The following is a 53950-nucleotide window of genomic DNA, read 5'->3' on the forward strand; positions in this document are numbered from 1 at the left end:
AGAGTAGAATTATCAAGCGGTCTCTGAGAGCCCGTCACTTCACGATGACAATGCTGGTGTTGCCGGGACCAAAAGTCTGGACGAGCTGGTAGAGGTCCGCGGCATGGTCCGGATGCAACCGGATGCAGCCATGCGAGGCGGGCCGGCCAAGCCGCTTGATGTGCGGCGTGGCGTGAACCGCATAGCCGCCATGGAAGAAGATCGAGTGCGGCATCGGCGCGTTGTCGTATTTGCGCGAATACCACATCTTGTGCATGCGCGTCGGCTTGAACGAGCCGGTCGGCGTCCTGTAGCCCTTGCCGGCGGTCGAGACCTTCCAGGCGAAGGTCGGGCGGCCGTCGATCAACACATCCATCCTCTGCTCCGAGATCGAGATGCGGGCGACGACCTGGCTGCCGGCGGCATGCGCGCTGCCTGATCCTGCTTCAAGAAAAAGCGCGATGCCGGCAAGCGCGGCAGCGATGACATTGATGAGTTTCGCGGAAAGCGTGGCGTTCATGATGTTTCCCCCAAAAAGTGGCCCTCGGGCCGTGTTCGATGGACGCCTTATCGTTCCCGTGTGTTTCGGTTTGATTTCGCTGATTATACTTTTGGTTTCGTAATTGTTTCCGGTTTTGCCCGATTGTGCCCGCAATAACGCCCGATTTACCGGCCATTCGGTCATAAAATGAGGCAAAGCGGCTTCCGACAACAACAGAATTGCAACAGAGCCGCGCCCGCGCGGCATCGTCCGGATACATTTCGCGCTTAGTTCACAGCCAAAGCAACGAAACGCGCACGGAACTGAAAATGATACGGATCGGAGCAACCTGGCTGGTGCGGGTGGGGATCGCCACGGCGGCGCTCGCCGGCGTCGGCATGATGGCAAATCCCGCCCGCAAAGTGGCCTCGGGAGCGCCTGGCGGCGCAAGCGACGCGACCTTTCTGCACGCATTGGCGCTGTTTGCGATCGTCTGGCTGATCGCCAGCCTCCGCATACGGCGCGAAGCGGGCCGCTGGCGCCTGGGTTTCGATCCGCTTCCGGTCAGGCGCGCTTCCACCACCCAAACAGCAAATGCAGGCGATTCCCGCCGCGCCGACAGTTTTTAGCAGGCACTCCGAAGGACGCCGCCATGAAATCGAAATTCGCCGCAGGCGCGCTCAGCGCGCTGATCTACTTCCAGGGACTGCTCGGCTTTGCCGGCGTCGCGACCGTGCTGCTCAAGGAGCGCGCGCATGCCGCCGACACCGCCTACCATGACAGCCTGCCTCGGACAGGGACCACCACGGCGCTCTGATCAGCGTGCGTGTGCGCCTGTCATTCGCGAAAATCCGCCGGAGGGTCGAACCTGTAGCCGGCGCCGCGAATCGTGACGATGCTTTCGGTGTCGAGCTTGCGGCGCAAGCGTACGATCCGCGAGTCGATGGAACGGTCGAAAGCGTCGGCGCTTTCGGCGGGCGCCGCGGCGATGATGTCGTCGCGCGTCAGCACCTTGCGCGGGCTGGCCAGGAACAGCCGCAAAAGCCCGATCTGCCCGGGCGAAAGCTGCTCTTCCTCGCCGGACCGGTGCATGACCAGCGCCGCTTTCAGGTCGACGGTCGCATTCTCGAATATTGCAAGTTCCGGCGCAGCCTTGCCCCGGCGCGCCAGAAGGCCGCCGATGCGGGCAGCAAGCTCCCTCGCATTGACCGGGCTTTCGACGACATCGGCCGCTCCAAGTTCGAGCGCCAGCACCCGCTCGACCAGGTCGCCGGGGCGGCAGATCACGATGAATGCCGGCCCACCTTCCCCGCCGAACCGCTTCAAGAGGTCGCGCGCGGCTGCCGCCGGCATGCCCTCGGCAACGACGACGACGTCAAGGCCGGGCGCGGAAATCAGCGACCCGGCAGCCCATTCCTCAGCGGCCTCGCGAACCTCGAAGCCGCGCCGCTCCAGATGATCTCGAAGTTCACGGCCAGCATTTCGCGGTGCGTAGATAAGCCCGACGACAGGTCTTCTTGCCATGCATCTGTCCCACGACAATCAAGCAATTTCGGATGATTACTGGACAACATGTTTATACCCAATCTACTCTCCGCTGATAGCGGGGGCGAGACCACACTGCGCGCGCGGATCGTCATTGTTGAGGATGAGCCCGATTTGCGGGATGCCGTCGCCGAATATCTCGGCGCGAACGGCTATGACGTGACCGCAGTCGGCGATGCGCAGGCGATGCGCGAGTTGTCCGCTACCCAGAGCTTTCATCTGGCCATTCTCGATATCGCCATGCCAGGCGAGGACGGCCTGTCGCTTGGCCGCTGGCTGCGTTCGAAAATGCCGATCGGCATCATCTACGCCACGGCAGCCGGCGCCTCGATCGACCGCATCGTCGGCCTGGAGCTCGGCGCCGACGACTATATGGTCAAGCCCTATGAGTTGCGCGAATTGCTGGCGCGCGTCCGCAGCGTGCTTCGGCGCGTGCCGCCGCCAGACGAGATCCAGCCGGCGAAAGCCGCCGTCGAAGCGCCGGCCCGGCGCATCGTTTCCTTCGGCGGTTTCAGCGCCGATCTCGACGGCCGCATGATCACCGGCCCTGACGGCGTGCTCGTCGATATGGCCAAGAGCGAGTTCGACGTGCTCGAAGTGTTCCTTACCCGAGCCAACCGGCTGCTCAGCCGCGCTGCTCTGTCCGAGGCCATCGGCTTTGCCGAGGAGCCGGAAGTCTCCCGCGCCGTCGATATCCGCATCATGCGGCTGCGCAAGAAGATCGAGGACGACCCGGCCAACCCGAAATTCCTGCGCACGGTGCGCGGCGAAGGCTATATATTCACGCTTCCCGAGGATGGCCATTGACGATGTCCGCCCTCAGATCGTGGACCTAGAGCATCGTGCCGAAAAGTGGATGCCGGTTTTCGGCAAAAACGATGCGAAAACAAAAAGCTAGAACGAGATGCCCGATTCCGAAATCGGGCGGCTTGCTCTAGACCGGATATCGCATGATCTACACGACGCCCCCCAGCATCGACCCGAAGATCGCCAATCCAGGCGTGACGGTGGCGGCCGCGCGCATTGCGCGCAGGCTGCGGCACGCCGATGACTGGCGGCCGGAGATCGGCGATATTCTGGAACTGCTCGGACAGTCGCTGCAGGTTCACCGCACCATCCTCTTCCGCCTGCGCGAGGATCCCGGCCAGGGCCTCGTCCAGTCGATCTCCGGATACTGGGTCGACGAGACCTTGGAAGGCATATTGGCGCGGCCCACTATCATTCTGCAGTCGCATATCCATTCCGATCCGCTCCTTAGCCGGCTGGCCGTCGAGGGCCGGCAGGGCAAGATGTTTTCCGGCCTCACCAGCGAGATCGACGGCTTTCTGCGCAAGGATTTCGAAAGACAGAAGATCAAGACCTTCCTTTCGGTAACGGTGTTCGCACACGGCCACGCCTGGGGCACGGTGGCCATCAACGACTGCGTCAGGGAACGCGTCTGGACCGACGAGGAGAAGGCGGCGCTGGAAATCGTGGCGCTGGCCGTGGGCGACGCCATCGAGCGCTCGCTTTCCGAGCGACATGTCGGCGAGATCATCCACGCGGCCATGCTGCAGGCCTCGCTCGACGCGGTCCTGGTCATCGACGAAACCGGCAAGATTCTCGAGTTCAACCCGGCCGCCGAAAAGATGTTCGGCTTCGAGCGCGCCCAGATCGTCGGCAAGGACGTCCTCGACACCATCATTCCCGAATTTTATCGCGAGGGGCACGTGAACGGCGGCGAGTACATGCAGCGCCGTGGCGCGCCGATGATCGGCCGACGCCTCGAAACCATTTCACAGGACGCCTCCGGGCGGATCTTCCCGATCGAACTGACCGCGACCGAGGTCAAGGTCGCTGACCGGCGTTTCTTCATCGGCTCGATCCGCGATCTGCGCGAGCGGCGGCAGGCCGAGGAAGAGATCAACCGCCAGCGGGAAAAACTGCACCAGAACGAAAAAATGGCGGCCATGGGCTCCCTGCTTGCCGGCGTGTCGCACGAACTCAACAATCCGCTGGCGGTGGTGGTGGCGCAGTCGACGCTGCTGCACGAGTTCGCGCCCGACCCGCAGATCAAGCTGCGCGCCGAAAAGGTTCGCGCCGCCGCCGAGCGCTGCGGCCGCATTGTAAAAAGCTTCCTCGGCATGGTGCGGTTGCACCCGACAACGCAGACGGAGATGGACCTGAATGCCGTGCTCCGCGCCGCACTTGAGGTAACCGCCTATGGCGCGCGAAGCAGCGGCATCGGCATCGACACCGAATTCGCCACGAGCCCGCTCACTGTGCTCGGCGATGCCGACCATCTGACCCAGGTGGCGGCGAATTTTCTGGTCAACAGCCAGCACGCGCTGGCTTCGTGGAACGGCGAGCGCCGCATCAAATTGTGCAGCTTCCGCACCGAAGACGGGAATTGCGGCTTTTCGGTCGCAGACACCGGCCCGGGCATACCCGAAACCATCCGCCACCGCATCTTCGAATCCTATTTCACCACCAAGCCGGTCGGCGTCGGCACCGGCATCGGCCTGTCCATCTCGAAGTCGATTGTCGAGCGGCACAGTGGCGCGCTGCGCTTTGAGGCGGTGGAGCCTACCGGCGCCCGCTTCGTCGTCGAACTGCCGGCCGCCGGCGCCGAGATCATGGCCGCGTCGGGCGCGAGCGGCCATTCCGGCGGGCTCCGGCATGCGCTGATCGTCGACGATGAGCCCGATGTCGCCGGCTCGCTGTCGGATCTCCTGGACCTGATGGGCATCAAATCGCGGATCGTGCCGGCCTGGACCTCGGCGGGCGAAATTTTCGACGGATACGAGGCCGATATCATTTTCAGCGACCTGCGCATGCCTGGCTACAGCGGCATCACGGTCTATCGGCAGTTGATGGCTGAGCGGCCGGACCTCGCGCGGCGTTTCGTGCTGGTCACCGGCGACATGATCGGCGCAAAGGCCGAGATCGACGCGCTCCCCGCACATCTCAGGCCGCAGATACTGGAAAAGCCGTTCGCCACCCTCGATGTGCGCGGCGTCCTTGCGGCCATCAACGATCAGGTCGACTTCGCCCGGTAGATTGCAGGTGACAAAAAAGACCCTTCATCGAGGGGCGTCGATGAAGGGTTGAATTTACGCCGGAGGCTTGGGCCCGACGGCGATCAGAATATGTTCGGCGTATGTGTCAGCGGTTCTGCGCTGGCGACCATGCGCACCTTGCGTGGTTTACCCAGGCCGGACTCCTTGACGATGACGCCGAGGCAATCGGCGCTTTCCGCACCCCAGGCCTGGCCGCGGCAGGCGCGTTCGATTTGCGACAACGGCAACCTGTAGGTCTTCGCCGTCGTGGCGGCATCTTCGGTCAGCTTGAGCGGTCCGCCGAACGATGCCCAGGCCGGCCCGGAGGTCGGGATCAGCGCCATCGAAAGAAAGGCGGTGGCGACGATGACGGAAAACATCACCATCGGATGCTCGCTTGAGCGCTGACGCAGCGCCAGCCGCGGAAAGCGCGCCGGCCGTTCGCGCGGCTGCAATTGCCGGTCGAACTGTGGAGCGGTTGCGATCATCGACATCGGATTGCCTTCGAGTTCCTTCGATTTCTTATATTTACGAAAGGTAAACGCGGATTGTATCTGACCGATGTTGCCTCGATCCATTGTGTGTAACAGTCATGAAACAACGAAATCGGGCAATGAGAGGCGGCTAAATCTCTGCGGCCGTTCTGGGCCACCTCCTATGTCTTCCGCGTCCCGGCATGGATTCCCGACACTCTCCGCTCGTTCCTCATGGAACGCGAAGAGATCAGCGGCGGAAGGAAAGGAAACTCGCACCCCGGAACGCCGCCGGTGCCCTCTGGCTAAGACCCGGAAATGCCGTGACTTTCGCGGACCGGCGGAGTTTCGAAAGAGCCCGATTTCACCGCCCAACCTGCCGTAAATCGACCGCCGTGAAACCACGGGAATTTCGTAACATATTGCAATTCAATGCATATTGTGCTTTTATTGAACGCACATTCAATAACAGATTGAGCACGAACATGAATTTGCATCGGCGCGATTTGGCTGTACCGAACAATTGGGACCGCCGCGGTCTGCCGGGCTGGAGCTATCACAACGCAGCCCTTCTCGACCTCGAAAAGGAGCATCTCTTCCGCAACCACTGGCAGATCGTCGGCCATGTCAGCGACGTGCCGAATGCCGGCGACTACATGACCATGGATGTCGTCGGGGAGCGGGCGCTGGTGGTGCGTGGCAAGGACGGCGTCGTGCGCGCTTTCCACAATATCTGCCGCCACCGTGGCAGCCGCGTCGTGGCCGAAAACCAGGGCTCCTGCAAGAACGCATTGGTCTGCCCTTTCCACGGCTGGGTCTATAATCTCGACGGCACGCTGAGGGGCGCGGCGCGCCCGAAAAGCTTTCCCGATCTCGACAAGACGGAGTTCGGGCTGGTTCTGCTCGACCTCGAAATCTGGATGGGTCTGATCTTCGTGCGCTTCCGTTCGGGGCCGCAGCCCTCGGTCGCCGAGCTTATGCAGCCGGTCGAGGCCGAGATCGCGCATTACCGGATCGCCGAGATGGTGCAGTCCTTCGGCATCTGGTCGCAGAAAACGCCGGTCAACTGGAAGTCGGTGCGCGATGTCGACAATGAGGGCTACCACGTCGCCATGGCGCATCCGGCGTTGCAGGACCTCTACGGCGCGACCTATTTCGACGAGCCCTTCGTCAATGGCCTCTCGCGTTCCTTCGCCACCTACAACCCGCATGCAGGGCGCACATGGAGCGTGAGGAACTACATCAGGCTCGCGCCCGAGTCGAAACGCCTGCCCGAGCATCTGAAGAAGGCCTGGATCTATTACGGCATTTTCCCCAACATGGTGATCTCGGTGATGCCGGAATCGGTGCAGTTCTACCAGGAGTTCCCGCTCTCGACCGGCGAGACGCTGCTGCGCGGCGCGATCTACCGCTACGCCGATGAAAGCCGCGAGCAGGCGGCTGCGCGCTATCTCTCCTTCCGCATCGACCGCGAGACCATGTCCGAGGACGTGCAGCTTTCGGTCTGGTCGAACGAATCCATGATGTCGGAGGCGTTTTCCGGCTTCTATCTGTCCGATCTCGAATATGGCGTGCGCACGCATCACGACCATCTGCGCGCCATGCTGCCGGTGCTGGAGCTTTCCGAAGCGCCGGACGACCGCGAAATGCGGAACGTCAACGAGGCGATGCGGTCGCGGAGTTAAAGCATCGTGCCGAAAAGTGGATGCCGGTTTTCGGCAAAAACGATGCGAAAACAAAAGCTAGAGTGAGATGCCCGATTCCGAAATCGGGCGGCTTCCTCTAGCGTGACGCATCCCGCCTCTTGAGGGCATGCGCGCCGGCTTTTTTGCTTTCCTCTGTCCAAATCGGCAGCCTTTGGCGCGTCATTGTGGCGGCGGGGCATGGACCCTGCCGCCGATGAGAGAGGAAAACAGCCATGCAATATCTTCTGATGCTCTATGTAAACGAGGCCGGCTGGCCGGAGCTCACCCCGGCCCAGCAGGAACAGGGCACGGCCGCCTATATGGCTTATACCGAAGCGCTGCGGAAAGCCGGCGCGCTGGTCGGCAGCAGCCGCCTTCGGCCGAGCGCATCGGCCGCTACGATCCGCATCGCCGACGGCAAGCCGCAGGTGCTGGACGGCCCCTATGCCGAGTCCAGGGAGCAGATCGGCGGCTACTACCTCATCGAGGCGCCCGACCACGATGCCGCCATGGCATGGGCGGCGCGCTGCCCGACGGTAGATCATGGCGTCGTCGAAGTGCGCGAGATCTGGCCGATGAGCGAATACACGCGTCGCTAGCGACGCCGTTGCGGAGGTGAGGCGGCGCCGGCTCCGACATGACCATCCTCGGCAGCATCGTCGCGCAACTGGCGCGGCAAGGGCTGATAGACGAATATCAGTTCGTGCTGAACCCGGTGGCGCTCGGGGCCGGAAGGACATTGTTTGAAGGCTTGGAGGACGAGATCTCGATGAAGCTCGCAATGACGCGGTCCTTCGGCAACCGAAAGGTCTTTCTGCGCTATGAGTCAGCCGGGTGAAGCGATGCCCATGATCGCCGGCGACGGGTCGATGGCGGCGCGCGCCGAGGCCGAAGGCGTCGCGCGGCGCAGCTACGGCAAGCTCGTCGCCTACCTCGCAGCGCGCTCCGGCGATGTCGCGGCGGCCGAGGACGCGCTGTCCGAAGCCTTCGCGGCAGCGCTTGCCGACTGGACGGCGAAGGGGTGTCCCCAAAATCCCGAAGCGTGGCTGCTGACGGTCGCGCGCCGCAAGCTGATCGACGCCGGCCGGCGGCGGCGCACCGGCGATCTTGCCGGCGGGCAATTGCGGATCGCCGCCGAGGAGTTGGAGGCCGCCGAGGCTGAAGAGATCCCCGACAGGCGCCTGGCGCTGATGTTCGCCTGCGCCGACCCGCGGATCGAGCCCGGCGTCCGCGCTCCGCTGATGCTGCAGGCGGTGCTGGGCCTCGACGCGGCGGCGATAGCCTCGGTGTTCCTGGTTTCGCCGGCGGCGATGGGCAAGCGCCTGGTGCGGGCCAAGGCCGCGATCAGGGAAGCCGGCATTCCCTTCGCCCTGCCCGGCCGCGACGAGCTGCACGGCCGGCTGGACGCCGTGCTCGATGCCATCTACGCCGCCTTCGCGGAAGGCTGGGCGCAGCCGCTCGGAACCGACGCCCTGCGCGGCGACCTTGCCGGCGAGGCGATCTTCCTGGCGCGGCTGGTCGTCGCTTTGCTGCCGGACGAGCCGGAAGCGCTCGGCCTGCTTGCGCTGATGCTCCACATCGAGGCGCGGCGGGCGGCTCGACGCAGCGCTGATGGCGACTACGTTCCCCTGGCCGAACAAGACGCCACGCAATGGGATGCCCGCATGATCGACGAGGCCGAAGCGGCCCTGCGGCGCGCCTCGGCGCATGGCGCGATCGGCCGCTATCAGCTCGAGGCCGCGCTGCAATCGGCCCATGTCCATCGCTGCCGGACCGGGCGGGACAACTGGCGCGACGTGCTGCAGCTTTACGATGCGATTCTTGCGTTGACCGGTTCGCCCGTGGCGGCGGTAAACCGCGCCCTGGCGATCGCCGAATTGCAGGGCGCGGATGCCGGCCTTGAAGCCATGCCGGAGGCGTCGCCGGAAAACCGGCTGAACGAATACCAGCCCTACTGGGCAGCGCGCGCCGAACTTCTCGCCCGCCAGGGCGCGGTGGACGAGGCCCGCCACGCCTACGACATCGCGACCGGCCTTTCTTCCGACCCGGCGATCCGCCGCTTCCTGCTGAAGCGGCGCGAGGCGCTGCTGGGGTGAAGGCCGGCGTGACAAGCAGGGGCTATCCCCGTCTAAGCTCGTCGACTGCGTGGCGAAGGTTGCCTTCGTGCCGCTCCAGCACTGCGGCGGCTTCGTCCGGGTCAAGCCCGAAGCCCAGCAGGACCGCCGTCTTGACGTCGCCTTCCGCCTGCTCGACCAGGCGCGCCGCATCCTCGGCGTCGCAGCCGACGATTTGGCGGATCATGCCTTCGGCCCGCTGCCGCAGCTTCGTGTTGCTGGCGCGCATATGCACCATCAATCCGAGATAGACGCGGCCGAGCTGCACCATCACCGCCGACGAAAAGAGGTTCAACACGATCTTTTGCGCCGTGCCCGCCTTCATGCGCGTCGAGCCGGCGATCACCTCCGTTCCGCTCTCCACCAGGATCCGGTGGCGGGCCACCACGAACAAGGGCGCGCCGGCATTGTTGGCCAGCGCGATCGTGACCGCTCCCGCGATCGTAGCGGCGCGCAGCGCGCCGATCGTGAAGGGAGTAGTTCCACTGGCCGCGATTCCGACAACGACGTCGTCGGGGCCGATGCGCGCGTCCGCCATGGCCGCCGCCCCGGCTTCCTCGTCGTCCTCGGCGCCTTCGACGCTCTCGACCAGGGCGCCGAGACCGCCGGCCATTGCGTATACGATCCGGTCGGCGGGCCAGCCGAAGGTCGGCGGCAGTTCCGTTCCGTCCTGCACGGCGATGCGGCCCGACGTGCCCGCGCCCGCATAGACGATCCGGCCGCCGCGCTGCAGCGCCGGCACCGCGTCATCCACCGCGGCCGTTATGTCGTCCAGCGCGCCGCGCACGGCGGCGGCAGCCGAGAGCTGGCCTTCGTACATGGCGGCCACGATTTCGGCCGTGGACCATGAGTCCAGATTGAGATAGCGCGGACTGATCTGCTCGGTGGCCATTCACGTCCTCGGCATTGCCTTATAGAAATCCGGCGAAGCCCCCTTCGGTTCCGTAGCCTTCGGCGTAAGGAAGCCGAGCACTTCATCGGCTACGCCGTCCGGCCGCGCGACAGCTCCGATGCCATGGTCGGGAGTTCGGACAGGATTGTCATATGTCCGTGCCCCGGCAGGACGCGCAGCGAAGAACCTGCAACCAGTTGCGCGGTGTGGCGGCTGTGCGCCAGCGGCACCGCCGCATCGATCCCGCCATGGACAATGTGGGCTGGAGACGCAATGGCGCCGACATCGAAGGTCCAGGCTCGGCCCTGTACGAAGGCGTCCTGCGCGTAGCCTGCCACGCCCTGGCGAAACGCTTCGGCCGCGGCAGCGCCGATTGCGGGGCCGGCCAGATCGTCCGCAAAGAGGGCGTTATCGGGTTCCGCAAACTCGAAATCGGATGCCGAGTGAAAGCCGCTGCCGTCCGCACCGAATTTCTCGGCGCACCAGGCGATGGCGGCCGCCTCGTCCGGCATGCGCATGACGTGGCTCTCCATTTCGCTGAAGCCTGCCCACGCGCCGCCCCAGCCCATGTCGGTCACGCCGGCAAGCGCGATCAGGGCCGAGACCCGCCCCGGTAACAAAGCCGCGCAAGCGACGGCATAGGGGCCACCCGACGAATGGCCGGCAACCATGAAGCGGTCGATCGCAAGCGCGTTCGCCAGGGCCTCGACGTCGGCGGGCCAGTCCGCGAGCCGCCGCCCCGGCAGAGGCGACGATTTTCCATATCCGGGGCGGTCGGGCGACAGGACTCTGATCCCCTGGGCGAGGAACTGTTCCTCGAGATAGGCCAGATGCAAGCGGGAGAGCGGAGCGCCGTGGAAGAAAAGAACCGGGCTCCCCGCCGCGTCGCCAATATCCGTGTAGGCGAGCGTGCGCCCATCGCCCAGCGTGATTTGCGCGTCCTGCAAGAGGCGCCTCCTTCACTCGCGGCGGCGGTCCGGCAAGAGACGCAGGATCGCGCTGCGCACGCCGTCCCGGCTTGGTTGCCTGAGTGTGGATGCAGGATACGCAATGCCGAACGCGGCTTCAATCGACAGCGTGCGTCCGCCTGCGGTCGACCAGCCGCCACAGAGACAGTTACCTTCTGCTCGCGCGAACCTTCGACTTCTGTGCGGAAAGAAGTTGCCGCAGGGACAGTTCGAGCCCGGGCCTGGGGATAATCTCCCCGATCCGCTCCTTCTTGCTGCACCGTAGGAAGACTTCTTGATCCAGTCACAAGCCCAAATTGCTGGATTTGGCGGCCCGGGAAGGATAGACTTAGTATTTGGTTCAAGCGATGGAACAGAGACTAGCCGCAATTCTGGCTGCCGACATGGCGGGCTACAGTCGGCTGATGGAGGCCGATGAATCCGGCACGCTCGCACGCCTTCGGACCCACCGCATAGAATTGGTCGATCCCGCCATAGCGAAGAACAAGGGCCGGATCATCAAGACCACCGGCGACGGCATGCTCGTTGAGTTCCAGAGCGTGACCGATGCCGTGAAATGCGCCGTGGAAATCCAGCAGCGTATGAAGCGGCGCAATTCGGACGTGCCGCAAGAACGGCGTATCGAATTCAGGATCGGCATAAATCTCGGCGACATCATTTTCGACGACGAGGATATTTTCGGCGACGGCGTCAATATCGCCTCGCGCATCGAGCAGCTCGCGGACGTCGGCGGCATCTGCGTGACCGCAGCGGTCGCGACCCAAATCGCCGACCGTCTCGAAATCGCCCTCGAGGATTTGGGCGAGAAGACGCTGAAGAACATCAGTCGTCCGGTTCGCCTCTATCGCATCGGGTTCGACGGTCCTGCCCTGCCGGAAATCGAAGAAAAGCGATCCATTTCGAAACCTTCGATAGTGGTGCTGCCATTCAACAATATGAGCGGCGACCCCGAGCAGGAATTTTTTGCGGACGGCCTGACGGAAGACATCATCACCGAACTGTCCCGCCACCATGAGCTGTTCGTCATCTCGCGCAATTCCAGCTTCGTCTACAAGAATCGTGCGGTGAATGTGCGCGAGGTCGCAGAAAAGCTCGGCGCTCAATACCTGGTGGAAGGAAGCGTCCGCAAGATCGGCGACAGGGTGCGCGTGACGGTCCAGCTCATCGATACCACGAATGACGCTCATATCTGGGCGGACAGATATGACCGGAAGCTGGATGACATATTCGCGATTCAGGATGAGGTGACCGCGGCGATCGCAGCCACGCTGCCCGGTCGTGTCGAGGCGGCTCAGCGGGACCAGCTCGCGCGGGCGAAACCTGCAAACATGGCCGCGTATGAATGTGTGCTTGCCGCCAAGGTGCTGCATCACCGAAGCACGATTGCGGACAATGAACGGGCGCAAACCTTGATAGAAAGGGCCGTCGCGCTCGACCCCGATTATGCCCATGCCCATGCCTGGCGTGCCTGCATTCTTGGCCAGGCCTGGGTCCACAACTGGTGCGAAGACAAGGATGCCGTCTGGAACGACGTCGTGGCGGCGCTGGACCGGGCGCTGGCGCTGGACGACAACGACGCCGATGTCCATCGCATCCTCGCCGCGGTGAACGTGAACAGCAATGAGCTGACCACAGCGCGCTACCATCAGGAGCGCGCCCTTGCCCTCAATCCCAATTACGACCTCGTGGTGGTGCAGCAGGGGGAGCTGTTGACGTGGCTGGGCAGGCCGGAAGAGGGAATTGAATGGATCCGCAAGGCAATGCAACTGAACCCGCATCACCCGGAGAGGTTCTGGAGCCACCTGGGAAAGGCGCATTTCGCCGCGCGCCAGTATGGCGAGGCGATCGAAGCCTTCATGCATCTGTCGACCATGGACCCCGTTCAGCGCGCCTTCGCCGCTGCCTGCTACGGCTGGCTGGGCGACGAAATCGCAGCCGCGGCGCATCTAGGCAAGATCAGAACGCTCGATCCCCAATTCGACCTCGATTCGTTTATCGCGACGCTGCATTATGCCCAGGAGTCCGATGTGCAGCACGTCCGTGAAGGACTGCTGAAAGCCGGTATTGCCCACCTGTCATGAAGTGTGAACATGGCGGTCCTTTCGCTGCAATGGGTCAAGTTCGCATCGGCTTGAGGCCAACAATGTCGCGATAAAAGGCGATCATCGCCGATGCTGATGCGGCGGCGCCTTCATCGCGATATCGATGCCGCATGGAACTTGCTGCCATGGGGTTTCCTCCTGGCTTTGGCCGGTTTGCAAGTTCGTTAGCCCCGGTAAGCGCGCTCAAGGTCAGCTATGATGATCTTCTTCATCTTGTACATGGCCTGAAGAACCCGCCCGGCCTTCTCCTTGTCGGGGTCTCCCACCATTTGCAGCAGGATGCTGGGCGTGACCTGCCAGTAGACGCCGAACTTGTCCGTCAGCCATCCACATGGCTGCTCCTTACCGCCCCCGGCCGTCAGTGCATTCCAGTAGTAGTCGGTCTCCGCCTGGTCCCCGGTTTCCACGAGGAAGGAGAACGCCTCGTTGTACGGCGCGTGCGAGTGAGCATTCAGGGCGACTATCGGCAGGCCGGCCAGCTCGAAACGGACAACCGACAGCTCGGGATCGGGAAGGTCCGTGCGCCCGAGGACTTTGGAGTCCTTGAACACGGAGGTGTAGAATCCCATGGCCTCCTCGGCCTGGGATTCGAACCAGAGATGGGGATAGACTTTCATATCGTTTCTCCTTCAGTAATCGGAACGAGCGCCACCGCCCAAGCTATCGCTGCCTCGGGATGATTGACCCGTCCCAGTCACGCTCTAAGTCTATGTCCTGGAGGCCATGATCCGAGAAGCGCGCAATGCGCTGCATCGCTCGGCGGTGCTGGAATCCGGAGAACAGGCGGGCGGCACGTTCGGTCACCGCGACACGCAGCGATTCGATTGCGTCCAAGGGGGTGCGTTCGGACGCCAGTGCCATTCGATCGCAGGAGTCCAGATAAGCATGAATGTTGCTCACAGCACATTCCTTTCATCTTTTGCGTCGTCATCGAACGACAGTTGGAATCCAGTGCTTTTATTGGTGTAACGTTGCGCCACCCCTGACTGGACGACAACCGAATATTCGTGCAGGATATGTGATCAAAACTCACAGATAAGCCATGCCGCGCAGACTCCCTCCTTTAACCGCTCTTCCGGCCTTCGATGCTGCGGCTCGCCACCTGAGCTTCACGAAAGCGGCGGCCGAACTGCATGTGACGCATGGGGCGGTCAGCCGCGCCATCCGCAACATCGAGGACAGACTCGGTATCCGGCTCTTCGAGAGAGGAACGCGGTCCGTGCGCCTCACACCCGCAGGCGCCGCCTATGCTGCCGAAATCGGCGCAGCTCTGGATCGAATAGGCGCCGCGACGATCGTCGCCACGGCGCCCCACTCGGCAGGTGTCCTCAATGTCAGCACGTCGGACGGCTTTGCCGGCCGGTGGCTTGTGCCGCGGCTCCATCGGTTCCACCGCGCGAATCGCGATATCGATGTGCGTCTGTCCACGTCGGGCCTGCACGCGGATTTCATCAGGGACGGAATCGACATCGCGATACGCTACGGCGCGGGTGGCTATGAAGGGGTGGTGTCGGAGTTCCTGGCCGAGGAGGAGGTCTCTCCTGTCTGCAGTCCGGAACTGCTGCAAGGAGAACATCCGCTGCGGCAGCCTAGCGACCTGAGACACCACAGACTTATCCACGACAACTTCCGCATCGACTGGGCTACGTGGCTGCAGCGCGCCGGCCTGGACGATATCAATCCTGATAGTGGCGTGAGGTTCGACTCCGCCACCTACGCTGTCGAGGCGGCGGTGCACGGCGAAGGTGTGCTGCTGGGCAGGAGCGCGCTCGTGTCCGCCGACCTGGCAGCTGGGCGACTGGTGCGTCCCTTCGACCTGGCGTTGAGATCGACGTCGAAATACTACATCGTTTATCCGGACGGCGCGCTGCGGCAGAGGAAGGTCAAGGCATTCCGCGATTGGCTGTTTAGCGAAATGACGGTTGGCCAGAAGGATACGGGAAGCATCCGCTAACGGACGGGTACGCGGTAGTCGGTCGCATCAGGCAGTAGCGCGAACAGCAGATCTTCGGAATGCCCGATGGTCCGCAAAGCGCAAGCACCCACCTGTCGCACAATTCCTGACTTTCACAACAAAACCACCAGCGACGACAATTCACGATGATTCTTGTCGCAAAACTCGATCGCAGAAATCGAAGTTATGCGACCGACTTTTGCGACAGTAAGCATTCCACATTTTGGGGGCTGCCCACCTGTAGGGCCTTTTCTGTTCATGCCGTCCTGCGGCTGCGAATCGGGGTTCGCAAACGCTTCATCCCTGCCTTGAACGAAGCCTGGACCTGTTGTGGCTGGGCAAGCCAAGGCATCGCACGCCGCCGCTGGTGACCCCCAGCCGCGAGTTGCCCATCGCGCCAATTGCGCTATGACCGAGGCCGGAGCGGCAATGGCCGAGGCAAACCCCGCCGCAGATTGTTGTTCTCAGATTTATTGGCGCTGGCACGCCCCGCCGCGCTCGGCGGCAGGGCGTTTTGGCCCTCAGTCGTGGCTGGCTATTGCGTCTTCTGAGGATCGTCAGCCGGGTTGACATATTTGAGGCCCCACGGGCCATTGGTGGTGATCTGGAGGACGGTCTCCTCGTCGAAATAGACGAAATGCGCCGTGCCGGGCGGCAGCGCGAAGAAGCTGCCCGCAGGCAGCGCCTTGGCGGCGCTCCGGTCGGCGGTCTCTCCCATCCCGAGCTGAGTAGTCCCTGATATCACTGTGACCACCTCATCCGCAGGATGCGTGTGCGGTGCGACCGCATACCCAGCCGGCGCTTTGAGCCGAAGGGCAAACAAACCCTCCTTGGTGGGATCGCCGAACAAGACTGCGGCTTCCGCCCCGGCAGGAAGCACTTTGGGGGCCGGGCCCCATTTGACGTCGTCAGGAGCGATCATTGTGTGCGCTTCCTCTGCCGAGGCAAAGGAGGGGAACCCGCAGAATCCGATCAAGCTGAGTGCAAATATCGATGCGACTTTCATGATGAACCTCCCCGTGCAGGGCGGCCTTCACCTCGGCTGCGCGCCGGGGCAGGCCCGCTGAACGCTACAGAATAACTCCGCGCAAGATATCCAGGCAAGCGCTCGGCGCGTGTATTCGGGAGCCGAAATTCGTAAATTCAACTAAGACAATACAGTCCTTGATCTGAGGTTGCTGATGACCATAGTTTACGCCGGAGGCAAACGGCCGCTCTCCATCACTTGATGCAGATGTTTTTGGCATGACAGACCGATGGCGGCTTCGGATCATTTCACGTCCACCCTCTCACCCCCGCCAAACCCCTTCCCGCCGCAGATCCTCCATAGTGCGCGAGATGCCCTCGCGCAGGATCGCCACCATATCGTCGATCTGCTCTTTCGTGATGATCAGCGGCGGGCTCATCACGCACATATTGATCAGCGGGCGCACCAAAAGGCCGAGTTCGTGGCAGTGCGCGTCGATCCGGCTGCCGACCTGCCGGTCGAGCTGGAGCGGATCGTTGCTCTCCCGGTCGGCGACGCATTCCACGCAAGCCATCAGGCCGAGGCCGCGCACCTCGCCCACCAGCGGCAACTCCTCCAGCGTCTTCAGCCGCGACTGGAAATAGGGCGCGATTTTCCGCGCACGGTCGAGCATGCCGTCTTCGAGCAGGTCGAGATTCTTCAGCGCGACGGCGCAGCCGACCGGATGGCTCGAATAGGTGAGCCCGTGCGCGAACATTGCGTCGGAATGGTTCGAGCGCCTCAGATCCTCGAGCAGGCGCTGTGACACCATCATGCCGCCGAGCGGGAAATAGCCGGAGGTGACCCCCTTTGCGAAAGTGATCATGTCCGGCTCTATGCCGAACACATCGCCCGAGGCGAAGACATGGCCGAGCCGCCCGAAGGCGGTGACCACTTCGTCGGAGATGAACAATATCTCGTTGGCGCGGCAGAGCTCGCAGATGCGCTTCAAGTAATTTTCCGGCGGCACGATGACGCCGCCCGAAGCCTGCACCGGCTCGGCGATGAAGGCGCCGATCTTTTCCGCGCCGAGCCGTGAAACCGTGTCGCGGAACTCGTCGACCAGAAAATCGCAGAACCCTTCGACGCTCATCCCGGCCGGCCGGCGGAACGGGTTCGGCGCGGACAATTTGATCACCAGATCGTCGGCGCCGTCCATCCAGTCGCGGTCGCGCGGCCGGCCGTTGAGCGAAGCCGACAAATAGGTCGAGCCGTGATAGGCGCCGCCGCGGCTGAGGATCAGCTTCTTTTCGGGCCGCCCGCGCGCATTGTTGTAGAACTGCATGAAGCGCAGCGCCGTCTCTACGGCGGTCGAGCCGCCGGTTGTGTAGAAGACGTGGCTCAAATCGCCCGGCGCGTGCGCGGCCAGCCGCCCGGCCAGCACCGCCGAGGGCTCGTTCATCGTGTACCACGGCGTGTTGTAGGAGAGCTGCATGGCCTGCTCGTACATCACCCGCGCAAGCTCCTCGCGCCGGTGGCCGGCATTGATGCACCACATGCCGGCCGGGCCATCGATCAGCCGCCGCCCCTCGCCGTCGGTGATGTAGATGCCGTCGCCTTCGCCGATCAGCCCGCGCGCCTCGGCCCCAATCGCGCCGGCGGTCGGCCATGGCTGGATCAGATGGCGCTTGGCCAGATCAACCGCTTCGTCCTCGCCGCCCGTCGCATCCAGATCAAGAACCGCCGCCATCTTCGCCTCGCATTGCTTGCCATGAGCGCTCGGCAAAATATCGCCAAGCGCCTGGAATTTCGCGTTTCCAAACGCACATTTTGAATGTCCGTTCAATCAACATTCGCAGAAATAGCGCTTGATTTCAATCAGCCGATGCGCTCAACATCAGGAAAGTTCGGGGCGACGGGAACCGCCCTCGGCCGGCTCTGGCGGCGGCTCGTTGGACGGGCTTCCGGCACGGTCATGCGACAGAACCAAGAATGGTGGGAGCCATATGCGGCAGCGATCCGCGCCTGAAGACCAGCCTGAGCCGGGTCCGCTGCAATGACGGCGGCTGCGGAAGGGCAGGCGACGCCGCGCATCCGACGCGCGGCCCAAAAATCCCTTCTGCAATCGGAACAGGCGCAAGGCTGGGCGCTGATCAGCCCGACCTTCCTGTTCGCCCTGGTGCTGCTCGTAGCCCCGATCCTGGTGGTCATCGCGCACAGCTTCTGGACGCAGAACTACCTGACCATCGACCGCACCTTCACGCTGGAGCAGTACCGCATTGCGCTGACCGAACCGATCTACCGCGACTTGCTCGTGCGCTCGCTCTACGTTTCGCTGCTGGTCAGCATCTTCACCGTCGTGCTCGCCTATCCGATCGCCTATTTCATTTCCTTCCATAGCGGGCGGCACAAGGGCCTGTGGCTGTTCCTCATCACCATACCGTTCTGGACCAGCTATCTGCTGCGCGTAATGTCGTGGAAGGTCATCCTTGGCTATAACGGCGTGCTGAATTCGGGGCTGATGGGGCTCGGCGTCATCGACGAGCCGTCGACAGCGCTGCTCTACAACACGACGGCGGTCGTCATCACGCTGACCCACGCCTGGGCGGCCTTCGCCATCCTGCCGATTTACGTGTCGCTGGAAAAGGTCGACCGCACGCTGCTCGAAGCCGCGACCGATCTCGGCGACGGCCCGCTGCGGTGCTTCCTGCGCATCACGCTGCCGCTTTCCGTGCCCGGCATCGTCTCGGCTCTGCTTATCGTCATGATCCCGACCGTCGGCGATTTCGTCACCCCGCGCCTCGTCGGCGGCAAGGACGGCGTCATGATCGCCAACGCCATCCAGGCGCAGTTCGGCAAGGCGTCGAACTGGCCGCTGGGGGCCGCGCTTTCGGTCACGACGATGGCTGTCGTCACCGCCATGGCCGCCGCCGCCGTGTTCGTGATCCGCGGCGCGGCGAGGCTCACACGATGAGGCCGGTTGGATGACCGCGATGCGAAAGCTCCTCGCCAACTGGCTGCCGGCCTACGCCTTCCTCTACATCGCTTTCCTCTATCTGCCGGTGCTGCTTTTGCCGGTCTTCTCGGTCAATGCCTCGCCGATCCCGAAATTCCCGCTGACCGGCGTCACGCTCGACTGGTATGCCGGCCTGCCGCGGACGCCGGCGCTGCTCGACGCCGCCTGGAACAGTCTCGTCGTCGGCATCGCCGCCTCGCTGCTGTCGACGCTGCTCGGCATCTGCGCCGCCCGCGCCATCACCCGCTACCGCTTCCCCGGCCGCCGCGCCGTCTCCGGCCTGATCATGGCGCCGCTGGTGCTGCCCGAGATCATCGTGGCGATCTCGCTGCTTCTGGTGCTGCTGCAGCTCGGCCTCAGCCTGTCGCTGTTCACCGTGGTGCTCGGCCATGTGCTGATCTGCATCCCCTATTCGATGACGGTGCTGACCTCCGGCTTCGAAGGTTTTGACCGCAGCCTCGAGGAGGCGTCCGCCGATCTCGGCGAGAGCGCCTTCGGCACGTTCCGCCGCGTCACGCTGCCCATGGTAGCGCCGGCGATCGTCTCCAGCCTGCTCGTTTCCTTCACCATCTCGCTCGACGAGTTCGTCATGGCCTTCTTCCTCACCGGCACCGACCCGACCCTGCCGGTCTATATCTGGGGCCAGCTCCGTTTTGCGGCCAAGCTGCCGGGCGTGCTGGCGCTGGGCACGCTGCTTCTGGCCGCCTCATTCCTGCTGCTCACGCTCGCCGAAATGCTGCGCCGCCGCGCCGAAAGGCGCGCCAACCCACAGGGAGGCGTCCTTGCCTGAACGCACAATGATCGAGATCGCGAGCGTCACCCGCAGCTACGGCGCGTTCAAGGCGCTGGACGACGCCTCGCTAAGCATCCGCGAGGGCGAGTTCTTCTCGCTCCTCGGGCCGTCGGGCTGCGGCAAGACCACGCTTCTGCGGATGATCGCCGGCTTCGACACTCCGACCTCAGGCTCGATCGCCATCGACGGCCAGCCTATGAACGGCATTCCGGCCAACCGCCGCCCGATCAACATGGTGTTCCAGAGCTACGCCATCTTCCCGCACCTGAATGTCGAGCAGAATGTCGGCTACGGGCTGAAGCGGCTGCGGCTGGAAACCGGCGAGGAAAAGCGCCGCGTCGACGAGGCGCTGGCCATGGTCTCGCTCTCCGGCCTCGGCAAGCGCGGCGCCACCGAGCTTTCCGGCGGCCAGCGCCAGCGCGTCGCGCTCGCCCGCGCGCTGGTCATGCGGCCGAAAGTACTGCTGCTCGACGAGCCGCTCTCCGCGCTCGACAAGAAGCTGCGCGAGCAGATGCAGGTCGAGCTTCGCCGCCTGCAGCAGGCGGTCGGCATCACCTTCATCCTGGTCACGCACGACCAGTACGAGGCGCTGGCGATGTCCGACCGCATCGCCGTCATGTTCGGCGGCCGCATCGCCCAAATCGCCGCGCCGAAGGAGATCTACCAGCGCCCGGTCAACCGCCAGGTCGCCGATTTCCTCGGCGGCATGAACTTCGTCCAGGCCGAGATCGTCGGCGAGGATGCCGGCCAGATCTTGGTCGACACGCGCGCCCTCGGCCGGGTCAGGACCGACAAGCCGAAGCTTTTCCGGAAGAATGGCGGCTCGGCCACGCTCGGCATCCGCCCGGAGCGGCTGCGCGTCCTGTGGGACGAGGCGACCGCGAAATTCGAGGTCGCCGGCAAGGTCGTCGACCGCCGCTATTTCGGCGAGATCACGCATCTGATCGTCGAGATACCGGGGCTGGAAAAGCCGCTGTCGGTCACCGAGACCAATGATTTCGGCGCCGACGATATTCCGATCGGCGCCCCTATCCGCCTGGCCTACGACCCGGACGCGCTGGTGGCGATGGGGGAGTGAGCAGCGCCCAACCTCCCCCTTGCGGGAAGGTCGGACCGAAGGTCCGGGTGGGGGTAGAAAAGACAACGCTCGGTTCGTCGTCACCGAGTCACAAAGCGGTCATCAAGCTTCTGCCCCGTGCCTGAACGTGATGTGTCCGCGTGCACCGTCCGTCCCCCGCGGTTTCGCTACAATCTCGACGTCGCGATCGAACGCCGTCAGGAAGCCCATGAGGCGCTCGAGCGAATATTCCCGAAAGTGACCTTTGAAAAGACGGGAGACTTCCGGCTGGCTGATGCCCATGAGAGCCCCTGCCCTGGCTTGCGTCAAAGCCTGTTCATTGGTGAGCCGATACAATTCCGCGACGATCTGCGCCTTCAGAAAGTGCGCATCGGCATCCGGCAAGCCCAATTCGGCGAAGATGTTTGGATTGCCGGCATGGACCTCAACTTTCTTCGTCGTCATTGCTTGCGATCCTCGTTTTGCCTGCTTGCGTAATCGGCCTCCGCATCGCGGTATCGCCGTCTGACCAGGTCGATATCGCTCTGCGGAGTCTTGATGCCGCGCTTCGATTTCTTCTTGAAGCAGTGAAGCACGTAAACGGCCATTTCGAAGCGCGCCGTGTAAACGGCCCGGTATGTGTCGCCGTCGAAATCTTCGACCAGTTCCACCACGCCGTTGCCTATTCCTTTCAATATCTTCGCCGAGGGCGGATACTGTCCGGTTTGCGCGAGGAAGAGTTCGAACCCGAATACCTCCTGCACCTCGGCAGGAAAATCCGCGTAGTCCCTTCGGCTGGACGATACCCAAAGCAGCGGGCGTTGGCGTGCCGGTCTGACCATCTATGGCAGATTATGAGTATTTACTCATAAATCGTCAAGCCCCCTCAATACCCCGCCTTGATCTTCTCGAATTCGGCGATCATTTTCTGCTTGAGTTCGGTCGGCACTGGCGACTGGAACAGCGTCTTGTCGACGAACTTTTCAACGTCGTCATAGCCCTTTTCCGCCAGCACCTTCGGGTCGATACCGGCCATGCTCTTGGCGTTGGCGTGGCCGTAGCCCCAGTCGGTGATGAGGAAGGTCGCGACTTCAGGCGCGCTGACGGCGTTCAGATAGTCGTAAGCCTTGTCGGCGCTGCCGGGCGCATCTTTCAGCCGCACATAGCCGCAGACCCAGGTCGACAGGCCCTCGGCCGCATCGCGGTTGGACTTTATCGGCGCGCCGCCGGCCGCCGCCTGCACGGCGGCGTCGTTCCAGGCCCAGGCGAGATCGACCTCGCCGCCGCTCATCGCCTGCACGATCTCGGTGGTGTCGGCCCAGTAGAGGCGGACGTTCTTGTGGACCTCGCGCAGGAAGGCCGAGGCTTCGGCAAACTGGGCATCGGTCATCTGCGTCCAGTCCTTCAGGCCGATGGCGAGGCTCGCCAGCGCATAGGCGTCATCGACATTGTCGCCGATCGACACGCGATCCTTGAATTTCGGGTCGGCGAAGGCTTTCAGCGACTGCACGTCCTTTTCGTCGATCTTTTCGGAATTGTAGGTGAGCAGCGTATTGCCCCAGTCCCAGGGCATGAACCATGCCGTGCCGTCGGCGGTCATCACCAGATCCTTCATCGCCATGATGCCGGGATTGAGATCGTTCCAGCCCTCTATCTTCGAGGTGTCGAGCGGCTGCAGCAGCCCGGCCTCGCGCCATTTGACCACGCTCTGCGAGCACGGATGCGAAAGGTCGGCCTTGAAGCCGGCGCGGATCTTCTGAAAAGCCTCCTCCTCATCGCCGAAGAATGCGTAGGTCGGCGACTCGCCGTTCTTGGCGACATAGCCGGGATGAAATTCCGGCAGTTCGTAGCCCGACCAGTCGAAGACGATCAGGTCCTTGTCCTCGGCCAGTGCGATGGCCGGTGCCGATGTCGAAAGCGCTGCCGCCAGCGCGAGCCGTGCCGTCTTCCCGTTGAATGCCACCATCGTTCCTTCCTCCCTTTGTCGTTGTCGTCAGGCCAGCTTCTTCGGACGCTCCGCCTCCCGCGAAAAATGCTTCGGGAAGGCCGAGGCGAGATATTCCGCCGCCGCCAGGTGCGCCGTCTCCCGCGTGACGTTTTCCGCACCCATCATCAGTCGAAGCCACAGGCCCTCGAGCATGGCGCTGAGACCCAGCGCCATGGATCGCGGTTCGAAATCGTAACCGCCCTCGGCCTTCAGCGCCGCGCAGAGCTCGATGATGACATTCTGGTAGGCCTCGTCGCGGGCCCCGCACAGCGCCTGGTAGGTCGGGCGCGACTTCGCCTCGCCCCAGAAGGCGCACCAGGCCGCAAGCTTTCGCTTGTTGCAGATCGAACGGTCGAAATCGGCCGCCACCAGCATCTGCAGCTGCCGCGCCGGATCGTCGCCGGCCTTCTCCCGGGCTGCGCGCCAGTGGGCGGCGTACTCGTCGGCCATGTATTGCAGCGTGGCGACAAGCAGCTTTTCCTTGCTCTCGAAATGGAAGTTGACGATGCCGCGCGAAAGGCCGGCGCCGTCGGCGACATCGGCCATCGTCGTTTCGGAATACCCCCGCTTGGCCAGCGAATCGATCGTCGCCTCGATCAGTTGCTGGCGGCGGGTTTCCTTGGACGCCTTGCGGCCGCGCTTTTCGGTGTCGCCCTGCTCCCTTGATGCGGCCCCGCTCATCGGCAGACAGCGCTCCTGCGCACCAGGAATCCCCCTCCCCCTTGCGGGGAGGGGTTAGGGGTGGGGGTGGGCGTCATAGAGCACATCGTTTTCAGCTTTATCCGTGGTTGGCCGGCTTCCATGCGCGCAGATGAGTGGGGCGGTGCTCGCCACTGTCAAGCACCTTCTGCATGGCCTCCCAGGTGCGGATGTTCCTTGGCGCCTATGGCGAACGCCTGGCCGGAGCCTCCGTGGCCGAGCAGGTGGCATGGAAGGAGCTTCGCGCGCAGCTCGTCCGCTATGCCGGCATATTGAAGCCGATGCTTTCGCGCCGCCCCCCAGACCTCGGCGGCATGTCGCTCGCCGAGACCTCGGCTCTCGGCCTGACTGCTTTGTCGCTGAAACGACTCGGCAAGGAGGACATGCGCGACTTCCTGCGCATGCTGCTGATGAACGTCGCGGACGTGCTCGACGAGCAACTCGAAGACGATCGGCTGAAGGGACTGCTGGCCTTCGACGCGGTGCTCAGCAGCCATCTCGGGCCGCGTTCGCCGACTTCGCTGCTCGGACTTTATTATCGTCTCACGGGCGAACTCGCAGGCGCGCCGGGCGCGCAAATCGTGCCGCGGGGCGGAATGGGCCAAATCGCGGCCGCGATCGCCTCGTCCGCGGCGAAAGCCGGCGTAATCATGCGCTCCAATGCAATTGTGAACAAAATCCGCATCGAAAACGGCCGCGCCACGGGCATTGTGCTTGAAAACGCTGAGGAAATTCCGTGTGGGTTGATCGTGTCGGCGATCGATCCATCCACAACGTTCCTCGATCTCGTCGGCCCGCGTGAGCTCGACACCGGCTTTGTGCGGAAGGTGAAAAACATTAGAAATCAAGGAAATGCGGCCAAGCTGCACCTTGCGCTCGACCGCCCGCCGGAATTTTTGGGCGTGCGCGCCGAGGATCATCGCGGCAGGCTGGTCATCGCGCCGTCGGCCGACCATGTCGAACGCGCTTTCAACCCGGCGAAATATGGCGAATTCTCCACCGAACCGGTGATGGAGATCACGCTGCCGAGCCTTTCCGACCCGTCGCTTGCGCCCGACGGCGCCTGCGTTCTGTCGGCGATTATCCAATATGCGCCCTACCGCCTGAAGCAAGGCTGGGATGCCGGAAAGCCGAAATTCCTCAAAATTATCATGGACTTGCTGGAACGATACGCGCCCGGCATCGGCGCGCGCGTGCGCCACGCCGAACTGCTGACGCCGGCCGACATCGAGGCGCGCTACCGCATGCCCGGCGGCCATTGGCACCATGGCGAACTGCAGGCGGACCAGATGCTGATGTCGCGTCCGGTCTCCGGCTGGTCGGGCTACGATACGCCGGTCGACGGGCTGTTCCTCTGCGGCGCCGGTTCGCATCCGGGCGGCGGCATCTCCGGCGCGCCGGGCCTGAACGCCGCCCGGCGCATACTGGCGGCGAGGAGCTAAGCCGTGGAAAACATTCGCGAAATTCCATCACACTCGACACGCTTAGCGCAATCCCATTTCCGCACGCTGCGCCTGCCCTCGCCTTTCCAGCCGCGCATCGAGGCGCTGGCGAGGACGGAGGACTGGTACGACTGGGCCGGCTACAAGGCGCCGAACTCGCTGTGGGATTCGGAGCTCGAATATTTCGCGATCCGCAGCCAGGCCGCCCTTTTCGACATTTCGCCCATGGTCAAATACCGGATCGAGGGACCCGACGCGGAGGCATGCCTCAACCGGATCACCCTGCGCGACGTCGCCAAACTGAAGCCCGGCCGGGTCCACTACACCGCCTGGTGCGACGACGAAGGCCATGTGCTCGACGACGGCACGCTGTTCCGGCTCGGCGAGCAAAATTTCCGGCTGTGCTGCCAGGAGCGCCATCTGCCGTGGCTGCTCGACAGCGCCTGCGGCTTCGACGTGCGGATCGAGGAAGAAACCGAAGCCATTGCCGGCCTGGCGCTGCAGGGGCCGACCTCCTTCGCTGTCCTACGCGAGGCGGGCTTTGCCGGCGTCGAGCATCTGAAAGTCTTCGACCTTGCGGATTTCCTACATCAGAACGGAACCGTAACGATCTGTCGCACCGGCTTCACCGGCGATCTCGGCTACGAGCTTTTCGTGGAAACGAAGCTCGCGCTCAGCCTCTGGGATCGCCTCTGGCAGGCCGGCGAACATCGCGGCCTGCGCGCCATCGGCTATCAGGCGCTGAACCGCGCTCGCATCGAGGCCGGGCTGATAGTCGCCAATGCCGATTTCTCCACCGCCGGGCATGCACTGCGCGCCGACCGCGTGCGCATGCCCGACGAGATCGGGCTGGGCTTCATGGTCGATGCCGAAAAGGGCCATTTCAACGGCCGCACGGCTATCATCAAGGCCCGACAGAACAAGACGATGCACCATGTTCTGGTCGGGCTGGAGATCGAGGGCAACATCCCGGCCGAGCACGCCATCGTCTATCATCGGAAAAAGCGCGAGGTCGGGCTGGTCAGCGCCGCGATCTGGTCGCCGATGGCGAAGAGAAACATAGCGATTGCGGGCCTTTCGCGACCTTTCGGCGACACGATTACCGACGATCTCTGGGTCGAGATCTACGCGATGCGCGAACTGAAATACGAGCGGCTGATGAAACGCGCGAAGATCGTGCCGCGACCGTTTATCAAGCTGGACCGGCGGGCCGCCAACCCGCCGGCGGACTTTTGAGATGGTGCCGGACACGGAAACCGCCGAACAATGGGCGCTGGTCAACACACCGCTCGGAGAACCGTGGTCGGGTCGCACGCGCTACGCCGCTGCCATGTATTTCTATAAGCGCGGCGAATTGAGCGCCGAGGCGCTGGAAGTCTACCGCCTGTGCTCAAGGCGCGATTCAGAAGATCCGCTGCCGATCATCGGCGAGCGGGGAGTGGAAAGCGAGTGGCTGGAGAGGATGGAGAAACAAAAACAATAAGAGTGCGTCCTTCGAGGCTCGCTGCGCTCGCACCTCAGGATGAGGGACGTGGGTTGCTTGCACCAAAGTTCTGAAACGCACAGCAAATCAGACCGGCCGCAGGCACTTACCCTACTCGTCCTACAACTACGACGAGTTTCTCAGGACGCGGTTGTAGGCAGCAACAATCCTCATCCTGAGGTGCGAGCGCAGCGAGCCTCGAAGGACGCACCCCGCCTCACCGCTTCAACAGATCCGCCCAATCCTTGTGGCGGCGGAATTCGAGCGCCACGAACCGGCAGAGCGGCGTGATCTTCGTGCCTGAAGCGCGGGCGTCCTCGACGGCCCGCACCACCAGGCGTTCCGCCACGCCGCGCCCCCTGTATGCGGGCGGCACCCAGGTGTGGTCGATGATGATGTGATCCGGCCCGCTCTCGACATAGGTCAGTTCGGCCGGTTCGCCCTCGGGCATTTCGAGCACGTAGCGGCCCCGATGGCCGCGCTTTTCCAGCCTTATGCCCAGATCCGTCTTCTGCATCGCCGCCTCGATCTCTCCCGGACTCTCCAGACAAAAATGGCTGCTTACGACGTTGGTTCCTGCCGGAAGAATCGGATCATCCCCGGCGGGTTGCGCGACTAGCCTTTCAGCACGTCCGCCCATTCGGCATGCTTGCGGAACTGCGCGTTGGCGAAGGGGCAGAGCGGGATGATCTTCTTGCCCGCGGCGCGCATGTCCTCGACGGCACGGGTGACGAGCCTCAGCCCCGCGCCCTGCCTGCGAAACGCTTCCGGAACTTCGGTATGGTCGATGATGATCAGATGCTCTCCGGCCTTGCTGAAGGTCATCTCCGCCTCGTCGCCGGCGGCTGAGCGGATGAAATATCGTCCCTTCGAGCCGGTATCTTCCAGCCGGATTTCAGGCAGCGCGTCGGTCATGATTGCTCCTGTCTAGGTGCAAGGAACCGCCTGGCCGCTTCGATCTCGTCCGGTCGGATCTCGTGCCCGCCTTCATGCCAGTGGAGTGTGACATCGGCCCCGGCCGACCGCAAATGCGCGTCGAGCCGCGCCGTGAGGTTGGGCGGGCAGATCGGGTCGCGGCGGCCGGCGGTGATCAGGATCCGCTTTCCCTTGAGGCTGCCCTTCACCTGCGGCTCGAACGGGATCAGCGGGTGCATGAGCACCGCGGCGTCGAACAGGTCCGGCTCGAGAAAGATCGTCGAGGCGAGGATGTTCGCGCCGTTGGAATAGCCGAGGCCGAGCACCGCCGAGGGCTTTTGCGCCTCGACATGCGCCCGGACGAAGGCCGCCATGTTGCCGGTGCGCAGCGCGAGGTCGTCCATGTCGTAGACGCCCTCGCCGGTGCGCCGGAAGAACCGCGCCGCGCCATATTCCGAGACGTCGCCGCGCGGCGAGACGATCGACGCGCCGGGCAGCATCTCCTGCCCGAGCGAGACGAGCTGGTTTTCGTCGCCGCCGGTGCCATGGAACAGGAACAGCACCGGCGCGCCAGGCGCGCCGGCTATAGCCTTGTGGATGTAAGCGTCTGCGGACATGGCTGATCAGCCCTCCAGCGGCTGCAGGTGCTTTTCGAGATAATCGCGCAGATGCGCATGCTGCTTCGGCAGCTTGAGCGCCTCGCCGAGATGGGCCGTGTCCTCGTCGCGATCGAAGCCCGGCTCGTTGGTCGCGACTTCGAACAGGACGCCGCCCGGCGTCCGGAAGTAGATCGACCAGAAATAATCGCGATCGATCACCGGCGTCACCTGGTAGCCGGTGTCCATCAGCGCCTTGCGGACCTCGATCTGCTTTGCCCGGTTTTCGACCGCGAAGGCGATGTGGTGGACGGAGCCGGCGCCGAGATCGGCAAAGGGCGCACCGGGCAAGGTTTCGATGTCGATGACATCGGCGCCGTTGCCGTTCTTGATGGCCAGCCGCTTGACGTTGCCGGAAGCATCGACATCCTCGTAGCCCATGAACTTCAGCAACTCCTCTGTCGCGCCGCCGTCCCGCAGCCTGAGCGACGCCGAATGGAAGCCGCGTATGGCGTCGTCGGCGGGAATACCGGCTTCGGTCCACGGCTTGCGTGGGTCGTCCTTCGTCTCGACGAGCGCGAAGGAATCGCCGTCCGGGCCAGAGAAGGCCAGCCTCTCCTCGCCGAAGCGCGTTTCGCGCTTCACGTCCTTTACACCCTCGTCGGCGAACCGCTTTTCCCAATAGCCAAGCGTGCCCTGCGGCACCGCAAAAACGGTGGTTCCGACCTCACCCACGCCATGCCTGCCCTTGCCTATGTTCGGGAAAGGAAAGTAGGTCATGACCGAGCCCGGCGTGCCGACCTCGTCAGCGTAATAGAGATGGTAGACGTCCGGCGCGTCGAAATTGACGGTCTTCTTGACCCGGCGCAGCCCGAGCTTGCCGGTGAAGAATTCGTTGTTGCGGCGTGCATCCCTGGCCATCGACGTGACGTGGTGCAGACCCTTGATCTGGTCGAGCATGTCCGTGCTCCTTTGTTTCCTAGGCGACCTCGCCGCCTCTCGGCCCCTTATGTCGGTCGAACGACCCGTCGGGGTAGAGGCCGAAGTCAGAATGCACTGTCGTCAATTTGTGAACGAACTGCAGGCGTTCGTTCACTGCTTTCGCACTCTTGCACGCCCGCGAGATTTCCGCTCCGCCTGTCACAGGCGAGAATGAGGGAACTCAGCTTGGCACGAAAATCGAAATGCCCCAATGTCCCGCTTATCGCCTGTTACCAGTTACCAGTGCTTGCTTTGCTGAGCGAACATATGGTTGTGCGGCACGGTTGGTCACGTAGCGGATCCGACAAAGAAAACCCGCGCCGTCGCCGGCGCGGGTTTGCCACGATAAGCGTGGATGATTACTGGTTCATCATCATGCGCTGTTCGTCGCGCTTCTCGGCGAAGCTTGCCTCGTCATAGGCCGGCTGCGCGTCCAACTGCTCCTTGGTGAAGCCGGTGTAGAGATACTTGTTGCCGTCCGCGTCGGTCATGAATGCGAGATTGTCCATCGCGACTGCGACTTCCTTCTCGCCGACGCCGAGGAACCCGCCGACATCGACGATGATCGAATCGACCTTCTCACCTTCGAGCACGACATCGCCGATCTCGCCGATCATCTCGTCATTGGCGCCGTAAACGGTGGTTCCAACCAGATCTTCCGAGCGGATTTCGCCGGCCGGCATTTCCGTCAACGTGGACTTGTCGACCGCTCCCGTCATGGTCTGATCGGTGGGAGCGGCCGGGGCAGCCGGAGCTGCTGCGGTCTGCTCGTCAGCCGGAGCGGCCGGAGCCGGAGCGGTTGCAGTCTGGTCGTCAGCCGGAGCAGGCTCAATCGGAGCCGTCGCGGTCTGCTCATCCGACGGGGCAGGTTCAGCCGGGGCCGTCGCTGTCTGATCGTCAGCCGGTGCAACCGGGGCAGGAGCCGGAGCCGTCGCGGTCTGGTCGGTCGCCGGAGGCGGTTCCGTGCCGGCGATGGTCGCCGGAGCAGGCTCATAGGCGCGGCGATCGAAATCGGCCTGCGCTTCGAGCTGTTCCTTGGTGGCGGCTATGACCAGCCAGCGGTCGCCGTCCCGTTCGGCCCAGTCAACCTCGGCGTAGTTCACGGCGACATTCTTCTGGCCGAGGCCGAGGAAGCCGCCGACGCCGATGACGATGGATTCGACCTCGCCATTCGAGCCGATGACGATATCATTGACTTTGCCGATGTTCTCGGCGTCGTCGCCGGTGCCGTTGTAGACGGTTTCGCCGATCAGGTTGGTAGCCAGATGGCCGTCGGCGCGCACGACAGGCGCTTCAGCCGGGGCCTGGATGGTCGGATCCGGCGCGGCAGGCGCGGGCGCAGTGGTGTCCTGCGCATAGGCGGCCGTCGACAACAGTGCCGCGACCGCCGTGGTAGCCAGAAGATTGCGGATCATGATATGTTCTCCTTGTGCGTGAGCTTTCAATGCACTGCCGCGCCTCGGCTGCACCGTCGCAGGGAATGCCGGGCGCGGTTTCACAACGTCACAACGTCGTTACTGCGTTCTAGTTCCGAATTTCCCCGGATCCCGCCATTCCGGAAGAGGTGCGGCAGGGTCCCGTGAGCCCTGCTGTCCAAGGCGGGAACTTCGCCACGTTGAGAAAACCGGCTTTCGCTCGCCGAGCAGGCAGCTTCAGCGACGGGCGATCGGAGATTCTGGCATGCGCTTTCTTGCGGTGCTCAACCGGGACGGCGGCACCCTGCGCGGGATGAATCTCGATGCCTTTTCAGCAAAGATCGAAGAAACCTTGGCGACCGCCGGCCATATCGTAGAAATGCGCATCGTCGCGGGTGACGAAATAGTCGAGGCGCTCGACAAGGCGGCGCGCAAGCGGTCGGTCGACGTGGTGCTGGCCGGCGGCGGCGACGGAACCATCTCAGCGGCGGCCGCGGCCCTGAAGGACAGGAAGAAGGCGCTGGCCATCCTTCCGGCGGGAACCATGAACCTCTTTGCGCGCAGCCTCTGCGTGCCGCAGGCGCTGGATCAGGCTCTCGACTCGTTCGCGGACGGCGAGATCAAGTTCGTGGACGTGGCCAGCGCCAATGGCCGCGTCTTCGTCCACCAGTTCTCGATCGGCGTGCACGCCAAAATGGTGCGGCTGCGCGACAAGATGGAATTCCGCTCCCGTCTCGGGAAGATCGGCGTTTCGGTCACGGCCGCCTACGCGACCATTATGAACCCGCCGACGATGACCGTCAGCCTGACGATCGGCGACGTAGAGATCGTCACCCGCACGATCGGTATAGGCGTGACCAACAATCTGTTGGGCGAAGGCCATCTGCCCTAAGCAGACCATCCGGATGGCGGCGTGCTCGGCATCTACATCACCGTTGCCCGGCAACCTGGGGAACTGCTGCGCTTCATGCTCAACGTGGCGCGCGGCCGGTGGCGCGACAACCAGCAGGTCGAAATCCATCGGGCCGAGCGGGTAGTGCTCAAGATTCGCTCGGCCAAGGCTGGTTTCAAATGCGTGATGGACGGCGAACTGTCGGAGCTGGAACCGGAGACGGTGCTGGAGATACACCCGAAATCGCTTCGGGTGCTCGTGCCAAAGCAGTCCGGGGCAAGCTCCCCTGGCTAATTGGCCGGCGCTTGTTCATTGCCTTCAACCGTCACGCCGCCGGGCTGCTCGTTGCTCGGCGCGTCGATAGCCTCGCCCCAAATCTCCAGAATTCCCCATACCGCCATCGCCAGCGCCAGCCCGGCCACAAGGACGATAAGGACGGGAAGGCCGCGGCTTCCCTGGCGCGATTTGCCGGGCGGTATTGTCTTGGGCACGATCGTCTCCGCTGTATTGGCCTATGCCGATCAATGCCCGCGCCATGGCTTGGTTCCAGACGCATCGCCGGTAGGCCGCCGCAGATGGCGAAACCTCAATCGGCGAGATCGGGTTTCTTCGGAGTCTTGGCGCGGTTCTCACGGTAGATCGCATAGGCGGTAAGCGCGACAATCGGCGCTATCACCGTTCCAAGCCCGGCTTTGCCGCGCAAAAGCGCCGGCAAGACTGCTAGCGCGGAAGCGACCGCGACGGTCGTCAGGTCGCTTGCGCGCCGCTCCTTGGCCCGCCGCGCCTGAACCCGCGCGGTGGCGGTATGAACGATGAGGACGAGGCCGCTCAAGAGCAGAAAGATTGCGCCGATGCCGAGTGCCGCTTCGATCGCGCCGTAGCGTTGCGACGCCCATATGTAGAGTGCGCCGATAAGAAAGCCGACACCGCAAAGGGCGGCCACGCCTGCCAGCAGATAGGCGATCGCCGTTCGCCGGGCGCGGCGAACAGCAAGCGCAGTTTCGCCCGAAGCGAAACTTGCAATCAGCGATGCCAGCATGCGAACGCCCCCATCCCCGGCAGAACCATTCAACTTAACCTGATCATGGTTTAGCCGGCGCTAGCGGCGTGACAGGAGCGCAAACAGAAAACCGACGCCGGCGGCGATCGCAAGCGATGTGATCGGCTTTTCACGAACGGTCGCAATCACCTGCTCTTGGATGTCGTTGGCGTTGGCGCGGAGGCCTTCGATGGCCGCCTCGCCCTGGGTGCGCAACTGCTCGACCCCTTCGGCCGCCGCACGGCGCGCGGCGCTGTAGGAATGATCTTTGGTGGCCGCCAATTGCTCGGCGAGCTTCGCTATGTCTTCCCGCAACTGGCGGATGTCGGCTTCAAGGTTGGGGCTTGGTCCCGTTTCGCCTGTGGATTTCGAAGATCTGCCTGCTGCAGCCGCCATTGCCACACTCCTTAGCACTAATGCCGACAGAACGCCCCATGCGCAGCGAGGTTCCGTCAAGGAACGAAAGGCCATGAAAGTGCGTTTCCCGCTGCAAGTCCAGCCGGAAATCCTAGATGGCTAACCGCACCGCCAAGAAGGCGCCGATCGTCCGATTGCCGCCCAAGTCGAACGTCGAGATATTTCTGGCGCAGGCGGCGCAGGTTTCGGTCATCGTCATTGGCATTATCGCGCTGGTGTTCGCGCTGGCGACGGGGGAATACATTCTTGCGCCGATTTCGCTCGGCATCGTCATCGGCCTCATGCTGGGTCCGATCGCCGCCAGGCTCGAGCGGCACGGATTCCCGCCCGGCATTTCGGCGACTGTGGTCGTGCTGATCTTCATATTCGCCGCCTGCCTGTTCGCTCTCGCGCTGGCCGCGCCGCTGAACTTCTGGATCGGCCGCCTGCCGCAGATCTGGAGCGACCTTCAGGGGCAACTCGCGCAATTGAGGCAGCCGCTGCAAGCGCTGAACGGCATTCGCGAGCAATTGCGCAATCTGACCGGCGACGGAGGCGTGTCTGTCTCCCTCGACGAAGGCATGGGATTGGAAAGCCTGGCGACGCTGGCGCCCGCCGTCATCGCCCAGATTCTGATCTTCTTCGCCAGCCTCTATTTCTTCGTCGCGACGCGGCACCAGACACGGGTGGCGATCCTGAGTCTTTTCTTCAACCGCCGTCTACGCTGGCGCGTCGCGCATATCTTCCGCGATGTCGAAAGCCTGGTGTCGCGCTATCTGATATCGATCAGCCTTATAAACATCGCTGAAGGCTTTGCCGTCGGCGTGGGACTGTTTCTGATCGGCATTCCGTCCGCCCCACTCTGGGGCGCGCTGGCGGCGCTGGCCAATTTCGTGCCGTTTATCGGCCCGGCGGTGATGGTGGTCATCCTGTTCGCAATCGGTCTGGCCGAATTCGACACGTTCGGCGGCAGCCTGCTGCCAGTGGCAGTGTATCTCGCCATCAACATGGCCGAAGGGCAGTTCGTGACGCCGATGGTGATCGGTCGGACGATGACGCTGAACCCGCTGGTCGTGCTGCTCGCTCTCGTGTTCTGGATCTGGCTGTGGGGGCCGCTCGGCGGCTTCATAGCCATCCCGGCTCTGCTGGTCGCCTATGCGGTCGTCAGGAATGTCGTTCCCGGCCTGAATTGGGGTGACGACGCCGGCTAAGCGTCGTCGAACGACCAACCGGCGGCGCAGCGCCTAGCCCTTCTTGAACCGGCTAACGAAAGCCAGTCTCTGCTTTTCGAATTCACGGAAACCCCGCAGCGGCCGCAGCAAGGCTGCCTTCCATCCGGATCAGGACATGTCTTTTTTAAATGACAACGCACCAATTTGCGTTCATGAGTCACCCTGTTTCGAGGAGATTGCGATTGTCCGATTTGCTGTCCGGCATGAGAATTCTGGTTCTGGAGGACGAGGTTCTCATCGCCATGGATGTAGAGCAGCTTTGCCGCGACAACGGCGCCGCCGACGTCGTGGTGGCAAGGAACCTTGCCGAGATCGACGCCGACAGGGCGGCAATGGAATTTCACGCCGCCATCGTCGACGTCATGCTAGACGGCACATCCACGCTCGACTTCGCCCGGCATATCCATGAACATAACGTGCCGTTCGTCTTTGCCTCCGGCTATACCGATTTCGACGAAATCTTCGCGGCCTTTCCCGATGTGGCCGTGATCGGCAAGCCCTACTCCGGCTCCGATCTGGTCGAGGCAGTGGCGGCTGCCGCCGGCCGCCTTCGCGCCTCACGCCGCGTTTGAACCCATCACCTGCGCCGAAATCGAATCGGGGCCATAGTCGGCCTCGCCCGAGATTTTCAGTATCTCCTGCAGACGGTTGCGCGCGCGGCTGACCCTGCTCTTGATGGTGCCGACGGCGCAATTGCAGATCTCGGCGGCTTCCTCATAGGAGAAGCCGGAAGCGCCGATCAGGATGATCGCCTCGCGCTGATCCTCCGGAAGCTGCTCTAGCGCGGCGCGAAAGTCCTCGAGGTCGAGCATCCCGTGCTGGCTCGGATGCACGGCGAGGCGTTCGGTCATGATGCCGTCGCTGTCCTGGATCTCGCGCCCACGCTTGCGCATCTGCGAATAGAATTCGTTGCGCAGGATGGTGAACAGCCACGCCTTCAGATTGGTGCCCATCTGAAAGCTTTCGTGCTTGTCCCACGCCTTGACCAGCGTCTCCTGAACCAGATCGTCGGCCTTGTCCGAATTCTGCGTCAGCGACACGGCAAAGGCCCGCAGGCTCGGTATGGTGCCGAGCAGGTCGTTCTTGAACTGCGGAGTGACCACCATTCCGGTCAGGCCTTTTTCTGCGTGGGCTCGGCTTTTTCGAGCTGGCTGAGCAGTTCAGCGAAACGGTCGGGTACTTCGTCCGAAACGAGTTCGTCGTAATATTGCTTCAGTTTGCGGCCGATTTCGGAATTCGCGCCGAGCGGATCGTTTCCGCTCCGGCGAGGTTTCGCACCGACTGCACCGGTGGCTTGTTTCGTCATTTGTGATATTTCGCCCTGTCTTGCCATGGACCCCCGTTCCACCCTTTTTCTGAACAGAAGGCGGACGGCGCGGCCATCTGGCTGCCCAAATTCCGGCTATAACGGGTCCAGCTTATATAAGTTCCGCCACGCCGGAACTTTTTCGGGGTTTCGGCGTTATTGGGGTTCGGTAACAATCCGCCAGGCGGATGATGTGAGGGAACCGCATATTATGAGTTTATCTGCAACTATTGCTCCCCATTTGCCTTTTCTACGTCGTTTTTCCCGAGCTGTTTCAGGCTCCCAGCAAAGTGGTGATGCATTGGTAGCGGCGATGCTGGAGGCGTTGATCGCTGATGTAGGAATTTTTCCGGAAGCGTCCAACGAGCGCATCGCACTTTACAAGACTTTCGCCAAGCTCTTCACCTCGGTTGCGATCCGGGTGCCGCAGGAAACGCCGCACTCGGCCTGGGAACAGCGCGCCGCCGCCAATTTGACGGCGATCTCGCCCCGCCCGCGCCAAGCCTTCCTGCTGGTGGCTGTCGAAGGCTTCACGGATGAAGAGGCGGCCGAGATCCTGGACGTGTCGGAAAGCGAGTTCAGTGCGCTTCTGTCGCAAGCCAGCAACGAGATATCTCGGCAGGTCGCCACCGACATTCTCATCATCGAGGACGAACCGCTGATTGCCATGGACATCGAGGAGATGGTCGAGAGCCTGGGCCACAGGGTGGTGGGAATCGCCCGCACCCATGCCGAAGCGACGGCCATCTTCAACAAGACCAGGCCCAAAATGGTGCTGGCCGACATTCAGTTGGCCGACGGCAGTTCGGGCATCGACGCCGTCAACGAGATATTGGCGTCCGCCGCGGTACCGGTCATCTTCATCACGGCTTTCCCCGAGCGGTTGCTGACCGGCGAACGCCCGGAACCGGCTTTCCTGGTCACCAAGCCTTTCAACCCCGACATGGTGAAGGCGCTGATCAGCCAGGCGCTGTTTTTCGACCGGCAGGCCAAGGCGGCCGCTTGACGTTCCGCTGGAAGCATGTGCAAGGCCGCCGTCGGCGGCCTCTTTTTTAGGAACCAATCAACCGCCGCAGGCGTTTTTTACGAACAATCCGAAGGAGATGACCGATGCTGTATTGGGCGCTTGTTTTTCTCGTTGTCGCCATCATTGCCGGTGCGCTGGGCTTTGGCGGCATAGCCGGAACATCCGCCGGTATAGCGCAGATCCTGTTCTTCGTCTTCCTGGCGTTTCTGGTGATCTCCTTGCTGGCTGGGCTGTTCAGGCGCGCCTAGCCAAAGCCGTATGCTGGATGCCGTCCCCCTCAAACGGTTTCCAGATACCCGCCGGGCAACGTCTCCCAAAGGGACGCGGCCCGGCGGGACCTCTTGAAAATGGAACCCGTTTCGGCCTGAGCCGTTCATCCGCAGCGGGTTGAGTGGCTCATGAGTTTATCGCGGAAGAAAGATATCGAGGGGAGCGCGATGAACTGGCAGTTGGCTGACAGCAATCCGGAAATCGGGCGTAGCCTTCTGCACGCTTTGCGCAATACCGGTATTTCCGTACTCTATCAGGATCGCAAGCTTCGAGTGCTGTGGGCGCAGAACCTGCCTCCCGCTTGGTCGAGCGCCGATATTTCCGGCCGGACCGACCACGATTTCCTCCCTTCGTCCCAAGCGGAACGGCTGACCGCGGCAAAGCAGAAGGTCATCGCGACCGCGCATCCCGAGAGCCTGGAAATCAGCTTTCCGAATAGAGAGGGCGCGCGCTGGTTCACGGTCTGGATCGACGCCGACAAATCTCCTGACGGGACGGTGCAGGCCGTCGTCACCACGGCGGTCGACATTACCGAGCAGAAGCGGCGCGAGCAGACGCTGAAGAGCCTGTTGCGCGAGGTTGCGCACCGCTCGAAGAACCTCCTGGCCATCATCCAGAGCATTGCCGCGCAGACCGGGCGCTATTCCGACACGATAGACACTTTCTTGGCCCGCTTTCGCGGCCGTCTGCAATCGCTAGCCTCTTCGCAAGACCTGGTGACCTCGTCCAACTGGCGTGGCGCCGATCTTCGCGATCTCGTCCTCGGCCAGGTCGGCCGCTACAGCGCCAAGCCGCATGAGACGGTGCGCTTCGAGGGTGAAAATCCCTATCTCAACCCCAATGCGGCATTGCATATCGGATTGGCGATGCATGAGCTTGCGGTGAATTCGGTGAGCTATGGCGCGCTTGCCCGCCCCGACGGCTTCGTGACGGTCGCTGCGCATCTGACGGCCCCGCCCGAAAACAAGGATCTTGCCTTGTCCTGGTCGGAGAAGATCGGCGCAGTGGGTAATGGGAAAAAGCGTTTCGGCAGCGTGGCCCTGGAGCGGGTGGTGCCCGCATCGCTCAACGGCACCGCGACGCTGGATATATCCAACAACCAGCTGGACTACCGCCTGCTGGTGCCGCAGGGCAGTTTCGAGATCGAATAAAACCTGCCGGCAAACATGGTTAAACCGGCGTTTACCATAAAGTCGCACTTTGGCGCAGGGTCCGATGGAACCCGGCGCACGCTTCGCCGTTTCGGTGCATCGAGATCCGCGGGGAGTGTCCAATGGTGGCCGAGATACAGAGGCTGGAGAACGCCGCTCGGATAGCAATGGGCGACATCCAGGGCCCGGACCGGACGACACCGCAGCCACAACCGCTTCCCCATGCCTCGACGTCGCTGATCATCGCGGTATTGGCCGTGATCGGTGTTAGCTTCGTTGCATTCGCCCTGATCTGACTTCATCCGCCGCACCGTATTGCCTGCCGCGGTGTAATTGAGCGGCGGGCGAAGCCTTGCCGCTGAAATATCCGAACCTCAGCCCTTTCGATATTTGGGAACCATGACGCCCTGCATTTCGTTTTCCTTGCCGAGAGGAAGCCCCGCCATGGAACACATTGCCGCTCTTCTGTTGGTTATCGGATGCTCGCAAGACTTGCAGCAGTGCCAGGAACTCCCTGCCCCCGTTCCGCTTTATGAAACAGTCGAGGAATGCGAGGCCGAGGTTGCTCCCACATTGAGCGTCCTCACCGGCCAGCGGCCGAAAATCTTCGTCCAGTGCGTGACCGTCGACCCGGCGCTCGCGGAGGAAGACGCCGTACTGGTGTGGGACGTGCTACCCGACGGTACGTTGCACGCCTCCCTTGACGCGCCTGATCTTATGGTTGCATCTACTGAGGACCGCCGCGAAAAAGACTCTCTTGACCAAGAATGATTTCGGACGGGAAACCAGTTTTTGATCGTGCAAGTCACCGATTGCGTGACGAAAAGTGAGGAGTGACCATATATGAGGAACGTCATTTTTGCTGTCGCCGCGATGATTGCGGTGACGGGTTGCACCACTGCGGAGCAGGACGCGACGGTGGGCGGCCTTGGGGGCGCAGCGATCGGCGCACTGGCGACCGGCGACGCAGGTGGCGCGATTGTCGGCGGCGTGGTCGGCGCTGCTTCCGGCGTGCTGATCGGCAAGGCGACCCGCACGGGCTGGTGCCGCTACCGCGACCGCAATGGGCGCATCTACGAGGCCCGCTGCCGCTAAATTTACGGTTCTCCTAATTGAAGAAGCCGCTGGCCATATGATGGCCGGCGGCTTTTTCTTTTTCAGGCGGCGATCGCCATGGCGCCCGGGCCGGGGATCGCCCCCGGCGGGCACCTGCCGAGGATGATCATCCCAAGCACTTCGTCCTTGGTCACATCCCCGGTGCGGGCCGTGCCGACCACCTGGCCGTTTTTCATCACGCAGACGCGGTCGGCGAGATCGAACACGTCGTGTATGTCGTGGCTGATCAGGAAGATGCCGATGCCTTCGGACTTGAGCTGCTTCACCAGTTCGCCGACCTGTGCGGTCTCCTGCGGCCCGAGCGCAGCGGTCGGCTCGTCCATGATCAGGATGCGGGCGTTGAACAGGATCGCGCGTGCGATGGCAACGGATTGGCGCTGGCCGCCCGACAGTTTGCTGACCGGATCCTTGAAGCGCTGGAAACGCGGATTGAGCCTGCCCATCACCTTCCGGGCTTCGGATTCCATCGCCGAATCGTCGAGCGTGCCCCAGGGCGTGCGCAATTCGCGGCCGAGGAACAGATTGGCGGCAGCGTCGACATTGTCGGCCAGCGCCAGCGTCTGGTAAATCGTCTCGATGCCATATTTCTTGGCGTCGCGCGGGTTGGCGATCGTGGCCTCCTCGCCATTGACGTAGATCACGCCGGCATCGCGCTTGTAGGCGCCCGACAGGATCTTGATCAGCGTCGACTTGCCGGCGCCGTTGTGGCCGAGAAGCGCCATCACCTCGCCAGGGTAGAGATCGACCGATGCGTCGTCGACGGCGCGGATGCCGCCGAATGCAATCGACATGTTCTTCATCTCGACGAGCGGCGTGCCTGCGGGTTCCATACTCGTGCTCCCTAAATGATGCGCTTGCGGTAGAGCGTGTCGAGCCAGACGGCCACGACCAGCACCACGCCGACGACGATGTTCTGCAGCGGCGTGTCGACGCCGAGCAGCACCATGCCCGACTGCAGTGACTGCATCAAAAGGGCGCCGAGCATGGCCCCCGCAATCGTGCCGGCGCCGCCGGCGAGCGAGGTGCCGCCGATGACGGCCGCGGCGATCACCAGAAGCTCGTCAAGCGTGCCCAGCGAATTGGTCGCGGCGTTGAGCCGCGCGGTCGAGATGCTGGCGCCGATGGCGGCGAGCACCCCCATCAGCATGAATATTTTCATGATCACCCAGCGCGTGTTGATGCCGGCGAGTTCGGCGGCTTCCGGATTGCCGCCGATGGCGAATACGTAGCGGCCGAAGCGGGTGCGGGTCGCGATGAAAGTCATGACGATGCCGGCGGCGACGGCGATCAGCACCGGTATGGCGATGCCGTGGGCGATGAACAGGCCGCCTTCGGGAAGTTCGATGTTGTTGGTCTCGGCATAGCGCCTGACGATGCCGATCGGCCAGGGGTAGGAATTGGCGATCCAGACAGCGCCGAGGATCGCCGCGCAGGCGACCGTGCCGATGAAGCCTTCGGCCCAGACCGGTCGCAGCGGGAAGCGGAAGCGCTTGCGTCGCGAACGGGCGACGAGGAGCAGGAGCACGAAGGCCACGCAGGCGACAATGCCGACCGCCCAGCTCGCCGTAGCGCCGATCGACCCCTGCGGTCCGCCGCCGATCAGCCTGAACGTCGCGTCCATCGGCGCCACCGTGCGGCCACTGGTGACCCACCAGGCCGCGCCGCGCCACACAAGAAGCCCGCCCAGCGTGACGATGAAGGCGGGGATGCCGAGATAAGCAATCAGGAAGCCCTGGAAACCGCCTATGGCGAGGCCGACCAGCAGGCCCGAAATGAGCGCCAGGACCCAGATCGACGGGCTGCCCAGCGGAATGCCCATGATCTGCGGCAGGAACTCTGCCTGGACGACGCCCATGATCATGCCGATCAGCCCGAGCGCCGAACCGATCGACAGGTCGATGTTGCGCGTGACGATGACCAGCACCATGCCCGTGGCCATCACCGCGATGGACGAGGACTGGACCGACAGGTTCCACAGATTGCGCGGCGTCAGGAAAAGGCCGCCGGAGAGGAAGTGGAACCCGACCCAAATGATCAGCAGCGCGCCGATCATGCCCAGCATGCGCGTGTCGAGTTCGGTCGCCCTGAGGAAGCGGGCGACGGGCCCAAGCTCGGACGCGCGGGCGCGGTCCGCCGGCGCAGTAGAGGTCACCTCGGTCATGACGTTCCTCCCGCCGGCAGCCGTCTCGCGCGGATCGCCGGACATTTTCAGCTTAACGAAACGCCGCGGTTTTCGTCAAACCGCGGCGTCGGCTTGTTTGGTCGAAGGTCAGTCGCAGGCCGGCACCGTACCGGCGCCGACACCCTGGCAGACCACTTCCTTGGTGACCCAACCCGCGTCGATGACGACGTTCAGGTTCTCCTTGGTGATGGCGACGGGCGCGAGGAACACCGAGTTCATCTCGACGCCGGCGGGGCCGCCGCTGAACTTGACGACATTCGGGATCGCATCCATGGCCGTGCCCTCGGCAAGCTGCGAGGCGATTTCAGCCGCGGCCTTGCCGAGTTCGCGCGAGTCCTTCCAGACCGAGACAGTCTGAGTGCCGAGCGCGATGCGGTTCAGCGCAGCGTGGTCGCCGTCCTGGCCCGAAACCGGCGCTGTGCCGGCCAGGCCCTGCGCCGAAAGCGCGGCAACGACGCCGCCGGCAGTGCCGTCATTGGAGGCGACGACCGCGTCGACCTTGTTGTCGTTAGCGGTCAGGAACTGCTCCATGTTCTTCTGCGCGTTGGCGGGCAGCCAGCCGTCGGTGTAGGCCTCGCCGACATTCTTGATCTTGCCGGCGTCGATCGCTTCCTTGAGCACTTCCATCTGGCCGGAAAACAGGAAATCGGCGTTCGGGTCGGCGCCCGAACCCTTGATGAAGACGTAGTTGCCTTCCGGCTGCACCTTGAACACTTCCCTCGCCTGGAGGCGGCCGACTTCCTTGTTGTCGAAGGTCAGGTAGAAAGCGTCCTTGTTTTCGATCAGCCGATCGTAGCCGACCACCGGAATGCCCTCGGCGACAGCCTTCTCGACGGCAGGGGCAATCGCGCTCGAATCCTGCGCCAGGATGATCAGCGCGTTGGCGCCCTGGCTGATCAAGCTTTCGACGTCGGTGAGCTGCTTGCTCGGATTGGATTGCGCATCGGCCGAGATGTATTTGTCGCCGGCTGCCTCGAGCGCAGCCTTGATCGCTGCCTCGTCCGTCTTCCAGCGCTCTTCCTGGAAATTGGACCAGGATACGCCGATGATCTTGTCCTTCGCCTCGGCGACCGCCGCCAGCGATACGGTCATTGCCACTCCCGCCAGAATGGCGGTTGTAAATTTTTTCATGATTTCCTCCCTGCGCGCCCGGGGGCGCAATGAACTCCGTTTGAAGCTCTTTTTTTCGAGCCTCGAAAAAAAGAATGACGTATGCGGCGACTTCTGTCAATATTCCTGCGGCGCTGTTGACGGTCTCCATGCTGAAAGGGAAGGTCCGCTGGGGCAGCCGCGGGAGGAATGCTGAAAGATGTCGGTCGGAATCCGCCATGACGATTTGCGCAAGCGCAATCGCGCAATGGTCATCACGGCCGTGCGCCGCGCCTTCCAGCCGTCACGCACCGAAATTGCACGCGCCACCGGCCTCAGCCACTCCACAATCTCGGCGATCTCGTCCGATCTGATCGAGGAGGGAATCCTCGCCGAGACCAAGGGCGGCGAGGCAGTTTCGCTGAAGCGCGGACGGCCGCAGGTGGCGCTGGCGCTGAAGCCGGAAGCGGCAGCCGTTGTCACCATCGTCCTGGCGCTGAATTTCCTTTCCGTTGCCGTCGTCGATTATGCCGGGCAGACGGTCACAAGCGAGCAGCGCAAGCTTTCCACACTGACCCTGCCCGAGGAAGAATTGATCGGCGAATGCCTGGCCATGGTGCGGCGGCGGCTCGGCGAGGCGGGCGGCAGGCGCATCATGCGCATGGTGCTTGCTGTCCAGGGCACAACGGACGCCGGGAGGCGCACAATGCTATGGTCGCCGATCACCCCCCATTCCGGCATCGCTTTCGCAGACCGCCTCGAAGGCGCGTTCAACATTCCGGTGACCGTCGAGAACGACTGCAACATGATCGCCGAGGCGCTGAAATGGCGCGATCCCGAGCGCTACCGGAACGATTTCATCGCCATACTGCTTTCGCACGGCATCGGCATGGGACTGGTGCTGAAGGGCGAGCTTTTCACCGGCACGCAATCCTCAGGCGGCGAGTTCGGCCACATGATCCACCGTCCCGACGGCGCACTTTGCCGCTGCGGACGCCGCGGCTGTGTCGAGGCCTATGCTGGGAATTACGCGATATGGCGCGCCGCCCGGCAATCGAGCGAAGACGAGGAGCCGGTGGCCGACATCAGCGACGCCGACATGAAGGCGCTGGCCGCAACTGCCCGCGCCAAGGACGGGCCCGAGCGCGAGGCGTTCCGTAGGGCCGGCGAGGCGATCGGCTTCGGCCTCGGCAGCCTGTTCGCGCTCATCGATCCCGCTCCGGTGGCGATGGTCGGCATCGGCGCCGCCGCTTTCGACTTGATCGAGCCGCATCTGCGCGAGGCGATCGCCAGGACCGCAGGCGGCCAGCATTCAGGCGCTATCTCCTTCGCGGTCGAGCCGGACGAGGTGCCGCTGATCCGCGAAGGCTGCGCCATGGCCACACTCACCTTCATCGACCAGGAAGTCTTCGCCGCCGGCGCGCCGGCCGAAGCGCCGCTGCAGAACCGCGAACTGGCGTAAGGCGCTATTCCTCGCGGATGGCGTAGCCGGCGCCGCGAATGGTGCGGATGACGTCCGGCATGCGGCCGTTGTTGACCGCCTTGCGCAGCCGTCCGACATGCACGTCGACGGTGCGCTCGTCGATATAGATCGTCTCGCCCCAGACATTGTCGAGCAACTGCCCGCGCGAGAACACCCGGCCAGGATGGCGCATCATGAATTCCAGCAGCCGGAATTCGGTCGGCCCGAGCTTGACCTCGCTCTTCTTGCGATAGACCCGGTGCGCCTCGCGGTCGAGCACGATGTCGCCGACCTTGAGCACGCTGGACAGCACTTCCGGCTTTGCCCGCCGCAGCAGCGCCTTGACCCGCGCCATGAATTCGGGCGTCGAGAACGGCTTGACCAGATAGTCGTCGGCGCCGGTGGCGAGACCCCTGACACGGTCGCTCTCCTCGCCGCGGGCGGTGAGCATGATGATCGGCAGGCGCTCGGTTTCCGGCCGCATCCTTAGCCGGCGGCACAATTCGATGCCCGAAAGCGCCGGCAGCATCCAGTCCAGCACAAGGAGGTCGGGCACGTTCTCCTGCAGCCTTATCTCGGCCTCGTCGCCGCGCGCCACAATCTCGACTTGATAGCCTTCGGATTCCAGATTGTAGCGCAGGAGCACGCCCAGCGGCTCCTCGTCTTCGACAACCATGATTTTCGGAGCGATCATCGATGAATCCCAATGACGATAGCTTACTCGGGCGACACCGTCGTCTGCGTGGTCTCGTCGAATTTCGGCCGGTTCGAAGGCAATTGCGAGCCGGTCATGACGAAATAGGCGTTCTCTGCGATGTTGGTGACGTGGTCGCCGATCCGCTCCAGATTCTTGGCGCAGAACAGAAGATGCGTGCAGGCGGTGATGTTGCGCGGGTCTTCCATCATATAGGTAAGCAATTCGCGGAACACCGCCGTGTATTTCACGTCGATCTTCTCGTCGTCAGCGCGGAGTGACTGCAACGCCTGCGGATCGCGCGCGACATATTTGTCGACGACGCCGTGTACCTGCACAAGCACCAATTGAGCCATGGCGTCGATGCTGTGCGACAAGTCGCGCGGCGTCGCGCTCTGGCCGACGGCGCTGACGCGCTTGGCTATGTTCTTGGCGAGATCGCCGATGCGCTCGAGGTCGCCCGCCATACGAATGGCGCCGAGCACGGCGCGCAGATCCTGCGCCATCGGCTGGCGCTTTGCGATCAGAGTTATGGCGCGGTCGTCGAGTTCGCGCTGCCTGGCATCCATGATTGCATCGTCGGATATCACCCGCTGCGCCAGTGCGTTGTCGGACGCCAGAAGCGCCCTGATCGAAGCGCCGACCATCGCGCCGGCGAGATCGCCCATGTCGCGGATCAGACGGTCGACATGCCCGAGTTCCTCGTCGAAAGAGGCAACAGTGTGCTCACCCATTCTATAGTCCTCGCCTTGGCACTCAGCCGAACCGGCCGGTGATGTAGTCCTGCGTGCGCTTGTCGTCGGGGTTCGTGAACATTTTTTCGGTCGCCCCCTCCTCAACGAGATAGCCGATGTGGAACATCGCCGTGCGCTGCGAGACGCGGGCCGCCTGCTGCATCGAATGGGTGACGATGACGATCGTGTAGTTTTCGCGCAACTCGTCGATCAGTTCCTCGACCTTCGCGGTGGCGATCGGGTCGAGCGCCGAGCATGGCTCGTCCATCAGGATAACCTCGGGTGAAACCGCAATGGCGCGCGCGATGCACAGGCGCTGCTGCTGACCGCCGGATAGCCCGGTTCCGGATTCGTTGAGTCGGTCCTTCACCTCGTTCCAGAGCGCCGCCTTCTTAAGGCTCGACTCGACTATCCCGTCGAGCTCGGCCCTGTTCTTGGTCAGTCCATGGATGCGCGGGCCGTAGGCGACGTTCTCGTAGATCGATTTCGGGAACGGATTGGGCTTCTGGAACACCATCCCGACGCGGGCACGCAGCTCGACCACATCGATCTTCGGGTCGTAGACATCCTCGCCGTCGAGCGTGATCTTGCCCGACACCCGTGCGATATCGATCGTGTCGTTCATCCGGTTGAGGCAGCGCAGGAAGGTCGACTTGCCGCAGCCCGACGGGCCGATCAGCGCTGTCACCTGGTTTTCGCGTATGTCGAGGTTCACACCGAAAAGCGCTTGCTTTTCGCCGTAGTGCACATCGACACTCTCGCCCTTCATTTTGACCGCAGGTTCGTTCAAGCCGGCTTGGACCTTCTGTTCGACAGCTGCTTCAGTCATGATATTCATTCCTTTAGCTCCTTTACCAGCGGCGTTCGAAGCGCTGCCTGAGGAAAATCGCGATGCCATTCATGAGCACGAGGAACCCTAGCAGCACAAGAATCGCGGCCGACGTGCGCGCGACGAAGCCGCGCTCGGGGCTGTCCGCCCAGATGTAGATCTGCGTCGGCAGCGCAGTCGATGCCTCCAGAACGCCGGCCGGTGGGCTGGTGATGAAGGCATTCATCCCGATTAGCAGCAGCGGCGCAGTTTCGCCGAGCGCCTGAGCGAGGCCGATAATGGTCCCGGTCATGATCGACGGCATGGAGAGCGGCAGGATGTGATGGAAGATCGCCTCGTGTTTGGAAGCGCCTATGCCGAGCGCTGCCTCGCGGATTGACGACGGCACCGAGGTCAGAGCTGCGCGCGTCACGATGATGATAGTGGGCAATGTCATCAGGGCGAGTACCATGCCGCCGACCAGCGGGGCAGAACGAGGCAGGCCGAACCAGCCGAGGAAGACGGCAAGGCCAAGAAGGCCGAACACCACCGAAGGAACCGCGGCGAGATTGTTGATGTTGATCTCGATCAGGTCGGTGAATCTGTTTTTCGGTGCAAACTCCTCCAGATAGATCGCCGCCGCTATCCCGACAGGAAAGCTGATCAGGAAGCAGACCAGGAGTAGCCAGAACGAGCCCGATATGGCGCCGGACAGACCGGCCAATTCGGGGAAGCGGCTGTCCGCATTGAGGAACAGCGCCCAATTGAAGGGCTGCGTGACCGCGCCCTTTTCCTTGAGCTGGTTGAAAAGTTCGACCTGCTTGTCGTTCACCCGGCGCTGGTTCTCCGGAAGATCGGTGTTCACCAGGCCCTTGGCGAGTTGATCGATCGGATCCGACATCGGCACCATGAACGTCGCCCTTCCGTCGAGGATCGACGGGTCCGCGATGATCTGGTCGCGGATGAGGAATGGCGCCGAGGAGGTGAACATCGAGAAATAGTCGCGTTCCTCGGAACGCGATAGTTCACCGACGTCATCGAGCACTGCCTGACGGAAGATGGTCCGCCAGTTGGCATCCATCAGATCGTCGCGATTGAGTTCGGCCGCGCTGAAATCGATGTCGATCGTCACCATTGACTGCGTGAAGGCGCGGTAGCCGGTGAACGTCAACGTCCCGATCAGAACCGCCAGGAAACCCAGCGCAAACGCGATGGCGACCATGCCATAGATTTGAAGGCGGCGGTCGGCTCCGTAGCGGGCCTTGCGCCGCTTCGCCATCTCTTCGGAATTCCAAACGACCGGCGGACGCGCAGCCGTTGGGGAGCCGCCAATGGTGTCGGTCGTCGCCATCAGTACTTCTCCCGATATTTGCGGACTGTTCGCAGCGCGATCAGGTTCAGGCCAAGGGTGATGATGAACAGCACGAGGCCGAGTGCGAACGCCGCGAGCGTCTTGGGATTGTCGAACTCGCTGTCGCCGATGAGCAGAGTGACGATCTGCACGGTGACCGTGGTGACCGATTCGAAAGGGTTGAGCGTCATCTTTGCGATCAGGCCTGCGGCCATCACGACGATCATCGTCTCGCCGACCGCACGGCTGAGCGCCAACAGCACGCCGCCGACGATGCCGGGAAGCGCTGCAGGCAGGAGAACCTTGCGGATCGTCTCGCCCTTGGTTGCGCCGAGCGCGAACGAGCCCTCGCGAATGGCGCGCGGGACCGCCGCGAAGGCGTCGTCGGACAACGACGAGATGAATGGTATGAGCATGATGCCCATCACGCCGCCGGCTGCAAGCGCGCTGTTTGGCGCCGAATCGATGCCGATCGACAGGCCGAGGCTGCGAACCAGCGGCGCCACGGTCAGAACCGCGAAGAAGCCGTAAACAATGGTCGGAATGCCTGCGAGGATTTCGAGCAGCGGCTTCACCACCGCCCGAAAGCGCTCATTTGCATATTCCGTCAAATAGATGGCCGAGAGAATTCCGGTCGGGATAGCGACCGCCATCGCCAAGGCCGATACGGCGAACGTGCCGAACAGTACGGGGATCATGCCGAAGGCGCCCTGCCCAGCGACCTGGTCGGCGCGGATCGCGATCTGGGGCTCCCAACGCAGGCCGAACAGGAACTCGGTCGCCGGAACGCGGGCAAAGAACTGAAGCGCCTCGTACACCAGAGACAAGACGATACCGGCCGTGGTCAGGATCGCGACCAGCGACGAAAACATCATGAACCAGGTCACCGAACGCTCGACGCTGTGCCGCGCCGGATAGCGCGTCTGGATGGCCCGGATGCCCAGGAACGCACCTACCGCAACCAACGCTGCGACGACCGCGAGCATTGCCCAGCTGGACAGCGCCTGCAACGACTTCAAGTGTGCGACCGCTGCGGTAATCTCGGGCGTCGGCTCGCGGAATACGCTCCCCGCGGCGACTTGCCGTATCTCGCTGATCAGCAGGTTCTTTTCCGAGCCAGATAGGCTGTCTGCGCCGGGATAGCTGCCGATCACGAGCATGTCGATCACGCTGTTCTGGAACAGCAGCCAGAGTAACAGGAAAACGAAGGCTGGAACGCCTGTCCAGATCGCCGCGTTCAGGCCGTGGTAGATCGGCCGGGAGTGCGTCTTTTCCGTTGCGGCGAACCGTTTGCTGCGACCGCGGGCAGCGCCAAGAAACGCCGCGACAAACGCGGCCAGCGCCATGAAGCCGAAAAGGTACCCAGCCATTAGACCCCCGACCAGAAAAGATCGTTATTGACGGATTGCGCAGCCGCCCCGCGAGTTCGGGACGGCTGCGCTTCAGTCCGGCTTAGGAGCCGAGCTTCTTGGCTTCGGTCACAGCCTTCTGGACCTCGGCGCGCTTTTCGTCCGAAAGCGGGGTCAGGCCACGCTCCGGGAGGTATCCGTCCGCTCCGAGAGCGGCGTCCGAGACGTACTCCATGAGGAACTCGTTCATGTTCGGGATCACGTCGCGGTGGGCGTTCTTGATATAGAAGTAGATCGGACGCGACACCGGATAGGAGGCATCGGCGATCGTGTCGAAGTCCGGCGCGACGCCGGCGACCTTCACGGCCTTCAGCTTGTCCGAGTTCTCGTAGAGGAACGAGTAGCCGAAGATGCCGACCGCGTTCGGGTCGGACTCGAGGCGCTGGACGATCAGGTTGTCATTCTCGCCGGCTTCCACGAACGGCCCGTCCTGGCGCATGCGCGAGCAGACCTCGTTCCACTTGTCCTCGTCAGCCTTCTTCAGGTCGGCCATGCCGGGCAGATCCTTGCAGCCGTCATGCATGACGAGCTCGACGAAGGCGTCGCGCGTGCCGGACGTGGGCGGAGGCCCGAAGGCGATGATGTCCACCGACGGCAGCGACGCGTCGATGTCCGACCACTTCTTGTTGGGGTTGGCGACGAAACCGCCTTTGCCGTCCGGGAGTTCGGCTGCAAGCGCCTTGAATATCTGTTCTTCGGTCAGGTCCATGTCGGGCGCGCTGCTGGCATGGGCGATCGAAAGGCCGTCATAGCCGATCAGCGCCTCGGTGATGTCGGTCACGCCATTGTCGGCGCAGAGCTTCACCTCGGATTCCTTGATGGCGCGCGAAGCGCCAGTAATATCGGCAAAATCCGGGCCGACGCCCCCGCAGAAAGCCTTGAAGCCGCCGCCGGTGCCGGTCGACTCGACTACCGGAGCCGGATTGCCGCTCTTGTTGGCAAATTCTTCAGCTGCTGCCTGGCTGTAGGGAAACACGGTCGACGAACCGACGACCTTGACTTGGTCGCGTGCGGCGGCATAGCCGGCGGAGGCGGCGAGCGCCAACGCCGCAGCCGACGCCGTAAGGAGGAATTTCTTCATGTGGCCTACTCCTGTCGGAATTGTTCTCGACGCCCTCTTTTCTAGCGTCGCGTGAGGCCATAGCGCCCGATTGTAACAGTTGGATGACACTTTCGTGTCGGTTGGATAACGTCTTCCGCGGCGTACCCAGGCCCGAAACCTGACCGGACAGGAGCCAGCGCGCGGATGTTTCCGGAATCAAGCGCTTAGGCCAGCAACGGCTAAACCAAGCCGGCTATGCGCCGGTTCCGGAACTGCACAAAATTTATTTGCATGAAGTATGTTCGGCGTTCAGCCGGCGTCGCGCCGCTCGGCCGCCTTGCCTCTCGCCCAGCGCTCGATCTTGTCGAGCAGCGCCTTCGGGCTGATCGGCTTGGGCAGGTAGTCGTCCATGCCCGCCTCGATGCAGCGTTCGCGGTCGCCCTTCAGCGCGTGTGCAGTGACGCCGACGATCGGAACCCGGCTTTGCGTCGCCGCCTCCAGCTCGCGGATGGCGGTCGTCGCTTCGAGCCCGTTCATTCCCGGCATGGAAACATCCATCAGGATCATGCCGGGGTTCATTTCCTGGAAGGCGGCGACGGCCAGCCGGCCATTGCCGACGATCTGGAAGGTGCAGTCGGTTTCGCCGAGTATCTGCGTGAAGACCAGCTGATTGACCTCGTTGTCCTCGGCCACGAGGATGTCGAGCCGATGGCCGTTCGACTTCGCCGGCCGGCTGCGCGGCCGCACGCTCTCTATCGGAGACGCCGGTTCGATCTTTATCTCCGGCGCAACCGGAGCAGCCGGGCGATGGCCCTGCGCGGAACGCCGCTTCTGGATGGTGGCGACCAGCGCTTCGAGAAGCGTCGAGGAGCGCGCCGGCTTGATCAGCTGCGCGTCGATGGAGAGGTCGCGGTAGCTGGCGTTGACCAGCGACTGATCGACAGACGTCAGCATGACGATGGGCGTGTCCGCCAGGTTCGGCGTTGCGCGGATGATGCGCGCCATTTCCGCGCCGGTCATTCCCGGCATCTGGTAGTCGAGCACAATGCAATCGACCGGCACGCCGTAGGCCGCCGCCGCCTCAAGAACCTTCAAGCCCTCGGCGCCGCTTTCGGCAGCGCAGGAATCGAACGTCCAAGACGCCATCTGCTCGGTCAGGATCGCCCGGTTGACCGCGTTGTCGTCGACGACCAGGATTCGCGCGCCGGTCACGTCCACAGGCGCGGCCTTGCGGCCATTCGGCCTGCCGGCGCTCGGCAGAGCGAGCGTGAACCAGAAGGTCGAGCCCTTGCCCTCTGTGCTCTCCACGCCGATTTCGCCGCCCATCAGATCGACCAGGCGCGAGGTGATGGCGAGGCCGAGGCCGGTGCCTTCGTGACGCCGCGTCGAGGACGCATCGACCTGGCTGAATTTCTCGAAGACCTGCCTCAACTTGTCCTTCGGAATGCCTATACCGGTGTCGGTCACCGAGATGCGCAGCTTTGCCATGCCATCGACCATTTCACCTGTCACATCGACAAGGACATGGCCGGAATCGGTAAACTTGACAGCGTTGCCGACAAGGTTGGTGACGATCTGACGGATGCGCCCGACATCGCCGACCACCAGATCATGGAGATTCGGCGCGACCCGCACGATGAGCTCGAGATCCTTTTCCTTGGCTCGGGTGGAAACCAGCGTCGCCACGTCCTCGATCGCCTCGGCAAGATTGAACGGAGCCGGGTCGAGCACGAGCTGGCCGGCGTCGATCTTGGAGAAGTCGAGAATGTCGTTGATGATGGTCAGCAGCGCATTGCCCGATTTCACGATGATGTCGGTGAATGTCTTCTGCTTCGAGTCCAGTTCGGATTTGGCAAGAAGCTCGGCCATGCCGAGCACCCCGTTCATGGGTGTGCGGATTTCATGGCTCATATTGGCCAGGAATTCCGATTTCGCCCGGTCGGCGAGCACGGCGCGGCGCTGCGCTTCCTGAAGCTCGCTCTCGCGCTGCTTGAGTTCGGTGATGTCGGTGCTGGACCCGATGAGATGCACTGTGCCGTCAATCGAGATCAGCCGGTTCTTTTTTGCGATCAGCTGCCGCACCGTCCCGTCGGGATGGGTGAGGCTTTCCTCGAATTCGTTCAATTCGCCGGTGCGAAGCACTTCGAGGTCGCGTTCCGCGAAACCCTCGCCCTCCTCGCCGAAGAAATCGCGGTCGGTGAGGCCAAGGGCCGCCTCCTGCGAGATCCCTGTCATGTTGGCCCAGGCCTTATTGACGAATTCGAACGCCAGGTCGGCATTTTTCACGTAGGTCGAGACCGGAAGTTCGTCGAGCACGTGACGAAACAGGTCGATCTGCCGCATGCTGTCGCGGAGAGCCTTTTCGCGCCGCTTCAATTCGGTGATGTCGACCCTGACGCCGACAAAGGTGCCGTCCGCGGTCCGTGTGTCGAATACCTGATGCCAGCCGCCATCCGGCGCCTGCCTTTCGGAGACGGCGTGGCCTTCGTGGTAGCGCTCCAGATAGCGCTCGATCCAGCGGTCGCGATTGGTATCGTACAGTTTGTCCAGCGAGGGGTCGCCGCTGTGCCGGAAATACCCGATGGAATGGGCCAGCGCGAGGGCGTCGCGCAGAGGTCGGCCAGGCTCCCAGGAAGCCTTCAATCCGGGCAGCGAATCCTGCAGCTTGCGGTTGGCGAAGACAAATTTGTCGTCGCGATCGTATATGATGACGCCGGCGGGCAGCGACTCCAGCACGTCGGCCAAACGCTTCCGCGCTTCTTCCGCTTCGGTCTGGCGCGCCTTGATCTCGCTGACGTCGAACAGGAAGCAGCAGACGTAGTCGTTGCCGCTCTCCATTCGGACGCGATTTTTCCGCACGATGCGCGACCTGCCGATGCCGGTGAACTCGGAGTTCTCCTCGACCTCATAGAGCTCGCCGGTGGCGAGCACATGGCGCTCGGATTCCTCGAACGCCGCGACTTCCGCCGGGTCAAGAAAATCGCCGCCCTTTCGCCCGAGCATCGCCTGCGGCTCCTTGCCGAACAGCTCCGCGAAGGCCTTGTTGACGAACACAAAATTAAGATCGCTGTCCTTGACGAAGATCGGGTCCTTGATGGCGTCGATGACCGCTTCGGCGAGCCGCGACCTTTCATGCGTTTCGGCGAGTTCCGCCTCGCGCTGCTTCATCTCGGTGATGTCGTAGTAGGAGACCAGCCGCTTGCCACCCGACAGCGCGGTCACCGAGTAGATCATGGTACAGCCGTCGGCGCGGCGGAATTCGCGCGGCGCCACGTCGCCGGCCTTGATCTCGGCTAGCCGCGAAGCGACATAGCGCTCCCACTCCACTTCGTCGACATCGTAGATGCCGTTGTGCCGGTTGATGTCCATCAGCGCCCGGAACGGGCTGCCCACGGTTACATCGCCCGGGGCCAGCTTCCATATGTCGTAGAAGGCCTTGTTGATGATCTCGGCCTTCAGTTGCGCGTCGAGCAGAACGACGCCCATCTTCATGGAATCTATCGTCCTCTCCAGGTCGAACAGCAGTTCTTCGCTTCGTTCGTCGGCATGATGCGGTTGCGCCAGATTGGCGCCGGATGCCGGCTCACCGCGCATCGCCTCGAGTTCCTCGAAGGCGGCGAGAACCTTGGTGACGTTGCGCGCCATGCCGCGATAGCCAAGGAATGCCCCCGCCGCATCGAATTTCGGAAAGCCGGTGATCGATATCCAGCGGCAATCGGGCTGTCCATCGGCGAGTTGGTAAACAAAATCGCGAAACGGGCGGCGCGCCTGGAGGTCTTCCAGATGGGCGATGGCGCTCTTGCTGCCCTTGGCGACCTGGTTGAGGAAATCGAAGCGGAAGCGGCCGAGCACTTCGCCGGCGGAAGCGCCGGTTACGCGCTCGTAATCGCTGGAGAGCCAGGAAAAGCGAAGCTCGCTATCGGTCTCCCAGATCCAGTCGGAGCCGGCGTCGCCAATCTGGCGCATCTCCTCGGCAGAAAATTGAAGCGGCGCGCAGGGACCGGCGCCGGAGTAATGTGCTCCGCCTTGACGCGACAGCTCTGCGCCTTGAGTTTCGATCATGCTTCCCCGTCCCGCTTCACCCCGACAACCCCGCCGCAGGTTGGTCCCGGAATATGAGCGACAAGCATTAACGATCAGCTAACCTTAACGGATTGCTGCCATCGCGGCCCGGAGCATTCATGGCGGG

60 protein-coding genes are annotated in these 53950 nt (G+C 63.1%); 27 read left to right on the top strand and 33 right to left on the bottom strand.

Annotated features, from left to right (window positions below; genetic code table 11):
• Window positions 1-34: 34 nt before the first annotated feature.
• Window positions 35-499, bottom strand: a complete 465-nt coding sequence (locus G6N73_RS11670) for a L,D-transpeptidase (RefSeq protein WP_165027734.1) — start codon at window positions 497-499, stop codon at window positions 35-37.
• 290 nt (window positions 500-789) lie between these two features.
• Here G6N73_RS11670 and G6N73_RS11675 point away from each other — a divergent pair, with 290 nt between their 5' ends.
• On the top strand, window positions 790-1089 hold the full coding sequence (locus tag G6N73_RS11675) for a hypothetical protein (RefSeq protein WP_165027735.1): 300 nt from the start codon (window positions 790-792) through the stop codon (window positions 1087-1089).
• Between the two features lie 23 nt (window positions 1090-1112).
• Window positions 1113-1277, top strand: coding sequence for a hypothetical protein (locus tag G6N73_RS11680; protein WP_165027736.1), 165 nt, complete (start codon window positions 1113-1115; stop codon window positions 1275-1277).
• 20 nt (window positions 1278-1297) lie between these two features.
• On the opposite strand, the gene G6N73_RS11685 is transcribed toward G6N73_RS11680, so the two are convergent.
• Window positions 1298-1984, bottom strand: a complete 687-nt coding sequence (locus G6N73_RS11685; RefSeq protein ID WP_165027737.1) for a winged helix-turn-helix domain-containing protein — start codon at window positions 1982-1984, stop codon at window positions 1298-1300.
• 48 nt (window positions 1985-2032) lie between these two features.
• On the opposite strand from G6N73_RS11685, the gene G6N73_RS11690 reads away from it, so the two are divergent.
• Window positions 2033-2812, top strand: a complete 780-nt coding sequence (locus G6N73_RS11690) for a response regulator (RefSeq protein WP_206078809.1) — start codon at window positions 2033-2035, stop codon at window positions 2810-2812.
• Between the two features lie 143 nt (window positions 2813-2955).
• A complete protein-coding gene (locus G6N73_RS11695) occupies window positions 2956-5043 on the top strand; it encodes a PAS domain S-box protein (RefSeq protein WP_165027738.1) in 2088 nt (695 codons plus the stop codon).
• Between the two features lie 83 nt (window positions 5044-5126).
• Here the strand turns inward: G6N73_RS11695 and G6N73_RS11700 are convergent, their stop codons facing one another.
• Window positions 5127-5537: a hypothetical protein gene (locus G6N73_RS11700; protein ID WP_165027739.1), complete on the bottom strand. Its 411-nt coding sequence runs from the start codon at window positions 5535-5537 to the stop codon at window positions 5127-5129.
• 464 nt (window positions 5538-6001) lie between these two features.
• On the opposite strand from G6N73_RS11700, the gene G6N73_RS11705 reads away from it, so the two are divergent.
• The 4 genes from G6N73_RS11705 to G6N73_RS11720 all read left to right on the top strand — a co-directional run bounded on the left by G6N73_RS11705 (window position 6002) and on the right by G6N73_RS11720 (window position 9297).
• On the top strand, window positions 6002-7201 hold the full coding sequence (locus G6N73_RS11705) for an aromatic ring-hydroxylating oxygenase subunit alpha (RefSeq protein WP_165027740.1): 1200 nt from the start codon (window positions 6002-6004) through the stop codon (window positions 7199-7201).
• A 233-nt stretch (window positions 7202-7434) separates the two neighbouring features.
• The gene (locus G6N73_RS11710) at window positions 7435-7800 is read left to right on the top strand and encodes a YciI family protein (protein WP_165027742.1); all 366 of its coding nucleotides are present in this window, start codon (window positions 7435-7437) and stop codon (window positions 7798-7800) included.
• Between the two features lie 38 nt (window positions 7801-7838).
• The gene (locus G6N73_RS11715) at window positions 7839-8039 is read left to right on the top strand and encodes a dihydrofolate reductase family protein (RefSeq protein WP_165027743.1); all 201 of its coding nucleotides are present in this window, start codon (window positions 7839-7841) and stop codon (window positions 8037-8039) included.
• A gap of 10 nt (window positions 8040-8049) precedes the next feature.
• Window positions 8050-9297 carry an RNA polymerase sigma factor gene (locus tag G6N73_RS11720; protein ID WP_425484075.1) on the top strand — a complete coding sequence of 416 codons (1248 nt, stop codon included), beginning with the start codon at window positions 8050-8052 and terminating at the stop codon, window positions 9295-9297.
• Between the two features lie 22 nt (window positions 9298-9319).
• Here the strand turns inward: G6N73_RS11720 and G6N73_RS11725 are convergent, their stop codons facing one another.
• Together G6N73_RS11725 and G6N73_RS11730 are read right to left on the bottom strand one after the other, a co-directional pair.
• A complete protein-coding gene (locus G6N73_RS11725) occupies window positions 9320-10207 on the bottom strand; it encodes an N-acetylmuramic acid 6-phosphate etherase (protein WP_165027746.1) in 888 nt (295 codons plus the stop codon).
• Window positions 10208-10296: 89 nt separating this feature from the next.
• Entirely contained in the window at window positions 10297-11154 is an 858-nt protein-coding gene (locus tag G6N73_RS11730; RefSeq protein ID WP_165027747.1) for an alpha/beta fold hydrolase, read from the bottom strand.
• A 368-nt stretch (window positions 11155-11522) separates the two neighbouring features.
• On the opposite strand from G6N73_RS11730, the gene G6N73_RS11735 reads away from it, so the two are divergent.
• Window positions 11523-13256, top strand: a complete 1734-nt coding sequence (locus tag G6N73_RS11735; RefSeq protein ID WP_165027748.1) for an adenylate/guanylate cyclase domain-containing protein — start codon at window positions 11523-11525, stop codon at window positions 13254-13256.
• Window positions 13257-13441: 185 nt separating this feature from the next.
• Here G6N73_RS11735 and G6N73_RS11740 read toward each other — a convergent pair whose 3' ends face one another.
• Together G6N73_RS11740 and G6N73_RS11745 are read right to left on the bottom strand one after the other, a co-directional pair.
• Entirely contained in the window at window positions 13442-13894 is a 453-nt protein-coding gene (locus G6N73_RS11740) for a VOC family protein (protein WP_165027750.1), read from the bottom strand.
• A gap of 43 nt (window positions 13895-13937) precedes the next feature.
• Complete coding sequence (locus G6N73_RS11745; protein WP_246251938.1) at window positions 13938-14177, bottom strand: hypothetical protein; 240 nt, start codon at window positions 14175-14177, stop codon at window positions 13938-13940.
• A gap of 142 nt (window positions 14178-14319) precedes the next feature.
• Between G6N73_RS11745 and gcvA the strand changes: the two genes are divergently transcribed.
• Complete coding sequence (gcvA, locus tag G6N73_RS11750) at window positions 14320-15231, top strand: transcriptional regulator GcvA (protein ID WP_165027751.1); 912 nt, start codon at window positions 14320-14322, stop codon at window positions 15229-15231.
• 535 nt (window positions 15232-15766) lie between these two features.
• Here the strand turns inward: gcvA and G6N73_RS11755 are convergent.
• On the bottom strand, window positions 15767-16237 hold the full coding sequence (locus tag G6N73_RS11755) for a cupin domain-containing protein (RefSeq protein WP_165027753.1): 471 nt from the start codon (window positions 16235-16237) through the stop codon (window positions 15767-15769).
• A 283-nt stretch (window positions 16238-16520) separates the two neighbouring features.
• Window positions 16521-17927: an aminotransferase gene (locus tag G6N73_RS11760; RefSeq protein WP_165027754.1), complete on the bottom strand. Its 1407-nt coding sequence runs from the start codon at window positions 17925-17927 to the stop codon at window positions 16521-16523.
• 306 nt (window positions 17928-18233) lie between these two features.
• Here G6N73_RS11760 and G6N73_RS11765 point away from each other — a divergent pair, with 306 nt between their 5' ends.
• The 3 genes from G6N73_RS11765 to G6N73_RS11775 are packed head-to-tail and all read left to right on the top strand — an operon-like array spanning window position 18234 to window position 21064.
• On the top strand, window positions 18234-19151 hold the full coding sequence (locus G6N73_RS11765) for an ABC transporter permease (RefSeq protein ID WP_165027755.1): 918 nt from the start codon (window positions 18234-18236) through the stop codon (window positions 19149-19151).
• A 10-nt stretch (window positions 19152-19161) separates the two neighbouring features.
• Window positions 19162-19983, top strand: a complete 822-nt coding sequence (locus G6N73_RS11770; RefSeq protein ID WP_165027756.1) for an ABC transporter permease — start codon at window positions 19162-19164, stop codon at window positions 19981-19983.
• Between the two features lie 7 nt (window positions 19984-19990).
• Window positions 19991-21064: an ABC transporter ATP-binding protein gene (locus tag G6N73_RS11775; protein WP_165027897.1), complete on the top strand. Its 1074-nt coding sequence runs from the start codon at window positions 19991-19993 to the stop codon at window positions 21062-21064.
• Window positions 21065-21166: 102 nt separating this feature from the next.
• Here G6N73_RS11775 and G6N73_RS11780 read toward each other — a convergent pair whose 3' ends face one another.
• From G6N73_RS11780 to betI, 4 genes are read right to left on the bottom strand one after another with little or no spacing between them, the layout of a single operon-like run.
• Entirely contained in the window at window positions 21167-21508 is a 342-nt protein-coding gene (locus tag G6N73_RS11780) for a helix-turn-helix domain-containing protein (RefSeq protein WP_165027757.1), read from the bottom strand.
• Complete coding sequence (locus G6N73_RS11785; RefSeq protein ID WP_165027758.1) at window positions 21505-21885, bottom strand: type II toxin-antitoxin system RelE/ParE family toxin; 381 nt, start codon at window positions 21883-21885, stop codon at window positions 21505-21507. Before G6N73_RS11785 ends, G6N73_RS11780 begins: the two co-directional genes overlap by 4 nt.
• A gap of 44 nt (window positions 21886-21929) precedes the next feature.
• Complete coding sequence (locus G6N73_RS11790; RefSeq protein ID WP_165027759.1) at window positions 21930-23009, bottom strand: substrate-binding domain-containing protein; 1080 nt, start codon at window positions 23007-23009, stop codon at window positions 21930-21932.
• 27 nt (window positions 23010-23036) lie between these two features.
• Complete coding sequence (gene betI / locus G6N73_RS11795) at window positions 23037-23711, bottom strand: transcriptional regulator BetI (protein ID WP_165027760.1); 675 nt, start codon at window positions 23709-23711, stop codon at window positions 23037-23039.
• A gap of 170 nt (window positions 23712-23881) precedes the next feature.
• Here betI and G6N73_RS11805 point away from each other — a divergent pair, with 170 nt between their 5' ends.
• The 3 genes from G6N73_RS11805 to G6N73_RS11815 are packed head-to-tail and all read left to right on the top strand — an operon-like array spanning window position 23882 to window position 26654.
• The gene (locus G6N73_RS11805; RefSeq protein ID WP_246251941.1) at window positions 23882-25171 is read left to right on the top strand and encodes a phytoene desaturase family protein; all 1290 of its coding nucleotides are present in this window, start codon (window positions 23882-23884) and stop codon (window positions 25169-25171) included.
• A 12-nt stretch (window positions 25172-25183) separates the two neighbouring features.
• Complete coding sequence (locus G6N73_RS11810; RefSeq protein WP_425484076.1) at window positions 25184-26407, top strand: aminomethyl transferase family protein; 1224 nt, start codon at window positions 25184-25186, stop codon at window positions 26405-26407.
• A 1-nt stretch (window position 26408) separates the two neighbouring features.
• A complete protein-coding gene (locus G6N73_RS11815; RefSeq protein WP_165027762.1) occupies window positions 26409-26654 on the top strand; it encodes a hypothetical protein in 246 nt (81 codons plus the stop codon).
• 217 nt (window positions 26655-26871) lie between these two features.
• On the opposite strand, the gene G6N73_RS11820 is transcribed toward G6N73_RS11815, so the two are convergent.
• The 5 genes from G6N73_RS11820 to G6N73_RS11840 all read right to left on the bottom strand — a co-directional run bounded on the left by G6N73_RS11820 (window position 26872) and on the right by G6N73_RS11840 (window position 30561).
• The gene (locus tag G6N73_RS11820; RefSeq protein WP_165027763.1) at window positions 26872-27171 is read right to left on the bottom strand and encodes a GNAT family N-acetyltransferase; all 300 of its coding nucleotides are present in this window, start codon (window positions 27169-27171) and stop codon (window positions 26872-26874) included.
• A gap of 98 nt (window positions 27172-27269) precedes the next feature.
• Window positions 27270-27569, bottom strand: coding sequence for a GNAT family N-acetyltransferase (locus G6N73_RS11825; RefSeq protein WP_165027765.1), 300 nt, complete (start codon window positions 27567-27569; stop codon window positions 27270-27272).
• A complete protein-coding gene (locus G6N73_RS11830; RefSeq protein ID WP_165027766.1) occupies window positions 27566-28186 on the bottom strand; it encodes an alpha/beta hydrolase in 621 nt (206 codons plus the stop codon). The genes G6N73_RS11825 and G6N73_RS11830 overlap by 4 nt, the downstream gene beginning before the upstream one ends.
• Window positions 28187-28192: 6 nt before the next feature.
• Window positions 28193-29125 carry a VOC family protein gene (locus tag G6N73_RS11835; protein ID WP_165027768.1) on the bottom strand — a complete coding sequence of 311 codons (933 nt, stop codon included), beginning with the start codon at window positions 29123-29125 and terminating at the stop codon, window positions 28193-28195.
• Window positions 29126-29505: 380 nt separating this feature from the next.
• Window positions 29506-30561, bottom strand: coding sequence for a PRC-barrel domain-containing protein (locus G6N73_RS11840; RefSeq protein WP_165027769.1), 1056 nt, complete (start codon window positions 30559-30561; stop codon window positions 29506-29508).
• A gap of 265 nt (window positions 30562-30826) precedes the next feature.
• On the opposite strand from G6N73_RS11840, the gene G6N73_RS11845 reads away from it, so the two are divergent.
• The gene (locus tag G6N73_RS11845) at window positions 30827-31453 is read left to right on the top strand and encodes a diacylglycerol/lipid kinase family protein (protein WP_343044602.1); all 627 of its coding nucleotides are present in this window, start codon (window positions 30827-30829) and stop codon (window positions 31451-31453) included.
• 21 nt (window positions 31454-31474) lie between these two features.
• On the top strand, window positions 31475-31747 hold the full coding sequence (locus tag G6N73_RS38260) for a diacylglycerol kinase family protein (protein ID WP_343044603.1): 273 nt from the start codon (window positions 31475-31477) through the stop codon (window positions 31745-31747).
• Here G6N73_RS38260 and G6N73_RS11850 read toward each other — a convergent pair.
• The 3 genes from G6N73_RS11850 to G6N73_RS11860 form a co-directional block, all read right to left on the bottom strand.
• Window positions 31744-31944: a hypothetical protein gene (locus tag G6N73_RS11850; protein WP_165027770.1), complete on the bottom strand. Its 201-nt coding sequence runs from the start codon at window positions 31942-31944 to the stop codon at window positions 31744-31746. The genes G6N73_RS38260 and G6N73_RS11850 overlap by 4 nt on opposite strands.
• A 95-nt stretch (window positions 31945-32039) precedes the next feature.
• Entirely contained in the window at window positions 32040-32492 is a 453-nt protein-coding gene (locus G6N73_RS11855) for a hypothetical protein (protein WP_165027772.1), read from the bottom strand.
• Between the two features lie 60 nt (window positions 32493-32552).
• Window positions 32553-32888 (bottom strand): ElaB/YgaM/YqjD family protein, encoded by a 336-nt coding sequence (locus tag G6N73_RS11860; RefSeq protein ID WP_165027773.1) that lies wholly within the window; start codon window positions 32886-32888, stop codon window positions 32553-32555.
• Window positions 32889-33004: 116 nt separating this feature from the next.
• Between G6N73_RS11860 and G6N73_RS11865 the strand changes: the two genes are divergently transcribed.
• Window positions 33005-34099 (top strand): AI-2E family transporter, encoded by a 1095-nt coding sequence (locus tag G6N73_RS11865; protein WP_165027775.1) that lies wholly within the window; start codon window positions 33005-33007, stop codon window positions 34097-34099.
• A gap of 203 nt (window positions 34100-34302) precedes the next feature.
• The gene (locus G6N73_RS11870; protein WP_246251944.1) at window positions 34303-34692 is read left to right on the top strand and encodes a response regulator; all 390 of its coding nucleotides are present in this window, start codon (window positions 34303-34305) and stop codon (window positions 34690-34692) included.
• Here the strand turns inward: G6N73_RS11870 and G6N73_RS11875 are convergent.
• Together G6N73_RS11875 and G6N73_RS11880 are read right to left on the bottom strand one after the other, a co-directional pair.
• Window positions 34678-35226, bottom strand: a complete 549-nt coding sequence (locus G6N73_RS11875; protein WP_165027776.1) for an RNA polymerase sigma factor — start codon at window positions 35224-35226, stop codon at window positions 34678-34680. The genes G6N73_RS11870 and G6N73_RS11875 overlap by 15 nt on opposite strands.
• Before the next feature lie 5 nt (window positions 35227-35231).
• On the bottom strand, window positions 35232-35426 hold the full coding sequence (locus G6N73_RS11880; RefSeq protein ID WP_206078816.1) for a NepR family anti-sigma factor: 195 nt from the start codon (window positions 35424-35426) through the stop codon (window positions 35232-35234).
• 211 nt (window positions 35427-35637) lie between these two features.
• Between G6N73_RS11880 and G6N73_RS11885 the strand changes: the two genes are divergently transcribed.
• The 6 genes from G6N73_RS11885 to G6N73_RS11910 all read left to right on the top strand — a co-directional run bounded on the left by G6N73_RS11885 (window position 35638) and on the right by G6N73_RS11910 (window position 38969).
• On the top strand, window positions 35638-36432 hold the full coding sequence (locus G6N73_RS11885; RefSeq protein ID WP_165027903.1) for a response regulator: 795 nt from the start codon (window positions 35638-35640) through the stop codon (window positions 36430-36432).
• A gap of 104 nt (window positions 36433-36536) precedes the next feature.
• Entirely contained in the window at window positions 36537-36701 is a 165-nt protein-coding gene (locus G6N73_RS11890; protein ID WP_121583648.1) for a DUF1328 domain-containing protein, read from the top strand.
• A 189-nt stretch (window positions 36702-36890) separates the two neighbouring features.
• Window positions 36891-37874: a PAS domain-containing sensor histidine kinase gene (locus G6N73_RS11895; protein WP_165027778.1), complete on the top strand. Its 984-nt coding sequence runs from the start codon at window positions 36891-36893 to the stop codon at window positions 37872-37874.
• A 122-nt stretch (window positions 37875-37996) separates the two neighbouring features.
• Window positions 37997-38170 carry a hypothetical protein gene (locus G6N73_RS11900; protein WP_165027780.1) on the top strand — a complete coding sequence of 58 codons (174 nt, stop codon included), beginning with the start codon at window positions 37997-37999 and terminating at the stop codon, window positions 38168-38170.
• A gap of 148 nt (window positions 38171-38318) precedes the next feature.
• A complete protein-coding gene (locus G6N73_RS11905) occupies window positions 38319-38645 on the top strand; it encodes a hypothetical protein (RefSeq protein ID WP_165027781.1) in 327 nt (108 codons plus the stop codon).
• A 72-nt stretch (window positions 38646-38717) separates the two neighbouring features.
• Window positions 38718-38969, top strand: coding sequence for a hypothetical protein (locus tag G6N73_RS11910; RefSeq protein WP_165027783.1), 252 nt, complete (start codon window positions 38718-38720; stop codon window positions 38967-38969).
• A 62-nt stretch (window positions 38970-39031) separates the two neighbouring features.
• On the opposite strand, the gene G6N73_RS11915 is transcribed toward G6N73_RS11910, so the two are convergent.
• The 3 genes from G6N73_RS11915 to xylF form a co-directional block, all read right to left on the bottom strand.
• Window positions 39032-39820 (bottom strand): ATP-binding cassette domain-containing protein, encoded by a 789-nt coding sequence (locus tag G6N73_RS11915; protein ID WP_165027784.1) that lies wholly within the window; start codon window positions 39818-39820, stop codon window positions 39032-39034.
• An 11-nt stretch (window positions 39821-39831) separates the two neighbouring features.
• The gene (locus G6N73_RS11920; RefSeq protein ID WP_165027786.1) at window positions 39832-41151 is read right to left on the bottom strand and encodes a sugar ABC transporter permease; all 1320 of its coding nucleotides are present in this window, start codon (window positions 41149-41151) and stop codon (window positions 39832-39834) included.
• Between the two features lie 108 nt (window positions 41152-41259).
• Complete coding sequence (xylF, locus tag G6N73_RS11925) at window positions 41260-42303, bottom strand: D-xylose ABC transporter substrate-binding protein (protein WP_165027787.1); 1044 nt, start codon at window positions 42301-42303, stop codon at window positions 41260-41262.
• A 178-nt stretch (window positions 42304-42481) separates the two neighbouring features.
• Between xylF and G6N73_RS11930 the strand changes: the two genes are divergently transcribed.
• Entirely contained in the window at window positions 42482-43723 is a 1242-nt protein-coding gene (locus G6N73_RS11930; protein WP_165027788.1) for an ROK family protein, read from the top strand.
• 4 nt (window positions 43724-43727) lie between these two features.
• Here G6N73_RS11930 and phoB read toward each other — a convergent pair whose 3' ends face one another.
• The 7 genes from phoB to G6N73_RS11965 form a co-directional block, all read right to left on the bottom strand.
• Window positions 43728-44417, bottom strand: coding sequence for a phosphate regulon transcriptional regulator PhoB (gene phoB / locus G6N73_RS11935; protein ID WP_008834931.1), 690 nt, complete (start codon window positions 44415-44417; stop codon window positions 43728-43730).
• 23 nt (window positions 44418-44440) lie between these two features.
• Entirely contained in the window at window positions 44441-45151 is a 711-nt protein-coding gene (gene phoU / locus G6N73_RS11940; RefSeq protein WP_165027789.1) for a phosphate signaling complex protein PhoU, read from the bottom strand.
• A 22-nt stretch (window positions 45152-45173) separates the two neighbouring features.
• Window positions 45174-45989: a phosphate ABC transporter ATP-binding protein PstB gene (gene pstB, locus G6N73_RS11945; protein WP_165027790.1), complete on the bottom strand. Its 816-nt coding sequence runs from the start codon at window positions 45987-45989 to the stop codon at window positions 45174-45176.
• A 13-nt stretch (window positions 45990-46002) separates the two neighbouring features.
• A complete protein-coding gene (pstA, locus tag G6N73_RS11950; protein ID WP_165027791.1) occupies window positions 46003-47310 on the bottom strand; it encodes a phosphate ABC transporter permease PstA in 1308 nt (435 codons plus the stop codon).
• The gene (gene pstC, locus G6N73_RS11955) at window positions 47310-48680 is read right to left on the bottom strand and encodes a phosphate ABC transporter permease subunit PstC (protein WP_165027792.1); all 1371 of its coding nucleotides are present in this window, start codon (window positions 48678-48680) and stop codon (window positions 47310-47312) included. Before pstC ends, pstA begins: the two co-directional genes overlap by 1 nt.
• 82 nt (window positions 48681-48762) lie before the next feature.
• Window positions 48763-49800, bottom strand: a complete 1038-nt coding sequence (locus tag G6N73_RS11960) for a substrate-binding domain-containing protein (RefSeq protein ID WP_165027793.1) — start codon at window positions 49798-49800, stop codon at window positions 48763-48765.
• 270 nt (window positions 49801-50070) lie between these two features.
• Window positions 50071-53823, bottom strand: coding sequence for a response regulator (locus tag G6N73_RS11965; protein WP_165027794.1), 3753 nt, complete (start codon window positions 53821-53823; stop codon window positions 50071-50073).
• Window positions 53824-53950: the final 127 nt, after the last annotated feature.

This window comes from Allomesorhizobium camelthorni (assembly GCF_011045125.1).
GTDB classification, from domain to species: Bacteria; Pseudomonadota; Alphaproteobacteria; order Rhizobiales; family Rhizobiaceae; genus Allomesorhizobium; species Allomesorhizobium camelthorni.

Coding starts and splice junctions, on each gene's coding strand:
- G6N73_RS11725 (WP_165027746.1), bottom strand. CDS start 10,207: ATGGCCACCGAGCAGATCAGTCCGCGCTATCTCAATCTGGACTCATGG.
- betI (WP_165027760.1), bottom strand. CDS start 23,711: ATGAGCGGGGCCGCATCAAGGGAGCAGGGCGACACCGAAAAGCGCGGC.
- pstA (WP_165027791.1), bottom strand. CDS start 47,310: ATGGCGACGACCGACACCATTGGCGGCTCCCCAACGGCTGCGCGTCCG.
- G6N73_RS11820 (WP_165027763.1), bottom strand. CDS start 27,171: ATGCAGAAGACGGATCTGGGCATAAGGCTGGAAAAGCGCGGCCATCGG.
- xylF (WP_165027787.1), bottom strand. CDS start 42,303: ATGAAAAAATTTACAACCGCCATTCTGGCGGGAGTGGCAATGACCGTA.
- G6N73_RS11780 (WP_165027757.1), bottom strand. CDS start 21,508: ATGACGACGAAGAAAGTTGAGGTCCATGCCGGCAATCCAAACATCTTC.
- G6N73_RS11805 (WP_246251941.1), top strand. CDS start 23,882: ATGGCCTCCCAGGTGCGGATGTTCCTTGGCGCCTATGGCGAACGCCTG.
- G6N73_RS11815 (WP_165027762.1), top strand. CDS start 26,409: ATGGTGCCGGACACGGAAACCGCCGAACAATGGGCGCTGGTCAACACA.
- G6N73_RS11670 (WP_165027734.1), bottom strand. CDS start 499: ATGAACGCCACGCTTTCCGCGAAACTCATCAATGTCATCGCTGCCGCG.
- G6N73_RS11770 (WP_165027756.1), top strand. CDS start 19,162: ATGACCGCGATGCGAAAGCTCCTCGCCAACTGGCTGCCGGCCTACGCC.
- G6N73_RS11755 (WP_165027753.1), bottom strand. CDS start 16,237: ATGAAAGTCGCATCGATATTTGCACTCAGCTTGATCGGATTCTGCGGG.
- G6N73_RS11890 (WP_121583648.1), top strand. CDS start 36,537: ATGCTGTATTGGGCGCTTGTTTTTCTCGTTGTCGCCATCATTGCCGGT.
- G6N73_RS11710 (WP_165027742.1), top strand. CDS start 7,435: ATGCAATATCTTCTGATGCTCTATGTAAACGAGGCCGGCTGGCCGGAG.
- G6N73_RS11885 (WP_165027903.1), top strand. CDS start 35,638: ATGAGTTTATCTGCAACTATTGCTCCCCATTTGCCTTTTCTACGTCGT.
- G6N73_RS11785 (WP_165027758.1), bottom strand. CDS start 21,885: ATGGTCAGACCGGCACGCCAACGCCCGCTGCTTTGGGTATCGTCCAGC.
- G6N73_RS11700 (WP_165027739.1), bottom strand. CDS start 5,537: ATGTCGATGATCGCAACCGCTCCACAGTTCGACCGGCAATTGCAGCCG.
- G6N73_RS11705 (WP_165027740.1), top strand. CDS start 6,002: ATGAATTTGCATCGGCGCGATTTGGCTGTACCGAACAATTGGGACCGC.
- G6N73_RS11835 (WP_165027768.1), bottom strand. CDS start 29,125: ATGCTCGACCAGATCAAGGGTCTGCACCACGTCACGTCGATGGCCAGG.
- G6N73_RS11775 (WP_165027897.1), top strand. CDS start 19,991: ATGATCGAGATCGCGAGCGTCACCCGCAGCTACGGCGCGTTCAAGGCG.
- G6N73_RS11880 (WP_206078816.1), bottom strand. CDS start 35,426: ATGACGAAACAAGCCACCGGTGCAGTCGGTGCGAAACCTCGCCGGAGC.
- G6N73_RS11715 (WP_165027743.1), top strand. CDS start 7,839: ATGACCATCCTCGGCAGCATCGTCGCGCAACTGGCGCGGCAAGGGCTG.
- G6N73_RS11685 (WP_165027737.1), bottom strand. CDS start 1,984: ATGGCAAGAAGACCTGTCGTCGGGCTTATCTACGCACCGCGAAATGCT.
- G6N73_RS11720 (WP_425484075.1), top strand. CDS start 8,050: ATGATCGCCGGCGACGGGTCGATGGCGGCGCGCGCCGAGGCCGAAGGC.
- phoU (WP_165027789.1), bottom strand. CDS start 45,151: ATGGGTGAGCACACTGTTGCCTCTTTCGACGAGGAACTCGGGCATGTC.
- G6N73_RS11845 (WP_343044602.1), top strand. CDS start 30,827: ATGCGCTTTCTTGCGGTGCTCAACCGGGACGGCGGCACCCTGCGCGGG.
- G6N73_RS11905 (WP_165027781.1), top strand. CDS start 38,319: ATGGAACACATTGCCGCTCTTCTGTTGGTTATCGGATGCTCGCAAGAC.
- G6N73_RS11695 (WP_165027738.1), top strand. CDS start 2,956: ATGATCTACACGACGCCCCCCAGCATCGACCCGAAGATCGCCAATCCA.
- G6N73_RS11860 (WP_165027773.1), bottom strand. CDS start 32,888: ATGGCGGCTGCAGCAGGCAGATCTTCGAAATCCACAGGCGAAACGGGA.
- G6N73_RS11855 (WP_165027772.1), bottom strand. CDS start 32,492: ATGCTGGCATCGCTGATTGCAAGTTTCGCTTCGGGCGAAACTGCGCTT.
- G6N73_RS11920 (WP_165027786.1), bottom strand. CDS start 41,151: ATGACCGAGGTGACCTCTACTGCGCCGGCGGACCGCGCCCGCGCGTCC.
- G6N73_RS11910 (WP_165027783.1), top strand. CDS start 38,718: ATGAGGAACGTCATTTTTGCTGTCGCCGCGATGATTGCGGTGACGGGT.
- G6N73_RS11680 (WP_165027736.1), top strand. CDS start 1,113: ATGAAATCGAAATTCGCCGCAGGCGCGCTCAGCGCGCTGATCTACTTC.
- G6N73_RS11895 (WP_165027778.1), top strand. CDS start 36,891: ATGAACTGGCAGTTGGCTGACAGCAATCCGGAAATCGGGCGTAGCCTT.
- G6N73_RS11765 (WP_165027755.1), top strand. CDS start 18,234: ATGACGGCGGCTGCGGAAGGGCAGGCGACGCCGCGCATCCGACGCGCG.
- G6N73_RS11965 (WP_165027794.1), bottom strand. CDS start 53,823: ATGATCGAAACTCAAGGCGCAGAGCTGTCGCGTCAAGGCGGAGCACAT.
- G6N73_RS11675 (WP_165027735.1), top strand. CDS start 790: ATGATACGGATCGGAGCAACCTGGCTGGTGCGGGTGGGGATCGCCACG.
- G6N73_RS11930 (WP_165027788.1), top strand. CDS start 42,482: ATGTCGGTCGGAATCCGCCATGACGATTTGCGCAAGCGCAATCGCGCA.
- G6N73_RS11915 (WP_165027784.1), bottom strand. CDS start 39,820: ATGGAACCCGCAGGCACGCCGCTCGTCGAGATGAAGAACATGTCGATT.
- G6N73_RS11825 (WP_165027765.1), bottom strand. CDS start 27,569: ATGACCGACGCGCTGCCTGAAATCCGGCTGGAAGATACCGGCTCGAAG.
- G6N73_RS11790 (WP_165027759.1), bottom strand. CDS start 23,009: ATGGTGGCATTCAACGGGAAGACGGCACGGCTCGCGCTGGCGGCAGCG.
- G6N73_RS11960 (WP_165027793.1), bottom strand. CDS start 49,800: ATGAAGAAATTCCTCCTTACGGCGTCGGCTGCGGCGTTGGCGCTCGCC.
- G6N73_RS11740 (WP_165027750.1), bottom strand. CDS start 13,894: ATGAAAGTCTATCCCCATCTCTGGTTCGAATCCCAGGCCGAGGAGGCC.
- G6N73_RS11840 (WP_165027769.1), bottom strand. CDS start 30,561: ATGATCCGCAATCTTCTGGCTACCACGGCGGTCGCGGCACTGTTGTCG.
- G6N73_RS11865 (WP_165027775.1), top strand. CDS start 33,005: ATGGCTAACCGCACCGCCAAGAAGGCGCCGATCGTCCGATTGCCGCCC.
- G6N73_RS11875 (WP_165027776.1), bottom strand. CDS start 35,226: ATGGTGGTCACTCCGCAGTTCAAGAACGACCTGCTCGGCACCATACCG.
- phoB (WP_008834931.1), bottom strand. CDS start 44,417: ATGATCGCTCCGAAAATCATGGTTGTCGAAGACGAGGAGCCGCTGGGC.
- G6N73_RS11760 (WP_165027754.1), bottom strand. CDS start 17,927: ATGGCGGCGGTTCTTGATCTGGATGCGACGGGCGGCGAGGACGAAGCG.
- G6N73_RS11830 (WP_165027766.1), bottom strand. CDS start 28,186: ATGTCCGCAGACGCTTACATCCACAAGGCTATAGCCGGCGCGCCTGGC.
- G6N73_RS11735 (WP_165027748.1), top strand. CDS start 11,523: ATGGAACAGAGACTAGCCGCAATTCTGGCTGCCGACATGGCGGGCTAC.
- pstB (WP_165027790.1), bottom strand. CDS start 45,989: ATGAATATCATGACTGAAGCAGCTGTCGAACAGAAGGTCCAAGCCGGC.
- G6N73_RS11900 (WP_165027780.1), top strand. CDS start 37,997: ATGGTGGCCGAGATACAGAGGCTGGAGAACGCCGCTCGGATAGCAATG.
- pstC (WP_165027792.1), bottom strand. CDS start 48,680: ATGGCTGGGTACCTTTTCGGCTTCATGGCGCTGGCCGCGTTTGTCGCG.
- G6N73_RS11690 (WP_206078809.1), top strand. CDS start 2,033: ATGTTTATACCCAATCTACTCTCCGCTGATAGCGGGGGCGAGACCACA.
- gcvA (WP_165027751.1), top strand. CDS start 14,320: ATGCCGCGCAGACTCCCTCCTTTAACCGCTCTTCCGGCCTTCGATGCT.